The organism is Sphingomonas sp. LR60 (genome assembly GCF_036855935.1).
Taxonomy (GTDB): Bacteria; Pseudomonadota; Alphaproteobacteria; order Sphingomonadales; family Sphingomonadaceae; genus Sphingomonas.
Genome location: NZ_JASPFK010000001.1, coordinates 1552501 through 1610171 on the forward strand (window position 1 = coordinate 1552501; position 57671 = coordinate 1610171).

Genomic DNA, 57671 nt, shown 5'->3' on the forward strand with positions numbered 1-57671 from the left:
CCAGGAGGTTGGCTTAGAAGCAGCCATCCTTTAAAGAAAGCGTAACAGCTCACTGGTCTAGCTAAGGGTTCCTGCGGCGAAGATGTAACGGGGCTCAAGACGTGCACCGAAGCTTAGGGTGTGTCCCAGACTTGATCTGAGGATACGCGGTAGCGGAGCGTTCCGTAAGCCTGCGAAGCGATCTGGTAATGGGTCGTGGAGGTATCGGAAGTGCGAATGCAGACATGAGTAGCGATAAAGAGGGTGAGATGCCCTCTCGCCGAAAGACCAAGGGTTCCTGCGCAAGGCTAATCCGCGCAGGGTGAGCCGGCCCCTAAGACGAGCCCGAAGGGGGTAGTCGATGGGAACCACGTTAATATTCGTGGGCCTGGTGGTGTGTGACGGATGGCGTGTGTTGTCAGCTCTTAACGGATTGAGCTGGCTTCGAAGCTGTCCCGGGAAATAGCCCCACCGTATAGACCGTACCCGAAACCGACACAGGTGGTCAGGTAGAGTATACCAAGGCGCTTGAGAGAAGTGTCCTGAAGGAACTCGGCAAATTGCCTCCGTACCTTCGGAAGAAGGAGGCCCCATGTAGGCGCAAGCCATCATGGGGGGCACAGGCCAGGGGGTAGCGACTGTTTAGCAAAAACACAGGGCTCTGCTAAGTCGGCTTCAAGACGACGTATAGGGCCTGACGCCTGCCCGGTGCCTGAAGGTTAAGTGGAGGGGTGCAAGCTCTGAAATGAAGCCCAGGTAAACGGCGGCCGTAACTATAACGGTCCTAAGGTAGCGAAATTCCTTGTCGGGTAAGTTCCGACCTGCACGAATGGCGTAACGACTTCCCCACTGTCTCCAGGACATGCTCAGCGAAATTGAATTCTCCGTGAAGATGCGGAGTACCCGCGGTTAGACGGAAAGACCCCGTGCACCTTTACTGCAGCTTCAGAGTGGCAGTGGACAAGAACTGTGTAGCATAGGTGGGAGGCTTTGAAGCATTGGCGCCAGCCGGTGTGGAGCTACAGGTGAAATACCACCCTGTTGTTGTCTATTGTCTAACCTCGTACCGTGAAACCGGTACAGGGACCCTCTGTGGCGGGTAGTTTGACTGGGGCGGTCGCCTCCTAAAGAGTAACGGAGGCGCGCGAAGGTGGGCTCAGGCCGGTTGGAAACCGGCTGTTAGAGTGCAATGGCATAAGCCCGCCTGACTGCGAGACTGACAAGTCGAGCAGAGACGAAAGTCGGTCATAGTGATCCGGTGGTCCCTCGTGGAAGGGCCATCGCTCAACGGATAAAAGGTACGCCGGGGATAACAGGCTGATAACCCCCAAGAGCTCATATCGACGGGGTTGTTTGGCACCTCGATGTCGGCTCATCACATCCTGGGGCTGGAGCAGGTCCCAAGGGTTTGGCTGTTCGCCAATTAAAGTGGTACGTGAGCTGGGTTCAGAACGTCGCGAGACAGTTTGGTCCCTATCTGCCGTGGGCGTCGAAATTTGAGAGGAGTTGACCCTAGTACGAGAGGACCGGGTTGAACGTACCTCTGGTGTACCTGTCGTCGTGCCAACGGCGCAGCAGGGTAGCTATGTACGGACGGGATAACCGCTGAAAGCATCTAAGCGGGAAGCCTCCCTCGAGATAAGATTTCACAGGACGGTCGGAGACCACGACCTTGATAGATCGGATGTGGAAGCGCGGTAACGCGTGAAGCTAACCGATACTAATCGTCCTATTCGCGCTTGAGAGCACACACCCCCAACAACAGCGTTGGATGCGGGTGATGACATCCAGCCAGTAAATCAGTGCATCGATTTTGAACCAGATCCTCCCGGCCGCAAAACCGGGAAGAACTTATGTGCAGGCTCCATTGCCTGGTGGCCATAGCGTCGGTGAACCACCCGATCCCATCCCGAACTCGGCCGTGAAACCCCTCTGCGCCAATGGTACTATCGCTCAAGCGATGGAAGAGTAGGTCGCCGCCAGGCATTGCAGCTCGCACATAAAAAGAACCCATTCACTCTCCCTACACCTCGGCGCGGGGTGGAGCAGCCCGGTAGCTCGTCAGGCTCATAACCTGAAGGTCACAGGTTCAAATCCTGTCCCCGCAACCATCCATACCACAACAGCCCCGCCTCGATAGAGACGGGCCTGTTGTGCGTTTGGCGCGCACGCTTCCTCCGCGAACGCCAGCATCCGGTACAGGTCACCGTACAGCTGGATGGGGCGGCGCTTGCCACCACGCGCGCTGCCTGGCTGCACCACGATCTTCTCGATGAGCGGGCGGATGGTCTGCCGGGCGCTCGCACCGTCGGTGGAGGCGAGGTGCGTGTCGAGCTCGGCAATAGCGCGCGTGTACAGGCTCTCGTAGTTCGCCGGCAGGCGCACGACCGGCGACGCTGGCGTTGCAGCAATGATCTTCTCCAGTCGCCGTTCCTCGGCTTCCAGATCCTTTACCCGTGTCGTCAGTGCGCGGGGGCGTCCTCATCTTCCTCAATCTGGGTGACGAGATTGGCGATGCGCGTGCGGATCTCCACCAGTTTGTGCTCGGCCGTGGCACGCTCAGCGTTTCCGGCCTGCGCCGCAGCGGCGAGTTCCTGCTGGAGCAAAGCGGCGAAGCGCTTGATGAGCGCCGGGGGCAGCAGCCGCTCGCGGATCCCCGCCAGCGCGCGAGTTTCGAGTTACGTTCGGCACGACGGACGATTTCTGGCTCGGCACCTGGGCTGGTCCGGGTGCTGCCGCCGACACCGGAAAATCGCGCGCTGTTCGCGCCGCTGCCCGGCCCGTCGCTGACGCCTCAGCTGGACCGGATCTGCTGGCCCCGGAAGGCGGGGTGCTCGCCCATCCCGGCCACGGCGCGCGCCGCAACTGGCGGGAGTATTGGTGGTGGGCAGACCCGATGCTGGCACCGCGGTCGAGCGCGGACGGCGGTATCGGTCAGGTCTGTTACCTGCATGACATGGCCGACATCCGCAACCATCGCCACCACGGCCTGATCGGCGCACTGGTGGTCCTCCCCACCGACGTGCGCCCTTATCGATCGGGGTCGGACCATGTCGAAGGCTGGACCGGTTTCTCCGCCGACATTCGCAATGCGGACGGTGGTGCACTGGTCGCGCGCGAGACCTTCTGGTTTGCGCAGGACGGTCTGCGCTTCTTCGTGAACGGCGATCCGCTGTCACCGATGGCCGATGCCGACCCAGATCTCGACCCGGTCGATTGCGGGCAGAAAGCGGTGAATTACCGCGCCTATCCCGTCCACCGGGGTCGAGTAGGCCAGAGCGGCCCGGCGCCGATCCTGGCGACAGACGTTGGCGACAGGGTCTGGCTGCGCGTGCTGGGCGCCAACGACAAGCCGCGCCAACATAGCGTCGTGGTTCACGGCGCCAGATGGCCTCAGGCGCACTGGATGGACGGGAAAGGCCTAATGGTCGGCGCCCTGTCGGGCATCGCCCCCTGCCGGGTCGAAAACGTCACCTTTACCGTCGAAAGAAGCGGGGATCATCCTGTCCGACCGGCAAATTTCCTCTGGTCCACCCAACAGGGCATGTGGGCGCGGATTGCGTAAAAGAGAACGGGGGCCGTGTCGCCACTGACTCCGGCCTCCTTCACCAGATCGAGGGCAGGACCTCGCAAGGTCGCCCATCCGCGCCGTTCACAACCGGCCACGGATACCGAAGAAGAACGCACGACCGGAATATTCGTAGAAGTTCGGCACGTTCCGGAAATCATTGAAGCGCTTGACCGCCTGACCCAACAGGTTCGATCCCTGCACATAGGCCGTCAAGTTGCTGGTCACATCATAGGACAGCGTCGCCGACACCTCATGATAGGGATCTTCCTTTACGGGAAGATACGCGAGATTGCCCGATTGCGCGTAGGTGAAGCGCGACTGGAACGTGTACGATAGCTGCGCGCCGATGCCGTGGTTCTCGTAGAACAACTTGCCATTGGCGGAGAAGGGGATCGCGCCCGGAAGGTCGGTGGTGACATCCCCCGACGTGGCTCGCGAATGATTGTACGTCAGGTTCGCCTGCACGCCCAGGCCATTGTCGAGGAAATACTGCCCGCCGACCTCGATGCCATACACATCCGCGCTGTCGCCGTTTCGAACCTGATATTCGACGAAGTTGAAGTTCTGCGCTTGATTGGCCGGCTGTGCTGTCGGCGTGACGACCACGTCGACCGGCACCGTCGCGACGAAGTTGGTGATATGCTTGTAAAAGGCCGCCGCGGTCAGCGCGAGGCGGTTCGACGGATAATATTCGAGTGACGCGTCGAACTGGTTGGCCTCGGTCGGCTTCAGATTCGGATTGCCCGCGTCATAGATGATGTACGTGCCCGATTGCGCCGATGTCGCGTCCTTGGCCGGCGACAGCTCGGCAAAGGTCGGCCGTGAGATCGCCTGCGACGCCGCAAGCCGCAGCCGCAATCCGTCGCTGAGGTCAAAAGCGAAATTGGCCGCGGGCAACAGCCGCAGATAGTCGCCACCGCCGGTGATCGGCTCGACCGGGTTGAAGCCGACCGCATTGTCCTGCGTGCCCGCGCGCGGGATGATCGTCGCGATCGAGGCGCCATAGCCGACCGACGATACCTTGGTCGCGACCAGTCGGCCGCCGATATCGGCCCGCCAGCGCGCACCCTCCAGGTTGAACTGGACATAGCCGGCCCAGGTCCGCTCACCGATCCGATAGGAGGCGGGCAGATCGTCCTGGATGATCTGCGTCGAATAGCCGGCCGGGTAGGGCGTCAGCGAACAGCCCGGGATCGTCGCGCCGCTCGCATCGAGGCAGCTATTGGGGTTGAGGATCGCGGGATTGTTGTCGGCGCGCGGCAACGCGGCCAGATAGGTGTCGATGTCAAAATAAGGGAAGTTGCGCGGGAAGTTGCCGCGGCGCTTCTGCAGGATATCCCCACGCCCCGGCTTCACCACATCCGCGCCGATCGCGCCGAAGGTGAACGGATAGCCGCAGTAATTGCACGACGTCGTATATTGGTTGTCGACGGTCGTGACGTCCTTGTTGCGGTCGGTCCACGCGATGCCGAAGCCGATCGCCTTGAACACGCCATTGTCGACGCGATACTCGCCGTCCATCTTCGCGCTCTTGATATCGTCGCTGATATCCTGGCCCTGGATGCCGATATAATGCGCGCGGAAATCGTCGTTGGTCGCCTGATCGAGCGTGCGGCCACCCGGCAGCGTGATCGCGAGGTCCGGCAACCCGTTGTCACGCGTCGCGAACGCCGCGGAGGCGCCGGGTATGCCCGCGACGACGAAGCGGTTGCGGCCGCCGGTGTTGTTGGTCGCCTTCCCGTAATAGCCGTCGAACGCCAGCTTCAACTGCTCGACCGGTCGCCAGTCGACGCGTCCGCCGATCTGCCACGTCTGGCTCTGCCGCGGTTCGTCGGTGGTCAGCACCTCCGCGACCATGTCGTTCTTGGTGAACCCGGTGACGACGTTGTTCTTGTTGACCGAGATCGAGGTTGGGTCCCAACGCGGCGTGCCGTCGTCGCCGAGCGGGTTGAGATAGTTGGAGGAGCGGTAATTGTGCTGGCTCACGTCGAAATGGCTATAGATGCCGTCGATCGTGACCTCGAAATTGCTCGACGGTTTCCACTGGAACGCACCCGCCGCACCGATCCGCTCGCGCTCGCCGGTGACATAGCCGACACTGTAATAATCGGGCCAGATATAGGCCGGGCCGTTCGGATCGGCGTCGACGCGCCCGTCGCGGTTGAAGTCGATGCCATAGCCCGCTTCGGTCCCGTCGGTGATCGAATATTCGCCGAGATTGTCGGTGCGGAACTTGTACTTGTTATAGCTGGCACCAAGCAGGATGCCCATCGTATCGTCGGCGAAGGTGGTGCTGACGACGCCGCTGAGCTTATAGCCTCCCTTGTCGACCAGGTCGTTGTACTGGCCCTCGATGGCCGCCGAGGCGTGGAAACCCGATCGGTCGAGCGGACGCGCGGTGCGCAGGTTGACGTTGCCGCCGATGCTTCCTTCCAGCTCCGACGCGCGGACCGCCTTCTTCACCTCGGCGCCAGAGATGATTTCCGAAGGCAGCACGTCGAACTGGAAGGAGCGGTCGGTGCCGTCGGTCGGCAGGATGCGGCCGTTGAGCGTGGTGATCGCGAAATTCGAGCCGAGCCCGCGCACGGTGATGTCGCGTCCTTCGCCGCGCCCGTCGCGCCCGACCGTCACGCCGGGAATATTGGCGAGCGCCTCGGCGACGTTGCGGTTCGGGAATTTGCCGAGTTCCTCGGACGAAATCGCATCGACGATCGTGTCCGCGTTGCGCTTGGCCTGGATCGATCGCAACAGGCTGCCCCGCACGCCGCGCACCACCACGTCGGCGGTGGTGGAAGGATCACCCGTCTCGCCGGGTTGCTGGCCGGGATCGGACAGGATCGCCTGCGGATCGGGCGAGGAGGTCGACGAACGCTGCGCCGGATCGACGGACGCGGTCGCGTCCTGCGCAGCGGCCTGTCCCGCCACGAGCAATGCGACGAGGCTGACACCCGTGAGGGTGATCCCGTGTCTGCGGTTTGGATGCGTCATCGCCAGTCTCCCCGATCCGTCGCAATTAATGCGAAACATTGCGGATAGGTATCTTTCGTTTTGCATCACTGTCAAACAGAAAAGAAACGAAACCTGAAGCGATGTTGTAGCGGGGCAGCCGCGCTGATAAGGATGCGGTTCTTGGGAGGGGTGACATGTCCACGGTTCGGGACACCAGCGGCAGACGGCAGCAGATCAGCGTGATGGTGCGCGAACGCGGCAGTGTTCAGGTGGCACCCTTGGCTGAGCGCTTCGGCGTGTCGATGCAGACAATCCGTAAGGACCTGCATTTCCTGGCAAAACGCGGCGTCGCCGAGCGTTCATATGGCGGCGCGATCGTCGCCGACGCGGTCAACGTCATTACCGAGCCGCCGGTCGAGGCCAAGCGCGCCAGCCACGTCGATGAAAAGGCGCGGATCGGCGCCCTGGCGGCGGCGATGGTGCGGCCGGGTGACTCGGTGGTGCTTGATTCCGGGACCACGACGTTGCAGATCGCGCATCATCTGCCCGATCATGAGGAGATCACCGTCCTCACCAACGATCTCGACATCCTCGCCGCGCTCGCGCGCAAGGAGCGGATCCGGGTGGTGATGCTGGGTGGCACGCTGCGCCGGCGCAACCGCGCCTTCTACGGCGCGCAGACCGAAAGCGCGCTCGACGATCTGCACGTTGACAAGCTGTTCCTCGGCGTTGACGGCTTCGACATCGAGCGTGGCATCACCACACATTACGAACCCGAAGCGATGCTCAATCGCAAGATGGTGAAGGCGGCACGGCAGGTCATCGCGGTGACGGACCGCTCCAAGTTCGGCCGCGTCTGCCTCCACCGCATCCTCAACGTCGCCGAAATCGACGACCTCGTCATCGACGACACCGCGCCCGAGGGAATGCAGGCAGCCGCCGACCGGCTAGGCTTTCGCCTCCACGTGGCCTGAGTCAGGCTGACGCCCAAAACCCCCGTCGCCCCGGACTTAATCCGGGGCCCCGGCTTTGTCTTGCCCGCGGTAAGCGCGGTCGCCTGATCAAGTCCCCGGAATCAAGATATGCCATGACGGCCGGCTGAAGCATTTGCGCGTTGGCTAAAACCCCGCTCAAACAACTACCGTCCGTCATGCTGAGTTAGATCGTGATGACGGCACATCAAACCAGCACCGTCATTGCGAGCGTAGCGAAGCAATCCAGGGCGTCCTGGTACGGCACTGAATTGCTTCGCTACACTCGCAATGACGACGTAAAACAATTTCACGTCATCATATCCCAAGACGCGCGCCGACAGGTCACATCACTCCTCCGCTCGTGCTGAGCTTGTCGAAGCACGTGCCCCGGCTCCCGCACCACCGACTGCCTCCCACGACGAGCTCGCCCAAACGCCAGCTCGCGGAGACGCCCTATCCCTTCAAATGGAAAAACCGCCGCGCATTCTGCCAGTAAATCTTGTCGATCACCGCACGCGGCAGGTTCAGCCCGACCGCATCGGCGTTGATCGCGTCGACGCGCTGCGAAAGCGGGGTCGCCAGATATCGCCAATCCGCGCGCCAGACACGATCCGCCTCCTTGGCGAAGTCGTTGGTCGCGGGCGGGTTCTGCGCACGCGCCGCCGGATCGGGCGGGCTGTCGGTCAGGTCCGTGCCGTACAGGATGCGATCCTGATATTTGACGAAGAACGCCCGCACCTTGGCCGGATTGGCGTTCGACTGAACCTGCAAGTTCGACAGCCGCGCGGCAAGATCGACGACGGTATTGGGATAAGCGTCAAAGAAGCGCGCCAGCTCGTCGACACTCCATTCCAAACTGGCCATGTGCGCGCCGTCGAACGCCAGCTTGGGATGTCGCGCGACGAAACGATCGCGCGCCGCCATCAGCGTTTCGTAGCGCGGCTCCTCGGGGTGCAGGTACATGTAATATTCGGGATGCGCCTTGAAATAGGCGCGATCGTTGTCGGTGGTCATCTGATCGAGCGGCAACCAGCAATTCTTCGGCTCGGCCTGGTGCGCGATCAGCGGGATGTTGCGTTGTTCGAGATGCGCCATCACGCCATCGAAGCGCGGATCGTCGAGGAAGACGCGTTTGCCGCTCGGGTCGGTCGCGACCATGCCGATGTTCTTCCACACTTTCACGGCGATCGCGCCGCGCGCAAAGGCGGCGTCCAGATGCGCGATCGTGCGCTCGGTCCAGCCCGGCGTGCCGAAACCCTCCATCGAGAAGGTGGTGGCATAACGGAAGTCGACCGGATCGGCGGCGCGCATGTCGCGCGCGATCGAGGCTTGCTGCGCGAGCGGCGGGAAGTCGGGATAATCGACGTTGATCGACAGCACCTCGAACCGGTCGCGCTTCGCCAGCGCCAGGAAGCGGCGGTCGTCGACATTGGCGTGGAAATGCGCATCGAACTTCGCGACGCGGGCGAAGTCCGCCTCCGTATATTGCGCGTTCGTCGATGCCGCGCCGACCAGCAGCAAGGCCGCGATCACCTCCATGTCACTCTCCTCGACCAATCATAACGAAAGAAAACGCGCTTTCGTGTTGCGCTTTTTGTTTGCGCGTCCGCTCCGGTTGGTGCAAGTTCTTTCTGGTCGAGCCACCGGCGCACCGCGTCGGCGGCCCGCGAAGGAGAGAGTTCGTCATGTCGTCCAGCCCCGTTACGCGCCGCTCGATGCTTGCCCGCCTGATGATCGGCGGCGCGGCGGTGGCGCTGCCGGACTGGGGCGGCACGGTCTGGGCCGCGGCGCCGTCGGGGGTGCGGCTGACCGACGGCACGCTGACGATCGACTATGATCGCGCGATGCGAGCGCAACTGTCGTTCGGCGGCAAGTCGATCACGACACGCGGCACGCCCGAGGCGCTGTTCGTCAGCGACCGGCCGCTCGGCACCTTCCTCCTGCTCGATCATGCCGAGGCGCCCGTGTCTGGCGTGCATGGCAAGGGGCGGCAACACCGCCTGCGCGCAACCGCGGGCGGGCAGGTCGAACAGGGGACGGCGATCACCTTCCTCGATGCCTATCCCGGTCTCGCCTTGTACGAAGTCAGCTATCGCAACACCGGCACCGCGCCGCTCGCGGTATCGGGCTGGCGGGTTGCGACGCACGATCTGCGCGCCCATCGCGGCGGCGCATGGACCTTCGCCGGCGCCTCCTATCCCGATCGGCGCGACTGGATCCAGAAAGTGGCACCCGGTTTCGATCAGCGAAACTTCATGGGGATGAACGCGTCCGATTATGGCGGCGGAACGCCGGTGGCTGTGGTGTGGCGGCGCGACGTCGGTCTGGCGATCGGCCATGTCGAGACCAGCCCGCGCCAGGTGGCCTTGCCGGTCTCGATGCAACCGGATGCGACCCGGCTCGGCTTGAGCGGCGACCAGACCGTATTGCTTGCGCCCGGTGCGACGTTGACGCTGCCATTTTCGTTCCTGATGGCGCACGAGGGCGATCATTTTCGTCCCCTCGACGCCTATCGCCGCCTGATGGCGGAGCGCGGCGTGGCGGCGCCGTCGATCCCCGAGTCGAGCTACGGTCCGATCTGGTGCGCATGGGGCTATGAGCGGAATTTCACGCTCGATCAGGTCTATGGCACGCTCCCCAAGGCGAAGGCGCTCGGGTTTGAGTGGGCCGTGCTCGACGACGGCTGGCAGACCGCGGAGGGCGACTGGAAGCTCAATCCTGCGAAATTCCCACGCGGCGACAAGGACATGCGCGCCGTCACCGACCGCATCAAGGCGGACGGGATGCGCCCGCGGCTCTGGCTCGCTCCGCTCGCGGTCGACCCTGGCACCGACCTGCTGCGCGACCATGCCGATATGCTGCTGCTTGATCGCAACGGTTCGGCGCAGAACGTAAGCTTCTGGAATGCCTTCACGCTTTGTCCGGCCTATCAGCCGACGGTCGATTATTTCCGGGCCTTGGTGCGCCGGATCATGGTCGACTGGGGCTATGAGGGGTTGAAGCTCGACGGCCAGCATCTGAACGGCGTCGCGCCCTGCTATAATCCAGCGCATCGTCATGAAAGGCCGGAGGAATCCAGCGAAAAGCTTCAGGACTTCTGGAAGGCGATCCACGACGAAGCGATCGCCGCGAATCCGCAAGCGGTGGTGGAATTGTGCCCGTGCGGCGACAGCTTCGCGTTCTACAACCTGCTGGGCACCAACAACACGCCGGCGTCGGACCCACTCTCGTCATGGCAGATCCGGTTGAAAGGCAAGACCTTCAAGGCGTTGATGGGGCCGTCCGCCCCCTATGCCGGCGACCATGTCGAGCTGAGCGACGGCGGTGCCGACTTCGCCTCCACCTATGGCATCGGCGCGATCCCCTCGACCAAGTTTACCTGGCCGAAGGACACGCCCAAGCCCATGGAAAAGCTGCCTCCCGGCGGCTTCGTCCTGACCCCGGCCAAGGAAGCGCTCTGGGGCAAATGGGTCGCGCTCTATCGCGAGCACATGCTGCCCAAGGGCCGCTATCTCGGTGGACTGTACGACATCGGCTTCGACAAGCCCGAGGCACATGCCATTGAGAAGGATGGCGTTCTTCATTACGCTTTCTACGCCGACCATTGGTCGGGCCCGATCGCGCTGCATGGGCTGGGCGAGGGCGACTACACGCTCGTCGATGGCTTCAGCGGACAGTCGCTCGGCACGGCCTCGCGCTTGAAGCCGACCCTTGCTGCGACGTTCGACCATGCCCTGCTGGTGCGCGCGACCCCGATGACGCGGGGCGTGGCATGACCGGGCGGGCGTGGCTGTTCAACGCGCTGATCACCGTCGCGCTCTGGGGCGTTTGGGGTGCGTTCTCAGGGCTTTCTCCGCAGCATGGCTTCCCCGAGACACTGGTCTATTGCGTCTGGGCGCTGACGATGGTGCCGCCGGCGCTAGTCGTCCTGGCGCAATCCGGCTGGCGGCTCGACCGCTCGCCGCGCGCCATCGCTTACGGTTTGGCCGTGGGGCTGCTCGGCGCGGGCGGGCAGATGCTGCTGTTCTACGCGGTCGCGCGCGGGCCGGCGTATCTGATCTTCCCGATCATCTCGCTGTCGCCGGTGGTGACGATCGCGATGTCGTTCCTGCTGATGGGGGAGCGCACCGGCCGGCTCGGCGCGCTGGGGATCGTGCTTGCGCTGCTGGCGCTGCCGACCTTCGACTTCGCGCCCGGTGCAGCGGGGACGTCCGCGGCATGGCTGCTGCCCGCGGTGCTGGTGATGCTGTGCTGGGGCGTGCAGGCCTATTTCATGAAGGCGGCCAACCACGTCATGGCGGCGGAAAGTATCTTCGTTTACATGACGATCGCGGCACTTGCGCTGGCACCGGTCGCCTGGGCGATGACCGACACCGCACGGCCGATCAACTGGGGGCTGGACGGGCCGGGGCTTGCCGCGGCGATCCAAATGCTCAACGCGATCGGCGCGCTGACGCTCGTCTTCGCCTTCCGCTATGGCAAGGCGATCATCGTCGCGCCGCTCGCCAATGCCGGCGCGCCGCTGGTCACCGCATTGATTTCGCTGGCGGTGCTGCACGTCATGCCTGGTCCCCTCAAAGCGTTCGGGATCGTGCTGGCGCTGACCGCCTCGCTGTTGCTGGCGATCGAGCCCGACAGTGCCGATCCCGATACCGAGCCGGAGCCGGCCACCGCCTAAGGTCGACGGAATTAATCTCATTTCTTGCGTAGCGAACGACGGACGGTCGATCGCGAAAGGAGCGGCGCGTGCATATTCTTCTGGATTTGGTGAGGCGGCATAAGGCGGGTGAGCGCATCGGCGTGACCTCAGTCTGCTCCGCGCACCCGCTGGTGATCGAGGCGGCGTTACGCCATGCGCTGGCGGTCGATCAGCCGTTCGCGCTGGTCGAGGCGACCTCGAACCAGGTCAATCAGGACGGCGGCTACACGGGGATGAAACCCGCCGACTTCCGCGCCTTCGTCGAAGCGATCGCGGCAAAAGTCGCCTTCCCGGTCACACGGCTGGTGCTCGGCGGCGACCATCTTGGGCCCAATGCCTGGACCGCGCTGCCCGCGACCGAGGCGATGGCGAAGGCGCAGGTGATGGTCGCGGATTATGTCCGTGCGGGCTTTGCCAAGATCCATCTCGATTGTTCGATGAGCTGCGCCGACGATCCGGTCCCGCTACCAGAGCAGACGATCGCGGAGCGCGCCGCGCAGCTTTGCCGGGCCGCGGAAGATGCCTTCGACGGCCCGACGGCGGACGCGCCGGTCTATGTGATCGGCACCGAGGTGCCGGTTCCAGGCGGTGCGGCGGAGGATCTCGACGAGCTGGCCGTCACCACGCCGGAGGCGGCGATCGCGACCGTCGACATGCACCGCGCGCTGTTCGAAAAGGTCGGTCTCGACGCGGCCTGGGCCCGGGTGATCGCCACGGTCGTGCAGCCGGGGGTCGAGTTCGACCACGACAAGGTTGTCGACTACCGACCCGAGCGGGCGGTCGCGCTGAGCCGCGCGATCGAGCCAGTCGATCATCTGGTCTATGAAGCGCATTCAACCGACTATCAGACGCCCGCCGCGCTCGCGGCACTCGTGAGCGACCATTTCGCGATCCTCAAGGTCGGCCCGGGCGTTACCTTCGCCCTGCGCGAGGCATTGTGGGCGCTCGATGCGATCGAACGCGAAACGGTCGCCGAGCGCACGCGCGCCGATCTTCGCGCCGTAACGCTGGAGCGACTGCGCGCAGAGCCGAAGAATTGGGCGAAATATTATCATGCGACCGGTCCGGCGCTCGACCAGCAGCTGCAATACAGCCTCTCCGACCGCATCCGTTATTACTGGCCCGACCCGGTGATTGCGGCGGCGCAGGAGCGGCTGTTCGCCAATCTGCGCGACACCCCGCCACCCCTTCCGCTGCTCAGCCAGTATCTGCCCACGGCTTACGCCGCGGTGCGCGACGGCGGCACGATGCTCGACCCTGCCGAGCTGGTGATGGCGCACGTCGCCGCCACGCTCGATGCTTATCACGGAGCCTGTTTTCCCCATGACTGATACCATGATCGCCGTCCCCCATCCGGATGAGGGCCTTAGCTGGACGCGGCGCGAAATCGCGCAACAGCCGGCGACCCTGCGCGCGACGCAGGCGCTGTTGCACGCCGCTCGCGCGGAGATCGCCGCGTTTCTCTCGCCGTTGTTGGCGCAGCCGAAGCTGCGGGTGATCCTGACCGGCGCTGGAACGTCGGCGTTTATCGGTGAATGCCTCGCGCCCTGCCTGTCGCATCATCTCGGCCGGACGGTCGAGGCGATCGCCACCACCGATATAGTCAGCGCGCCGCATCTCTATTTGCGCAGCGACGTGCCGACGTTGCTGGTCTCATTCGGTCGCTCGGGCAGCAGCCCGGAAAGCGTCGCAGCGGTCGATCTCGTCGATCGCATGGTCGACGACGCGCACCACCTGATCGTTACCTGCAACGCGGCGGGCGAGCTGGCGCAGCGCGGCGGGGCAAGAACGCACGTCATCGTGCTGCCCGAGGAAACGCACGACCGCAGCTTCGCGATGACCTCGAGCTTCAGCGCGATGATGCTGGCCGCGCTCTCGACGCTTGGCGGGGTCGAGGCGCTCGAGCCGCGCGTCCCGCCAATCGCGGCGGGTGTCGCGGACATGCTGACCCGCGCGGAGCCGGTGGTCGCCGAGCTGGCGACCCGCGGGTTCGAGCGGGTCGTCTATTTAGGCAGCGGCGTGTTCCGCGGACTGGCGCGCGAGGCTGCGCTCAAGCTGATGGAATTGAGTGACGGTGCGGTGGTGACGGCGTTCGACAGCGCGCTCGGCTTCCGCCACGGACCGAAGACGATCATCACCAATCGCACGCTGGCGGTGGTGTTCGTCTCCAACGATCCGCTGACGCGTCGCTATGACCTCGACATCGTCGCCGAACTGCGCGGCGATGCCCAGGCGGGTGAGGTGATCGTGATCTCGGCCGGGGACAGCGATGACGCGACGATCGCGGTCGACGGCTTGGCCGACGCCGCCGACGCCGATCTGCTGTTCCCGTTCATCGTGCCCGCGCAACTGTTTGCGCTGCATGTCTCGGAAGCACTCGGCCTGACCCCCGATCGTCCGAACGCGAGCGGCACCGTCAACCGCGTGGTGCAAGGCGTGCGGATCCACGCCGTCAGGGCATGAGCGCGCCCTATTATCTCGGGGTCGATGGCGGCGGCACCAAGACGGAGTTCGTCTGCATCGATGCCGAGGGCGAGGTGCGCGCGCGGGCAGTGACCGGCACGACCTATCATCTGGAGGTCGGCGTCGCAGAGGCGTTGCGGCGCATCGAACAGGGCGTGGCGGAAATCGGCGTGCAACTGGGCGTCGAGCCGGGCGAGCTAACCCACGTCTTCCTCGGTCTCCCCGCTTATGGTGAGGACCGGATCGCCGATCCGCAGTTGAATGACGGGGTCGGGGCGCTGCTCGGACACGCCCGTTACCGCTGCGACAACGACATGGTCTGCGGCTGGGCGGGATCGCTGGCGTGCGCGGACGGGATCAACGTCGTCGCGGGCACCGGATCGATCGCTTATGGCGAGCGCGCCGGACGCGGCGCGCGGACCGGCGGATGGGGCGAGGTCTTCGGCGACGAGGGATCGGCTTATTGGATCGCGCAGCGCGGGCTCGCGACTTTTTCGCGGATGAGCGACGGCCGGCTTCCGCTCGGGCCGCTGCACGGACTGTTCCGCGAGGAGCTGGCGCTCGCGACGGACCTCGACCTATGCGAGCGCGTGATGGGCGAACACGGCATGGCGCGCGGGGAGATCGCCGCGCTGGCCGCGCTGGTATCGCGTGCGGCAGACGCCGGCGATGGTGCCGCACATGCGATCCTCCACGACGCGGCGGATGAACTGGTGCTGCTCGCGACCAGTTTGCGCGAGCGCCTCGGCTTCGCGTCGCAGGAGCCCGTGGCGGTGTCGTGGTCGGGCGGGGTGCTCGCCAATCAACCGATCGTTCGCGCGGCCTTCACCGCTGGACTGACGCGTGTCGGCCTGACACCGGTCGCTCCCCTCCATGCCCCCGGTTACGGAGCGGCGCTCTACGCACGTCATCTCGCCGGAAAGGACGTTGGAACGCGCCCTTTCTAAAGCAAGTGTGACGTTTCGTTTTCGCGCGATATAATTAGATTGTAGCTTTATCGCTTACGAATCTTTGCACCTCATTCATTCTGATGTTCATTACCGAGCAATCCAAAAAGCGGACGGCGAAAAAGGGGGAGTTTGGGGGATGAAGCGAACGCATCTTCGTGCTGGGCTAGCGGCAGGGACCGCTCTGGCACTGGTGGTCAGCTGCGGCAGCGCAGGAGAGCAGCGCTGCGGCCGGGCCGACCGGCGCGAGTGCCGATGCGGGGGACACCGCGGGCGACACCGATGAAGTGGTGACCGGCGTGCGCAAGGCGCTCGACAGCGCCGCCCGCAAGAAGCGCAACGCCGACACGGTCGTTGACTCGATACCGCTGCCGGCGCTGGACGCGCAACTGACACGGATGCGCGATGCGATAGCCGCGCAAGTCGCCGCACTGCCCGATCACGACACCTATCTGGCGCGCTGCGTCGCCTGACCGTTTCGAGGAACTTACGATGCGCCTTTCGCGACTGACCCTGCCCGTGCTCGCCCTGCTGGCCGCTTCGACCCCCGCTTATGCCGCGCCCGATCCACTCGCGCCGGCCGGACGCTGGACGTTGCCCGAGCGGGTCGCGGCGCGGACGCCGCCGATGGGGTGGAGTTCATGGAACGCGTTCCGCACCGAGGTCGACGAGGCGAAGGTGCTCGGCGCGGCGCAGACGCTGGTCGACAGCGGACTGGCACGGCTCGGCTATCGCTACGTCAACGTCGACGACGGCTGGTGGCTCAAGCGGCGTACAAACGACGGGCGGCTGCTGATCCGCACGCGCATCTTTCCCTCGGCTGCGGAGAAGGGGGTGACAGCAGCTTTCGTCCGTTCACCGATCGGCTGCACGCGATGGGGCTGAAGGCCGGGCTCTACAGCGACATCGGTCGCAACGCCTGTTCGCAGGCTTATGACCTCCATTCGCCCAATCTACCCGAAGGCACGACCGCGGAACGGGAGATCGGCCTATACGGGCATGTCGATCAGGACATTGCCTTGTTCTTCCGCGACTGGGGCTTCGATTATCTCAAGGTCGATGCGTGCGGGATCAACGTCTATGCGGCCGGTGCGCCGGTGGTCGTGCAGAACAACTATCGTGCCTTCCCGCCATTGATCGATCAGGCGTCGATCAACCGCACCAACGTGCTGCAGATCCGCTCGCTCTACGCCAACGTCGCCGACGCGATCCGCCGCTATGCGCCGGACGGCGACGCGATCCTGTCGCTGTGTACCTGGGGCAGCGCCGATGTGCGCCGCTGGGGCAAGGAGGTCGGCCATATGTGGCGGACCAGCCAGGACATCACGCCAGACTGGACGCGGATGCTCCACAATTTCGACAGCGCCTCGACGCGCGCGCTTTATGCCAAGCCGGGCGCGTGGAACGATCCCGACATGCTGTTCATCGGGCATGGCGACTTCGACGCCAAGCATCTGACCGAGGCACGCTCGCACTTCGCGTTATGGGCGATCATCAACGCGCCGCTGTTCATCGGCTACGACCTGCGCAATGCGCCCAAGAGTCTGATGGATATCTGGGGCAACGCCGACATCGTTCGCGTCAATCAGGATCCGGGCGGACATCAGGGCGTGATCGCCTATGCGTCCGACGACGTGCAGACGATCGTCAAGACGCTCAGCAACGGTCACAAGGCGGTCGTGCTTTTCAACCGCGGCTTCGGGTCGGCCAAGATGGAGCTGACCGCGGCACAGATGAAGTTCGCCGCCGATGCCCCGATCACGCTGCGTGATCTGTGGACCGGCAAGACGCTGCCTGCCTTCACCGGCGAGACCGCTTTCACACTCTCACCGCGCGAAACGCGCATCTTCGAGGTGTCGGGAACGCGCCGCCTGCGCGACGGCATGTACCTTTCCGAACTACCGGGCGACGTGAACGTGGCAGTCGATGGGATCACCGCGCCCGAACCCGATCCGATCGTTCACCGGATGAAGAGCCCGTGGAGCGGCACGCGCGACACCGGCGAGCGCCCGATCTATGCCGGCTGGGGCGGGGCGCAGGCCGATGCGACGCCGTATGACCAGACATTGCAAATTGCCGGGCGGTCGTTCGACACCGGGCTGGGCGTGCTGGCGGGATCACGGCTGGAGGTGCGCAACACGCACGGCGCATCGCGGGTCGAGGCACTGGTCGGCATCGACGATCTCGACCCGCAACACGCGCGATCCGGTCGAGTTCTTCATCTACGGCGACGGCCGCTTGCTCGCACGCAGCGGGGCGCAGCGGTTCGGTGCGGGCGCGAAGGCGCTTTCGGCCGATGTGCGGGACGTGAAGGTGATCGAGCTGATCACGCGTGCGCCTCGACGCAGCAGCGACCTGCCGATCGTCACCACCTGGGCGGAGGCGGCTTTGCGAGGCGGTGCGGCACGATGATCGCGCTGACCGCGATGCTGCTGGCCGCCACGCAGACCGTCACCTTCACACCGAGCGACGCGGAGATCGCCAATCCCGAACGCGGTTTCTATCGCGCTGGCGAGCGCGATCTTGCTGCGCTCGATCAGGCCTCGCTCGAACGCGTCCAGGCGGGCGGCGAGCGGCTGGTCTATGCGCGCATCGATCTTTCCCGCTATCGTGACGGTCCGATCCCGCACGGCGCTTTGGCGGGGCTCGAACGCGGCTTCGCGGCGGCGCGAAAGGCGGGGCTGAAGCTGATCGTGCGCGCGGTCTATAACTATCCGCGCGGCGAGACGGATTATCACGCCGCGCAGGATGCGCCATTGCCGATCGTGCGCGCGCATTTGGCACAGCTTCGACCGCTGCTTGCCGCCAACGCCGACGTCATCGCCTTCGTTCAGGCCGGTTTCATCGGTGCGTGGGGTGAGTGGCATTCGTCATCGAACGGGCTGACCGAGGCCCCGGCGCGTCGTGCCGTACGCGATGCGCTGCTTGAGGCGATGCCGCGCGACCGCTCGATCCAGTTCCGCTACCCTCCGGATCTGATCGCTTGGGGATCGCTGCCCCGCATCGGCTTCCACAACGACTGCTTCATGGCGAGCCAGACGGACGTCGGCACCTTTTCGGAAAGCCCCCAGAAACGGGCGCGTGAGCAGGCAGCGATGGCGGCACTCACCATGGATGCGCCGTTCGGCGGCGAGACATGCAATCCTGCCGATGACCCCGGCGCCATGCCGCGCACCAGCTGCGCGGACATTCTCGCCGAGGGCGCGCGCTATCACCTGACCTACCTCAATGCGGATTATTACCGCCGCCTCTTCCACGATCGCTGGACTGCCGGCGGCTGCATGGCGGAGGTGCGGCGGCGGCTCGGCTACCGCTTCGCATTGGTCGGTGCCTCGCTTGCGCCAACCAGCGAGGCGGGCTGAACGTGGAAAGCGACCGCAACGATACGCAATGACGGCTGGGCACGGCTGACCAACGCCCGTTCTCTGGAGGTCGTGCTGATCGGGCGTAAAAGCGGAGACGTGCGGCGCATCCCGCTCGCGGCGGTCGATTCCCGCACCTGACTGCCCGGCCAGACGACCAATGTCGAGCTGACGACGCGCCTGCCGCATGATCTCGCCGCGGGTCGCTATGCCGTCGCGCTGGCGCTTCCCGACGCCGCCCCGACACTCCGCCACGATCCGCGCTACGCCATCCGTTTCGCCAACGCGGACCGTGCCGGCAGCGAGCAGGGATGGGATGCGCGCATGGGTCTTTTCCGGCTGGGCGCCAACCTGACCATCGGCGCCCCGCAGCAGGATTGACGAAGGCGCGGTAAGTACCGGCCACTGCAGCTTTAGCGGGGCAGACTTTGCGTACGGATGCGTGTAGCCCGTCCGCATGATCGCTTCCGACGATGCTGCTGGCCGGGCCATACCGACGGGCGTTACCGTTCTCTCGGTGTATTGAGCCTCGCCGGGCATGTCGTTGCGGACTATTCTGGTCGTTGCGGCGACGGTCGGCGTGCTGGTCGTATCGGGGTTCGCGCTCCGTCACCTGCTCACCGGGATCGTCTGGGCCGATGTCGTGACCGCCGTTCACGCGATCCCGAAGCCGGCGCTGATCGGGTCGGCGATACTGGCCTGCATCAGCTACTTCATTCTTACCGGCTTCGACGTGCTGGCCTTGCGGCTGGTCGGACGCCGGATACCGTACCGCGTGACGGCGCTGGCGGCCTTCACCAGCTATATCTTCAGCCACAATTTGGGCTTTGCGGCGCTGACCGGTGGGGCGGCACGCTATCGCATCTACGGCCGGCACGGCGTGCCGTTGGGCGATGTCGGGCAGATCATGATCGTCGCCGGCGTGACGTTCTGGCTCGGTGCCTTCCTGCTCCTCGGGCTGGCTTTCGTCGTCCTGCCCGATCTGCCGGCGATCGGCGACCGTGCCGTGCCGCCTGCGCTCCAGACATGGGCGGGGCTGGCGACGCTTGCGCTGCTGGCCGGCTATATGGTGGCGCTCGCCTTTCTCGACGGACGGTCGGTGCGGCTGTGGCGGTGGGAGGTTCGGCTGCCGACGTGGCGAATGGCGGTCGCGCAATTCGCGCTCGGCACGCTCGACCTGCTCGCGGCGACCGCGGTCCTGTTCGTGCTGCTGCCGACGCCCGACCTCGCGCTCTATCCGACGGTGCTGGTCGGCTATCTGCTGGCGATCATCTCCAGCCTGCTGATCCACGCGCCCGGCGGGCTCGGCGTGTTCGAGGTGGTGATGATCGCCGCTTTGCCACAGGTCGATCGCACCGGGCTGGTCGCGGCGCTGCTGACGTTCCGGCTCATCTACTATCTGATCCCGTTGCTGATCGGCGCCGTGCTGTTCGTCGCGCACGAACTTCTGGCGCTGCGGAGTGCACGCACCAGGCAAAAGCTGTCGAAGTGACGGAAACCTTGGGCCTTTCTCCGCCGGCAATGGTTGATCCCGCGATGATCGTAAGGCGGGCGAGATGAAGGTGACGTTCAGGACCATCATGGCAGCGGCCACCGGCGCCGTCATCGCGACGACGCCCACGCTCGCCGCGCCGACTTCACCACCCCGTAGCGGGACGATCGCGGTGGTCGCTGCGGACGGCGACCAGGCCGACGCGGCGATGTCGGCGATCGCGCGTGAGGCGGTGATGACGGCCCTCGGCGACAAAGGCTTCACGATCCTCGATGATCGCGACCACGCCGCCTATATCGCCGAAGTCGTCGCCGACCGGAGCAACGTCGGCACCTCGGTCACGCGGAAGCGCGGTGAAGCGCCCTCGGTGATGGGCGGCGGGGTCAACATCCCCTTGAAGGCGAACGGCACGACGCTGGTAGCGATGCAGCGCGTCGCGATCGAGGTCCGCATCCACAAACGCGGCGACACCGCAACCCTGTGGCACGGTGCCGCCGTGACGGTGCGATCCGGCGAACCATCGCCGACGCTGGCCGTGCAATTGAGCCAGACCGCGCTCAACGCCTATCCGACGATCGTCGATACCGCGATCAGCGTGCCCTAACCCGGGCTCAGCCGCCCACGGAACGCTGAACCCGAACGATCGCCGCATCCAGCGCCGACAGGAAGCGTGAGCGATCCTCCTTCGCGAAGGGCGGCGGCCCGCCGATCCGGTCGCCGCCGGCGCGCAGGTCGCTCATGATCGCGCGCACGGCCACGGCATTGCCGATCGAACTCGACGTAAACGGGCGACCGTTGGGCGCGATCACCGCCGCCGCCCCCGCCTTGAGGCAGCGATCGGCAAGCAGGATATCGGCGGTGATGACCAGCGCCGCGGCATCGACTTGTGTCACGATCCAGTCGTCGGCGGCATCGAACCCGTCGTCGACCACCACGCGCGTGATCAGCGGATGGACGGGGATACGCAGGTGCGCGTTGCTGACCACCACCACCGGCACCGAAAGCCGGTAAGCGACGCGGTAGATCTCCTCCTTCACGGGGCAGGCATCGGCGTCGACGAGTATCCGGGTCGAGGGCATCATGGCCCACGCCATGCCATGCCGCGGACGCGGCGACCAGCCGCGCTTCGCCACCGACAGGAAACCCGTCGTGAGTTATCCTTAACTGGCAGCAACCTGCTGTCAGGAAAGAGGAAATCGCATGACCATCCATCAAGCCACGATCTCGACGACTGCCGCGAACGCGCGGGCCCTGTTCGCCTTCGACCAATTGGAGGCGACGTTCGACCCCGTGCTCGACACATTGTGGACCTATATGCGCCCGCGCGTGCGGCCCAGCTTCAACCCCGCGTTGCTCCACGACTTCACGCAATGGCAGGAGGATATCGACCTCGCGCATGGCAGCGGGGCGATGCCGATCCGCTATCTGGTGCTCGGCTCGCACTTTCCCGGCGTCTTCTCGCTTGGCGGCGACCTCGACCTGTTCGCGCAGTTGATCCGCGCACGCGATCGTCAGGCGCTGGTGGCATATGGCAAGGCGTGCGTGCGCATCCTTCATCGCAACATGGTCGGGCTCGATCGCTCGATCATCACGATCGGGCTGGTGCAGGGCGATGCGCTGGGCGGCGGATTCGAGGCGCTGATGTCCTTCAACGTCGTCATTGCCGAGCGTGGCGCGGGCTTCGGGCTGCCGGAAACGCTGTTCGGACTGTTTCCGGGCATGGGCGCGCATTGCTTCCTGTCGCGCCGCTTGGGTGCCGCCCGCGCCGAGCAGATGATCATGAGCGGCCGGACCTATTGCGCCGAGCAATTGTACGAGCTGGGACTGGTCCATGCGCTCGCCGAGCCCGGCCAGGGGCGGCGCGTCGTGGAGGAATATATCCGCGCCAATCGCCGCCGTCACAGCGCGCACGCCGCAATCTATCAGGCGTCGCGCGCGGTGAACCCGTTGCCGCTCGCCGAACTGGAGGCGGTGGTCGAGCTATGGGCCGACGCGGCGCTGCGGCTGGGGGAGGGCGATCTGAAGCTGATGCGGCGGCTGGTCAGCGCGCAGGAGCGTCTGCTGGAGAAGGCCCGCTGACGCATCGCCGACCGCCTCCGCCCCTTATCGGGGAGAGGTGGTCGGCACGCGCATCATCCCGTCGCCTTCTTTCCCTCGCCGGCCAGCATGGCAGAGACCATCGCGGCCGGCATCGGGCGGGCCAGCAAATAGCCCTGCACCGCGTCGCAGCGCGTCCGGCGTAGCTGGTCGAGCTGCGCCTGCGTCTCGACGCCCTCGGCGATCGTCCGCATGCCCAGCTGTGCGCCGAGATCGACGATGGTCTGGACGATCGCGATCGACGCCGGACTGCGTTCGAGATCGGTGACGAACGACCGGTCGATCTTGAGCGTCTGGAACGGGAACCGCGTCAGATAGCTGAACGACGAATAGCCGGTCCCGAAATCGTCGAGCGTGGTGCGAACCGCCAGTCGATTGAGCGCCTCCAGCGCAGCCACCGAAGCCTCTACGTCTTCCAGCAGCACGGTCTCGGTCACTTCCAGGTTGAGCCGCTCCGGCGGCAGCCCACTGGTGTTGAGCGCGTCGAGCACCACCGTGGGAAGGTGCGTCGCGCGAAGCTGGATCGGCGAGAGGTTGACCGCGATCGACACGTCGGCCGGCCAGCTGCGCGCTACCTCGCACGCCTGATACAGCACCCAATGGCCGATCGCGTCGATCGTACCATTGTCCTCGGCGATCGGGATGAACTCGACCGGAGACACCGCACCGTGATGGCGATTGGTCCAGCGCAACAGGACCTCGCACGACAGCACCCGCGCTGCGGCCAGATCGAAGATCGGCTGGAACAACAGATGAAACTCGCCACGCTCCAGCGCGCCGTGCAGCTCATAGTCGAGCTGACGACGACGCTCGATCTTCTCGTCCATCACCGGTTCGTAGAAATAGAGCTGCCCGCGCCCGCTCTCCTTGGCGCGATACAGCGCAAGATCCGCGTTCTTGAGCAAAGTGTCGGCCTCGCGCCCGTTCTCGGGGGCGATCGCGACCCCGATCGACACGCTGGACCGCAGGCTATGCCCATCATGCGCGATCGGGCGACGCACGAGTGCGAGGATCGCGGCACCGATCGTCGCTGCCTCCTGCCGGTCACCGACCGGGGACAGGATCGCGAACTCATCCCCGCCCAGCCGCGCCACGACGCTCTCGCTATCGAAATGCGCGCGCAGCCGGCCGGCGACCCCCGCGAGCAAAGCGTTACCCGCCAGATGCCCGAACGTGTCGTTGATTTCCTTGAAGCGATCGAGATCCAGCCAATAGAGCGCCAGCTTGCTCCCGCCGCTCGGCAACATCCGCAATCGTTCCTCGAACTGCTCGCGAAACGCGGTGCGATTGGCGATGCCCGTCAAGTCGTCGCGACGCGCCTGTGCCGCATGGTGCGCGGCGAGCGCGGCATTCTCGTGGCTGACCAGCGTCGCCTTCAGCAGCGCGCCATAGGTTTGCAGCGTGATGTCGATCATCGCGACGACGAACAGCACGATCACCGCCGCGAGTACGAGCTTAAGCGGTTCGAGCCCGATCAACAGTCCGGCGGACAGCGGCAGCGAAGCGAGACACAATTGCGCCAGCGCGATCCGCGGCCGCCCCGCATTGCGCCCCGCGATCCCGGCCGCGTAACCGATCGCGGTAGTGACCGCGAGCAGTTGCACCACGCCGTCGCTGCTGCGCGTCAGCGTCATGAACCCGAACAGCCCGAGCAGACCGGAATAGGCGAGCGCCCCGGCACGATAGCCGAATTCCTGCCGCGACGCCGCGTCATGGTCGTCGGCGATCGCGCGTGGACGTAGCGCGTCGGCGATCCGCAGTGCACCGACCACGCCGATCGCCGTCGCCCCCGCTGCCAGACACGCGTCGCGCGTCGTCCACGCAACCACCGCCGCGATCGTCGTGCTGGTCAGCGCACCGATCACCAGCGATTGCGTGGAGGCATACAGCGATCCCACGAGCACCGCCCGCACCGGGACGGTGATGCGATAATCGGAATGCCGAAGCTCCCGCAGCCGGGTGATAAGTCGCGTCATGGCATACCCATGTAACGACAATTACTTGATTTTGACTAAGGTGTCACAATTGCAAGTGAGGAAGAATGTGCTTTTTCCTTACGGTTTCGGGCATTTTCGATCAGCGCGTGGCGGGTACGACCCCACGCGGCGCGCTGCTGAGCTGCCGGATCAGATCGGTTTCTGCGCGCCGATATGGCGTGCCGTCGCCGCGGAACACCTCGTGAAACCAGATCGTCGGTTCCTCGAGCACATACGGCTTCTTCCAGCTGTCCCACGGCAGCCGCGTCTGCGTCTTGCCGTCGACGAACCCCCAGTTGATCATCGCCACGTCGTAGCGCTTGCCGATCGGCAGCGAGCCGTCGAACGTCGATCCGTTGCCGCGCGCCATATATTCGGTGCACAGGATCGGGCGGTCATATGGCAGCAACTGCTTCACCCGCGCCTCGAACGTCTCGGGCCAGCTATAGTCGTGGAACGAGATGACATCCGACTGGCGAAGCTGGAGCGTCTCCATCGGCGTCAGCTTGCCGCCGGTCGGCGACCAATCGTCATGCTGCCACACACCCGAGGTGAGCGGTTGCGAGGGATCGGCGTCGCGCGCCCAGACGAAAACCTGCGCGAGCAGCGCGCGGACCAGCGGCTCCTTGCCTTCCTGTCCCTTATATTGGTCGGCACCGTTGTCGGGCTCGTTCCAAAGGTCCCACCCTAGGATGCGCGGATCGTTGCGGAACGCGCCGATGACGCCTTGCACATAGCTTTTGTAATTGGGATAGCGTCGCTTGTCGCGCAGGCCCGGCAGTCCCGGCCCCTGCACCCAGCCCGAGTTATGGACCCCCGGGATCGGCGGATGCTGCGGCCCCAGCTTCGGGTCGGGATCCCAGCAACTGTCGAACAGCACGAACAGCGGCTTGATCTTGTGGCGCGCGGCGATCGTCAGAAACTCGTCGATGCGCCGCTGGAAGCCTGCCGGATCCTGCTGCCATAATTGGTCGTGGAGGAAGACGCGCATCGTGTTCATGCCGACGCCTTGCGCCCAGCCGAGTTCGCGGTCGATCGCCTGCGGGTCCCACGTCTCGCGCTGCCACATCTCCAGCTGGTTGATCGCGGAGGCGGGCGTGTAGTTCGCGCCGACCAGCCATGGCTGCGCACGATACCACGTCTTGGCCTGCGCTTCGCTCCACCGCGCTCGCGCATCGGCGGGCAGCGCGATCGTCACCGTGGCGACGGTCAGCATCGCCGTCAGAAGCCGGCTTTTCATCGCGTCCTCTCCTTCTGTTTTTCTTGTCCCGTGAACCCGCATACAACTCAACGCTCGGCAAAGGCGAGGAATTATCCTACCATTGGCAACCGATCCCCGCTTCGACAGGTGTTCATGATCCGCTTGCGTTTCCTCTCCGCCGCCGCGCTGCTGACCGCGGTTGCCGCGCCGGTGCTCGCCGACAATCCACAGTTCCAGGGCGCGGACCCGCACGCGACGATGATCGACGGCGAGCTATGGGTCTTCCCGACCGGCGGGCCGGGCGGAAGCTGGGCCGCGGACCGCTTCGGTGCGTTTTCGTCGCGCGACCTCAAGACCTGGCGACCGCGCGGCGAGCTGATCCGCCGCGATCAGATCGCGTGGATCGGCGCGGACGGCGCGCGCGAGCATTTCCTTTGGGCGCCCGGCGTCGCGACGCGCGACGGCAAATGGTATCTCTATTATTCGGTCGGCCCGCAAAACCCGACGCCCAGCCGGATCGGGGTCGCGGTCGCAGACCGGCCCGAAGGACCGTATCGTGACATCGGCCGCCCGCTGGTGACCGGCGGGCAGGGGTTCGAGGCGATCGATCCGATGGCCTTCATCGATCCCAACTACGGCAAGGCATATCTGTATGCCGGGGGCAGCGCGGGGGCGAAGCTGCGCGTGTGGGAGTTGACCCGCGACATGATCGGGCTGGCGCGCGAGGTTCCGGTGGAAACGCCGCCGCAGTTCACCGAAGCCGCCTTCATGCACGAACGCGGTGGCGTTTATTATCTTTCCTATAGCCACGGCCGCTTCAATGGCCCCGATTATTCGGTCCATTATGCCACCGCGGCGTCACCGATCGGCCCGTGGCGCTACCGCGGCGCGATCCTGACCAGCGATCGTCGGCACAAGGGGCCGGGGCATCACAGCTTCGTCCAGACCCCGCTGGTGCGTGGCTAATCGTTTATCATCGCTGGGAAAACCCGAAGGGTCCCGCGCCCTTTTCCGGCGAGCGGCAGGTCGCGATCGACCGGCTGCGCTACGCCACGGACGGCCGCATCCTGCCGGTGCGAATGACCGACGGCCCAGCGGCACCGACGCTCCCCTCACGATAAACCGTTGCTTGCACCTCGTTTATATTGCTGCATGGTAGCGGCAATAACGGGAGGGGCGGGATGGACGACGCGGAAGCGGCACGCGTGGCAGCGGACCCACGATATCGCGAACTGGTACAACGTCGCGGACGGATCAGCTGGACGCTGACCGCGGTAATGCTGGTCGCATATCTCAGCTTCATCTTGCTGATTGCGTTCGACAAAGCCCTGCTCGCCCGCCCGATCGGCGCGGGCGTTACCTCGATCGGGATCGTCGCGGGCTTCGCGGTGATCGTGCTCGCGATCGTCCTCACGGGCCTCTACGTCCGCCGCGCCGCCCGCGACTTCGATCCGCTGGTCGACGCCCTGCGCGCGGAGCATGACGCATGAGAGGGCGCGCTGCTTTCGTTGCGGTCGCTATCGCGTTGATACCCTTACCCGCATTTGCCGACGCGCTGGCCGGGCAGAGCGTCCAGCAACCGACCAATTGGACCGCGATCCTGATGTTCGCCGCCTTCGCGCTGCTGACGCTCGGCATCACGCGCTGGGCGGCGCGGCGGACGCGAACGGTCGGTGACTTCTATACCGCCGGCGGCGGAATTACCGGATTTCAGAACGGGCTGGCGATCGCTGGCGACTTCATGTCGGCGGCGTCGTTTCTCGGCATCTCGGCGCAGATTTTCGCCGATGGCTATGACGGGCTGATCTACTCGATCGGCTTCCTGGTCGGCTGGCCGATCATCCTGTTCCTGATGGCGGAGCGGCTGCGCAATCTCGGTCGCTACACCTTCGCCGATGTCGCCAGCTTCCGCTTCGCGCAAACCCCGGTGCGCAGCTTCGCGGCGGTCAGCACCCTGATTGTCGTGCTGTTTTACCTGATCGCGCAGATGGTCGGGGCAGGACAGCTCATCAAGCTGCTGTTCGGCGTGCGCTACGAATATGCGGTGGTGATCGTCGGCGTGTTGATGACGCTGTACGTGCTGTTCGGCGGCATGACCGCGACGACCTGGGTGCAGATCGTCAAGGCGGTGCTGCTACTCGGCAGCGCGACGTTCATGGCGCTGGTCGTCTTGTGGCAGTTCGGCTTCTCGTTCGAGGCATTGTTCGCGCGAGCTGTGGAGGTGAAGACCGGGCTTGCCGCCGCGGCCGGTGCCGATCCGGCCGCGGCCGCAGCCAAGGGCCGTTCGATCATGGGGCCGGGCAATTTCATCAAGGACCCGGTGTCGGCGGTATCGTTCGGGCTTGCGCTGATGTTCGGGACAGCCGGACTGCCGCACATCCTGATGCGCTTCTTCACCGTGCCTGACGCACAGGCGGCTCGCCGTTCGGTGCTGTGGGCGACAGGCTGGATCGGCTATTTCTACCTGTTGACCTTCATCATCGGCTTTGGCGCGATCGTGCTGGTCGCGACCGCGCCGCGCTATCTCGACCCTGCCGGCGGATTGCTTGGCGGCGGGAACATGGCGGCGATCCATCTTGCACATGCGGTCGGCGGCAATCTGTTCCTGGGCTTCATTTCGGCCGTTGCCTTCGCAACGATCCTGGCCGTCGTGGCCGGACTGACCTTGTCGGGCGCCTCGGCGGTCAGCCACGATCTCTACGCCACCGTGCTGCGCAAGGGAGCGGCCGATCCCGCCGCGGAGCTGCGGGTCTCGCGGCGTACCGTGCTGGTGCTGGCGGTGGCGGCGATCCTGCTCGGCATCATCTTCGAGAAGCAGAACGTCGCGTTCATGGTCAGCCTCGCCTTCGCGGTGGCGGCGTCGGGCAATTTCCCGGTGCTGTTGCTTTCGTTGTTCTGGAAAGGCTGCACGACGCGCGGAGTCGTGGCGGGCGGAACGCTCGGGCTGGTCTTGGCGGTCACGCTGACGGTGTTGTCGCCAGCGGTGTGGGAGAAGATCCTCGGTTACCCCGCGGCGATCTTCCCCTATTCGTCGCCGGCAATCTTCTCGATGCCCGCCGCCTTCGTGACGATCTGGCTGGTGTCGCTGTTCGATCGCAGCGGGCGCGCGGCGGTCGATCGCGCCGGTTACGCCGCGCAGCATGTGCGCGCGGAAACCGGGATCGGGGCAGCGGGCGCCTCGTCACACTAACGAGGCCTAGGCCGCTCCGATCAACCCCGGTTTACCGATCCTTGCCATCGACATAGGCGCCGCGATCCCCCTCCGCCCGGTGGATCGCCGCCGTTCCACGCGACGCGGCCCTCTCCGCCTTGCGAGCGGCGGCAGAGGCGGTGTGGAGCACGCGGGTGCGGCCGTGAAAGGCCAGATTGTAACTGACGAACCACATCCCGCCCGATATCAGCAACGCGGCGGCAAGCCAGCTACGCTTCCGCTGGCGCAAGCGATGATCGTGTAGCACCAGTCGCCTGCCGCACGCCGCACATCGATAGACGGTCGTACCCACACGCGCGGTCGACTTGCCGGCCCAACGATGGAGCCCGAGGACGCAAAGGATGCCCATGCGCGCACGCCTAACGCCAATCAGGTTAGCGCGCTAGCCGTCCGTCTTCCAGCGCCGCACGCTCGAATGTGAACAGCACATCTGGGTCGACGACAGGTACCTCCTTGGCGATCTGCGCCGGGGCGATCTGATGGACCAGATGCCGCAGGATCGCGATCCGCGCCGCCTTCTTGTGATCGGCGTGGAGGCAATGCCATGGCGCGAGCGGCGTGTGCGTGCGTACCAGCATCGTGTCGCGGGCCGCCGAATAATCGTCCCACCGCGCCTGCGCGACCTTGTCCATGTCCGAGGTTTTCAATTGCTTGAGCGGGTCGGTACGGCGCGCCTTGAGGCGCTTCTCCTGCTCGTCCTTGTCGATGTCGAGCCACAGCTTGACCAGCCGGATGCCGCTTTCGACCAGCATCCGTTCGAAATCGGGCGCGTCGCGCAGGAACTCGGCCTGTTCCGCGGGGGTCGAGAATCCCATCACCACCTCGACCCCGGCGCGATTGTACCAGGAGCGATTGAAGATCACGATCTCGCCCGCTGCGGGCAGATGCGCGACATAGCGCTGGAAATACCATTGCGTCCGCTCACGATCGGATGGCTTTGGCAGCGCGATGACGCGCGTATAGCGGATCGAGAGATGCTCGACGATCCGCTTGATCGCACCATCCTTGCCCGCGCTGTCGCGGCCCTCCAGCACGATCACGACGCGTTCGCCGGTTTCCACCGCGGCAAGCTGCGCCTCGACCAGCGCGAGCTGCGCCTGCTCCAGATCGTGTTCGTACCGGTCGTCGCCCATCGCTTGCTCCTTGTCGTTTGGATGGGAACCAAGCCCGAACATTCCGGTTCCTGCCCTACATGGCGCGACGCGCGCCACCCACCCGAGGATGGACATGACCCGCACGACCCTGAGCCTGTTCGGCGCCGCCAAGACGGCCACCACTCCGAAGCGTCGCATCAACGACGATCCGCTCGCGGGCCTGACCCCGGTTGAACGTGCAATGGCTCAGCGATTGACGCCGACGCACGGCTGAACCGCGCGCCGGTTCTCAGATCTGCGAGTAGGGCGTCGGGGTTAGGATGCGGTTGTCGATCCCGGTGGTGATCTCCGGGTCGGTCAGACCGGGGGTGGCGATCAACGTCTTCCACGCCGGGTCCGAGCCGAAGGTACGCCAGTTGCGTTCTCGCGTCGCCAGATCGGGGAACGTCAACATGTAGGTCAGGCTGGGCAGACGATCGCCCGTCAGGTCCTGCGCGAAGAACACCGGTGTCAGGCCGGTGCGACGGAAGATTTCTATCTCGCCACCGGTGTCGAACATCTCGATCTTCGTCGCGCCGGCCTTGATGCTCGGACTGAAATACGTTCGCAACTCGAACAATCGTGCAGCATTGATCGCCGGCACCTCGACCCGCGGCATGTGCGGGAAAGCGCGCATCAACTTCACATCCATCGACGCGAAGCCGGGCGCGGAGGGGGACGCATCGAGAAACGACGCGCCGGCCTGCGCATGACGCGCGTCGGCTGACAGGCGGCCGGGTAGCGCCGCGAAGTCGGCGAGCGTCGGATGCGGGATCAACACCGATACGCTCGGGCTGGCGGGGCCGATGCTGATGGTGAAGACTCTGATCGGTCCGCAGCCGGCGCGCCGCGCCGCCGGAATGAACGCATCGCGCAGATAGGCATCCAGCCCCGCGCGCATCGGACCGTTGACGAGGTGGTAGGTACGAAGCTCGTAGATTTCCGGCGTCTTTGCGGCGCCACGCGACTGAGCCTGCGCGCCTCCGGCAGCCAGCGTCATCCCGCTCATTGTGGCGCCCGCCAGCACGGAGCGGCGGTCGATCGGATAAGACATTGATACCTCGCGAAGTCCTCTGCGCGCACGATGCCGATGCAACCGGCCTGGTCAAGCCGCGACCTTCGACTATCGCGACCGCACGACGATGGGTGTTGAGCGATCCGGCTCGATCGAACGTTAGGACACCGAGGGGAAATGCTGATGGCCGACCAAGACGTGGGTGAAGAAGAGGCCGAAGCCGAAGAGCGCAGCGCGCCGGCCGCGCGCGTCGTCCATGCCGCCGTCGCTGAACAGGGGGAGGACGAACTCGGTCGTCCGATCGCCTCGCTGTTCTGGTCGGGGTTCGCCGCCGGGATCGCGATCATGGCGTCCTTGTGGGTCAGCGGTGCGCTGCGCCACTATTTGCCCGACGCGCCTTGGTCGGAAGCGGTGGTCGCGCTGGGCTATCCCGCCGGGTTCCTGATCGTCATCCTCGGGCGTTTGCAACTCTTTACCGAGCATACTGCGGTGGCGGTCCTGCCGGTCGCCCGCAAGCCGACGCGAGCGAACCTGCTGTCGCTGGCACGTTTGTGGGGCGTGATCTTCGTCGCCAACATGCTGGGCGTGGCAATTGCCACGGCGCTGGCCGTTCGCGCCCATATCCAGCCTGCCGCGACGCTCGAAGGGATGCTCGCAGTGTCGGGCAAGCTGCTCGAACGGACGCCGGTCGACACGCTGATGCAGGCGATTCCGGCCGGGTTCCTGATCGCTTCGATCGCGTGGATCCGCTCGGCGGTGAACAGCGGCGACTTCTGGATCGTCTTCGCGGTGACCTACGCGATCTCACTGGGTGGGTTCGCGCATGTCGTTGCCGGTGCATCGGAGGCTTTCCTGCTGATGTGGGCGGGGCAGGCAAGTGTCGGCTGGGCGTTGGGCGGGTTCGTGTTGCCGGCATTGCTCGGCAATATCATCGGCGGCACCGGCTTGTTCGCCTTGCTGGCCCATGCGCAGGTCAAGAACGAAATCCGCTGATCGGCCGCGTGGCGCGATGCGGCGAAGGTCGTGATTGACGTGCTCGCACAAAGTGCGTTGTCTGCGCCGATGAACGACCGTCGTACTTCCGCCCGTTTCGCTGCGAACGCCCGCGCATGATCCTCCTTTCGATCGTCGCGGCGCTGGTGATACTGATCGTGATGGTGACGCTACGCGCGCCGCCGTTTCTCGCCTTCGTCGTCGCCGCGCTATTCGCCGCCTTGCTGCTGGGCGTACCGCTGGCGCGCGTGCCCGGCGCGATCGAGAAGGGGATCGGCGACACGATCGGCCCGGTGGTCATCACGATCGTGCTCGGCGCGTTCCTCGGCAAACTGATCGCCGACAGCGGCGCGGCACAGCGGATCGCCGATACGCTGATCGGCTGGTGTGGGCCGTCGCGGATGCCGATCGCAATGGCGGCGACCGGGTTTCTGGTCGGTATCCCGCTGTTCTACAATGTCGGCTTCGTGCTGATGGTGCCGCTGATCTTCTCTATCGTGCTCCGCTCGGGATTGCCGGCGGTGCATGTCGGCATTCCGTTGCTGGCGGGCCTGTCGATCGCGCATGGCTTCCTGCCGCCGCATCCGTCGCCGACCGCGGTCGTGGCGCAACTCGGCGCTGACCTTGGCGTGACCCTGATCTATGGATTGATCGTCGGGCTGCCGACGCTCGCCATCGCAGGCCCGCTGTTCGCGACGACGCTGAAAGGCATCGTCACGCCGCCGTCGCCGATGTTCGAGGCCGCCACGGCCTCACGCGAACGCCGGCTGCCGGGGGCCTTCGCGAGCTTCGCGTGCGCGCTGCTCCCCGTGATCCTGATCGCCGGCGCGACCGCGCTCCACTATGCGCCGCTTTCACCGGAGGCCGCGACGGCGGTCGCCTTCGTCGGTCACCCGACCAACGTGTTGCTGCTGTCGATCGCGGTCGGCATCGTTGCGTTGGGGCGCAGCGTCGGTCTGACCCGGATCGAGATCATGGACGGCTTCACGGTCGCGATCCGCGACATCGCGCCGATCCTCCTCATCATCGCCGGGGCGGGCGGGTTGAAGCAGGTGCTGGTCGAAAGCGGCGCCGACAAGATCATGGCGGCGCAACTCGCCAACCTGCCGCTCCCGCCGCTTGCGCTCGGATGGCTGCTCGCGTGCGTGATCCGGATCGCGGTCGGCTCCGCGACGGTCGCCGGGCTGACGGCAGGTGGGCTGATCCAGCCCGTGATCGTCGCCACCGGCGCCGACGCCAATCTGATGGTGCTGGCGATCGGTGCGGGCAGCCTGATGTGCAGCCACGTCAATGATTCCGGCTTCTGGATGTTCAAGGAATATTTCGGTCTGTCGTTGCGCGATACGTTCCGATCGTGGTCGCTGATGGAGACGCTGGTCGGCGTATTCGGCCTGATCTTCGTGCTGCTGCTCGACACGTTGCTGAGCTTCATCTGACGGTAAGGGCGACGAACCAGATGTTCCAGGAATATACGGTCGAGGCGAACGGCATCCGCCAGCATGTGACCGAGGCAGGCGAAGGTCCGGTCGTACTGCTATGCCACGGCTTTCCCGAACTCGGGGCTTCATGGCGGCATCAGCTACGCGCCCTTGCGAGCGCCGGCTACCGCGCGATCGCGCCGGATATGCGCGGTTACGGGCAGACCGGAGCGCCAGTCGGCGTCGATGACTACACGATCTTCCACCTGACCGGCGACATGGTCGCGCTGCTTGGGGCGCTGAATATTTCGGAAGCCGCCATCGTCGGTCACGATTGGGGCGCGCCGGTCGCGTGGACCGCTGCGCAACTCCGCCCGGACCTGTTCAAGGCCGTGCTCGGCATGTCGGTGCCCTTCGCGCGCCGCGGCTCGATCAGCAGCCTCGCCAAGTTCCGACGTGCCAAGCTCGACCAATTCTACCAGCTCTATTTCCAGACACCGGGCGTCGCCGAGCAGGAGCTGGAGGCGGACGCCGATGCCACCATCCGGCGAATGATGTGGACGCTCTCTGCCGGTCCGTCCGAGTTATGGAATGGCATGATCGGGGAAGCGGGCGCCCTCGCATCGTTTCAGGAACCCGAAGGCGAAATCCCGTGGCTCGGCGACGAGGAGCTCGCGCGTTATGGCGCTGCGTTCCGCGCGGCCGGCTTCGCAGGACCGCTCAACTGGTATCGCAACATCGACCGCAATTGGGAACTGACCGCCGCACTCGACGGCTTGCCGATCGCGCGACCGGCATGGTTCATCATCGGCGACCGCGATCCGATCCTCCCCTTCGTCAAACCCGCGATCGATGCATTGCCGCAGACGGTCGCAGGATTACGCGGCACGACGGTGCTGCCCGGCGTCGGCCACTGGCTCCAGCAGGAAGCCAACGACGCCGTAAACGCCGTCATGCTCGACTTCCTCGCACAGGCCTTCCCCGCGTCGCCGACCTGATCGACACGACGGCGACGCGGCGACGCGCACGGACCGTTCGCCGTCACCATCCGTTCGGCCCCCATGGCGCTCGCCCGACAAGCTCGTACCCCCAATGACGCCGGTTGGCGTCCGCGCCGCATTTTCATCACCCGCTCGTCGCTAGGCTTCGCCCATGGCCGCGCGATCGCCGAACGGGCGGCGGCGCTGGACGTCGAGGTGATCGAACTGCGCGGCGACCGGGTGACGCTCGACCTGCCCGATGATCCGCGACGCGCCTATGCCGAGGCCAAGTCGACGCTCGCGGTCGTGGTCGCCCCGCCTTCGAGGCGTCGTGCTACACCGATCCGCTGGCGCTGGAGCCGATCACCGGCGCGCTGTCGGCAACGATCGCATGGTTCGGCCGCTGGGACGCGCCGGTCCAGCTTCGCTTCACGAGCAAGTTCGCGAATGTCGATGCGCTGCTCGACCTCGACCATCACGCCCGCACCCGAATGCGCGCTTCGATCAACCCGACGCTGTTCGCACGCTTCGAAGGCGGAACCGCCCCGGTCGCGGCGAGATTGGCGACCCTGCGACGGATGGCGGCGGCGGGCTATCCGGTCGGACTGACGATCGCCCCGATCATCGCGGCGTCGGGCTGGGAAGCCGCCTATGGCGCGCTGCTCGACGATGTCGCGACCACCTTCGCCGGATTGCCGGATCTCGATCTGACCGTCGAGCTGATCACCCACCGCTTCACCGCCGGATCGAAGGCGGTGCTCGACAGCTGGTATCCGGGCTCGTCGCTCGACATGGGCGCGGCGGGCCGCACCACCAAGCGCACCAAGTTCGGGACCGAGAAGCAGGTCTACGACGCCGCGACCATGCGTCTGCTGCGAAGCTTCTTCGAGGAGCGGATCTCGGCGGCGCTACCCGCGGCGCGCATCCTCTACTGGACATGACCGTCTTCTTCACCGCCGACACCCACTTCGGCGACCACCGCACGATCAACATCCAGAAGCGCCCGTTTGGCAGCGTGGCGGAGATGGATGCGCTGCTGATCGAGCGCTGGAACGCGGCGGTCGCGCCCGACGACATCGTCTGGCACCTCGGCGATGTCGCGCGGCGATCTGCCGATGTGCCCGCGCTGCTCGCCCGGTTGAACGGGACCAAGCATCTGCTGCGTGGCAACAACGATCCGGATGCAACCGCCGCGGCTGACGGCTGGGCGAGCGTCGGCGACTATGCCGAGATCGTGCTGGACGATCGTCGGCTGGTGCTGTGCCACTATCCGTTTCGAAGCTGGAACGGCCAGCACAAGGGTGCGCTCAACCTTCACGGGCATAGCCACGGCAGGCTCAAGCCGATGCCGAGGCAGTTCGACGTGGGCGTCGACGTCCACGGCTTCGCACCGGTGCGGCTCGACGATTTTGCCTAGATCCTAATCGAGCGTCCGCAGATCGCGGCCACGCGTCTCGAGCCCGAACCATGCGACGAGCACGAACGACAAAGCGGTCGGCACCATGACGAGCAGGGCGGACGTGCCCATCGACAGTGCAACCCCGCTGATCGTCAGCCCCTGCGCGATCAGCCCGCCCGCCTTGGTACAGGCTGCTACCCAGCCCGTCGCCCGCCCGCGCACGCGCAACGGGAAACTCTCCGCGGCATAGGGCAAGACGATCGCGATGATCCCGTTCGTCCCGACGATTAGCAACGCGACCGGCAGCACCGGGCTTCCGCTTCCCGCCAGCTCCAGCCGGAGCACCAGCAACAGCCCCGCCAGAGTGACAGCGATCATCGTCGCCAGCGCCCATTTGGTGCTCCACCGGCTATAGAGCAGCGCCGCGACGAACACGGTCGGGAAGGCGATCAGCGCGCTTTCGGCCAGCAGGCGGCTCGACACACCGACCGAATAGCCCTTTGCGACCAGATCGGCGGGTAGCCATAGCAGCAACCCGAAATTGATGAGGCCCCACGACAAGGCGCAGATGCTGAGCGCCGCCAGCTTCCCGTACAGATGCACGCCCTGCAGCGGCTGCGAGGAAAGCGTTGGTGTCGCCATTGCGGGAGAGGTGGTGCGCGCGGTGGCGCCGAAGCGGCGCATCACGACCTCTGCTTCCGCCACCCGCCCGCGCGCCAGCAGGAACTTCGCCGATTCCGGGATCAGCGCGCCGAGCAGCACCAGCGTCAGCCCCGTCGGCAGGTTCGCGAGCCACAGGATTCGCCAGCCGAACAGCGGTTGCAGCACCGCCGACATGCCGCTCGCTGCGAAATAGCCGCCGACCGCGCCCATTCCGCCGACCAGCACCAGGCTCCAGCCGCGATGCCGGTTCGGCATCATCTCGGCGAGCAGCGCATAGGTGACCGGCAACATCCCGCCCGCCGCCGCGCCCATCATGAAGCACATCGCGATGTTCCATGCGAGACTGGGCATCGCGCCGCAGATCGAGGTGCCGACGAACATCACCGCCGACAACAGGATCGAAGCCTTGCGTCCATAGACGTCGGCGATCCAGCCCCACAGCACCGATCCGGTGACCGTGCCGGCCAGTGCGAAGAACGGCACCAGCGACACCGTCTTCTTCGCGACGCCATATTCGGCGACCATGCCGGGCACCGTGAAGCCGAGCGACGCGGGTTTCATGACATCGATGATCAGCGCGACGACCAGCACCGCCATCAACCCCCAATGCGCCGGTCCCAACTGCGCATCCTCGGGTGCGGCCACGACGATGTTGGCGGCGGCGGATCGCTGCGCCGCAAGGTCGCGCGGCAGCAGTCCGTACGCCGCGACCAGCGTTCCCAGCACGATCAGCGCCATCCCGCCGATCATCATGCCGTCCATCGTCATTCCGGCCAGCCGATAGTTCATCGCGCGCGCCATCGCGAACATCGGCAGGTGCGCGACCACGCCGATCGTCACCGCAACGCAGCCGAGGACGAACGCCCAGACCGCCTGCCGATCCGACAGCGTGCTCTTGATCGAACCCATATGTTCCCCTCCGCCACGGCGGCAATAGCCGCGTTGCATCGGGCGGGAAAGCCGTACCGGGTGTGGTGCTACCGGGTCACTGCCACGCGGTGCGCTCTGGCTGTACGGTGACGGTGCGGCTTGCGTGGCGACCGTCGGCGGTCATGCTCCGCACCTCGGTCGGGCCATCGACGGCAACCGGATCGGCATAGCGGGTCCATGTCCCGCCCGCTGACCGATACTCGATCCGCATGCCCGGCAGTTCGCCGATCGCCTCCAGTCGCCCGTCGACGATCCGCGCGCCCGGTGGGGACAGGCGATAGGTGATGCCGTTGCGATCGAGTGCCGGTAGCCGCGCGGCGACGCGAGCGGAGAAGTCGCGCCACCCGGCGAGCAAGGCGCCGGTGTCGACCCGCTTGTCGCCATAACTGTAGCGCGCGCCCGGCGCATAGGCCGGTTCCCAGGTCGCGCGCGACCAACCGCGCTCCGCCAGTGCGAACAGCCTCGGGAACAGCATATACTCCACCTGCGAGTCACGCCGGACCATCTCGCTCCACAATTGCGCCTGGATGCCCGCGACATGCCGGCCATCAGCCAGCGGAGTGCGATCTTCTATCGTACCCGGCCGGTTGAGGATATCGGTCATCGTGGCGGCATTGGCGGGAAGGTTGCCGGGCATGAACGCATAGAGCCGATACAGATCAATCTCGCGCGTCGCCCAGGTCGCACCGGGCTCGTCGGGCGACACCGCCTGCGGCATGTCGAGATACGTGACGTCGGGCATCGACAGGATCACCGGCCAGCCGTGATTGGCATGGGTATGCGCTTCCGTCACCCCGCGGTCGAACAATCCGCCCCAGACATAGGATTGCGTCTGCGCGGGCAGGGCGGCGGGATCGGCATGCGTCAGCCCGTCGCTCCATGCCCCGGCACGGATCCCGCGCTTGGCGAGCATCGTCGCCACGCGCTCGACGAAGCGCGCGCCGAGGTGAGCGACCGGCGTATTCGTCCGCGCTGCCTCCGCCTGACACGCCGGCGAATTGCGCCATGCGCCGGCGGTTTCGTCGGCGCCGATATGATAGAGGCGTAGCGGCATCCCGGCCTTGGCGTGCAGCCTCGCCATCTCGGAAATCACGGTATCGACGAAGCGATAGGTCTGCGGAATGCAGACGTTCAGCGTATTGTCGTCGTAATTCTGGATGCTGCGATAGCGTGTCGTATCACCGGGCTCGACCAGCCGGTAACGCTCCGCTTCGGCACGCTTCCCTGCCGCCATCAACCGACTATAGCGCGCTTCCATCGCCTTGATCGCCGCGCGCGAGTGGCCCGGCATGTCGAACGACGGAACGACGGTGATCTGGCGCGCCTTGGCGGCGGCGAGGATCGTGAGATAGTCGCCGGTGCTCAGATAACCGTTGGTCGGCGCATCACGCGCCGGATCGGCGCCCAGCTGCGGCTGAAGACAGGTACGATCCGTCAGGTCGAGGCAGCGATAGGCGCCGACCTCGGTAAGTTCGGGCAGGGCAGGGATCGCCATCCGCCAGCCCTCGTCGTCACCCAGATGCAAGTGGAGCGTGTTGAGCTTGACCGCCGCCATCTGCTCGATCAGCCGCAGGATCTCGGCGCGGTCATGGAAGTTGCGCGCGACATCGACGTGCAGCCCGCGATAGCCATAGCGCGGCGCATCCTCGACCGTCAGCGGCTTCATTCGCAAGCCTTCGTACGCCGCCTGCTGCGCCAACGATCGCAACGCATAAGCGGCACCCGCCTCATCGCGCGCGACGATGCGTATCCCGCTTGCGGCGACGTCGAGCCGATAGGCTTCGGCTGCCAATGCGGTGTCGCCGATCGTGATCGACAACGGCACGACGCCCTTGCCGACCCCCGCCTGCCTCAGCGCGTCGAGGGCGGGTGCCAGCCGGACACGTGCGCCTCCATGCACCGTTACACGTACGCCTTTGGACAGTTCGAGCAACGCGCCGGTCGGGCGGGCGACGTTCGCCGGCATGGGGAGAATGACGATGTCCGGCGTGGCAGCCACACCGCGCGCGGCATAGCGGACGAAGGCGCGCGCGGGCGTAAGCCAGACGTTGCGGTCGGCGGCGGCGGCGGTCGCCAGCCGCGGCTCGTCGGTCATCGGCGCGACATAGGGCAGGGTTTCGAGCCCGGTTTCGGGATCGGTCCCGGGGCGCGTCGCCGCGATCACCACCGGCGCGACACCGGGCGCGGCCAGCACGGCGTTGGGCAGCACGAACGCCCGCGAGAAGAACGGCACGCTGGCGGTCAGCCGGATGCGATAGTGCTGACCGGCCGCGAGCGTCTGTCCGGGCTTGAGCGCGAAGATCGTTACGTCGCCATTGACCAATCGGCTGGTGAACTCCGCGCTGTCCATCAGCAGCACGCTGCCGATCAGGCTCATGCGGACTTCGAGCCCGGCAGGTGGGGTGACGTCTGTCGGCGTATCGAGGTCGATGTCGAGCATCACGCATTTGCGCGGCGGTGCCGGAGTCGGCGGCGGAGCGCTGGGATCGACGGGCAGCGGCGGGCAGTATGATGGGCGATTGTCGACGATCGTGACCCGGTAGCCGAGCTGCGCAGCAAGCCGATCGAGATCAGCTGCTGGGGACGAAGCCGGCACAGCACCGGCTGGCGCCGCGGAGGCCAACAGCAATGCGATCGACATTATCCCCATGTTTCTCCTGCCTTTTTGCTGTCGCGCCTTAATGCGTCGCTGGTCGTGATCGTGTCACGAGGCTTTCATCCTAACAATACCAAAAAAGCACCTTCGACATAATTGGACACAAACGAGTAACTTTTGGGGTTGCTAATTGCGCAAACCAGAGGTTTGTTGCCGCATAATGAGGCTGAGCGTGCTGCGCGGGGGCGCGGCTCTCAGTCAACGAAGAAGACCAAAATAAAACAACTACAAAGGGGGCAGTCATGATCGTTAGAGGCGTTTCGTCATCGGCCAGCGTGTTGGCGCTCATCATGTCCGCATCGGCTGCGGCGCAAGAAGGGACGGCGCCGATGACGGCGCAACAATCTCCTCCGATCGCTTCGGACGGCCAGGTACGCAGCGGGATCGGCGACACGGGCGACGAGGTCGTCGTGACCGGCATCCGCGCCTCGATCGAGGCTTCGCTCGCGCAGAAGCGGCGATCGGACATGGTGTCCGAAGTCATCACTGCGCAGGACATCGGCAAGTTCCCCGACAAGAACGTCGCGGACTCGCTGGGGCGGCTGACCGGCGTCAACGTCGTCACCGGTTCTTCGGCGGGCGGCGGCTTCGGCGAGAACCAGTCGGTATCGATCCGCGGCACCGATCCCGAACTCAACCTGACCTTGCTCGACGGGCACAGCCTCGCGACCGGCGATTGGTTCGTCCTCGATCAGGCGAACGGCGGGCGCAGCTTCAATTTCAGCATGTTCCCGTCCGAAATCGTCGGCAGCCTTGAGGTGTACAAAAGCGCGCAGGCCGACATTCCCGAAGGGGGGATCGGCGGCACGATCAACGTCCACAGCCGCCTGCCACTCGACCTGCCCGCAGGCACGTTCAACCTGACCGCGCAGGGCGCCTACAACGACCTCTCCGTCAAGTGGAAGCCGCAGGTGTCGGCGGTGGCCAGCTGGAAGAACAAGGCCGGGACGTTCGGCATCCTGGCGGCGGGCTTCTACGAGGCGCGCGCCTTCCGCCGCGACGGTCAGGAGTTCCTCGGCTATTCCACGCAGGAGAATTTCAACAACAGCGGTGTCGAGGTCGCCTATCCGGCACTGATCGGCGATGCATATTTCACGCAGGAGCGTATCCGCAAGGGCGGGACCGTATCGGTGCAGTTCAAGCCGACCGACCGCTTGGAACTGACCGCCACCGGGCTCTACACCCGCATGAGCGCGAATAACGTCAACGTGAACAGCATGGCGTGGACGAGCAAGCTGGTCGGTGACAGATCGACCCCCGGTACGCCGGGCTACGCACTCGGCAAATACGCGACCAAGGCCTATGGCGGCGTTACCTATCTCACCTCGGCGGCATGGGCCGCAACCGGGGCAGGTGGTGCCCCGTCGTTCGGGCGGGTGCAGGACGACATCTTCCGCTCGGCCTTCTCCTCGACATGGAACGGCACGCTCGAGGCGAAGTGGAAGCCCGCCGACGGCATGACCGTTCATGCCAATGTCGGCTATACCGAGGGGCGCGGCGCAACCACGAAGGAGCGTGGCTGGGAAACCTATTGGCAAACCGGCATGAGCTACGCGCTTCAGGGCAAGGGCGCAGTCCTGAGTTATCCCGGCCTGCCGACCGACCCGACGTCCTCGGCCTATCTGAAGAACTATTTCAGCGGCGTGTGGGGCGGGTCGACGATTTCACCCGACAGGGAATTCTACACCCAGGGCGATCTGGAACAGGAGTTCCCGGATTCAAGCTGGCTGCGCGCGATCAAGACCGGCGCGCGCTTCACCAACCATCGCCGCGCCGTCGATTCAACCGGAATCCTGTGGGCAGGCAACGAGACCGCGACGGCCGACCCGGTATACGGCGCCGTGGACACCAATCAGATCGGCCTGTTCGATGCCTACGCCGGCGCGACCACGCCGGGGAATTTCAACCGTCGGATCGGCGTGCCGAGCCGCTATTCGCTCGCCGATCTGAACAAGGTCGAGGCGGTCCTCGCGACGCGTGGCGGGACCGATGAGGCGTTCTATCCGCCGTCGAGCTTTTCGGTCGAAGAGAAGGACACCGCCTTCTACGCGATGGCGCGGGTCGGCAACGACAGCAACTGGCGCGGCAATCTCGGTCTGCGCTCGGTTCGCACCGACATCGACACGCTACAATATTCTCCGAACGTGGCGCCGACGATCATCAACAAGTTCGGCGAGTTCGGCGCGGTGAAGGACGGGCGCGCCTATTGGGACGTGCTGCCCAGCGCCAATCTGACCTATAACGCGACCGACAAATTGCTGTTGCGCGGCGCGGTGGCGAAGGTGATGTCGCGGCCGGGCTATGCGCAGCTTGCCGGCGCCTTCTCGGTCGACGATCTCAGCCTGACCGGCAGCGCTGGCGGCAATCCGCGGCTCGATCCGTTCCGCGCCTGGCAGTTCAATCTTGCCGCCGAATTCTATTATGCGCCACAGTCGCTATTCTCGATCGGCATCTTCGCGCTCGATATCAGCAACTACATCACCACCACGACCAGCAAACGCTTCTACCGGACCGTCCTCCACCCGAACGGCGCGAATTTCCTCGTCGAGGAGCCGGTGAACGGCGGCGGCGGCTTCAACAAGGGTGCCGAGGTCAATTGGCAGCAGCCGATCTGGGGCGGATTCGGCATGATCGCCAATTACACCTATTCCGATGCGAAGCGGGACCGCAGCGCGGTTGCCGAGGGCGACCATCTCGGACGCGATATCGACGGCAATTCCAAACATACCTGGAACCTGACCGGCTATTTCGAGAACGATCTGGTCAGCACCCGGCTGGCCTACAGCTATCGTTCCAAGTTCCGCTCGGGCATCGATCGTGCGACGGCGATGTGGCAGGACGGCTATGGTCAGCTCGACGGATCGCTGCTGGTGCATGTCACGCCGCATCTGGCGCTCAGCGCGGATGCGCAGAACATCGGCAATGCGAAGCTGTACTATTTCGTTGGCGATCGTGCGATCCCCCGTGCCTATTATGACAACGGCCGAACCTTCTACCTCGGCGTGCGGGTGACCTATTGATCAAGATGCAAGGGGGATCGCGATGAGTGCAGTCGAGCCGTCCGTCACCGCGCAGCCGGGGCCGCTCGCCACCGGGCCGCGCGATCCGCATGATCGTGCCGGACGCCGGCTGCGCTCGCTGGACCTGTTGCGCGGCGTCACGGTGGCGGGGATGATCACCGTCAACGCCACCGCCGGGGTGCAGTCGCTCGACAAGCCGGTGTTCGCGACGCTGCTCCACGCCGATTGGGCGGGTTTCACGCTCGCCGACACGGTCTTCCCCGCTTTTCTGACGATGGTCGGCGTGTCGATCGCGATATCGTCGCGCGGGGATGCGGCAAGCGCCGCCGCGACGCGGCGCGTGCTGGCACGTGCGGCGCGAATGATCCTGATCGGGCTGTTGCTCGGCCATATGTTCTTCCTCGCCGACTTCCACAAACATGGCGTGCGGCTACCCGGCGTGTTGCAGCGGATTGGCATCGTCTTCGCAGTTTGCGCTTTGCTCTATCCGAGGCTCGGCACGCGGGCGCGCGCGATCGCGGCGGCGGCGCTGCTGCTGGGTTATTGGGTGTTGTGCCTGCTTCCCGTTCCGGGCGGCGGCCCGACCGACCTGTGGGTGCCGGGGCATAACTTCGTGTCATGGGTCGACCGGGTGGTGTTCGGCGAATGGCGATATGTGAAAGGCCCGTTCGGTTACGATCCGGAGGGATTGCTCGGCACGCTGCCGTCGGTGGCACAGGCGCTGCTCGGGACGCTGGCCGGCGATTACCTGCGCCGCGGCCTTCCGGTTCAGCGCACGGCGAAGACACTGCTGCTCGCCGGGGTCGCCGGCGTGGCGGCGGGGCTTGCATGGGGCGTGGTCTTCCCGATCGCCAAGAACCTGTGGACCAGCAGCTTCGTCCTGCTCTCGACCGGCCTGACCGTCATCCTGCTCGGGCTGTTCCACGGCTGGTTCGATCGTGACGATCGGCCCGCGCGCAAGGGCGACCTGTTCGGCAGCTTCGGCCGCAATGCGATCGCCGCCTATGTGCTGCACGAGGTCGCCTCGATCATCCTGACCGGCGACGCGATCCAGCTCCCCTTCAAGATATTGGCACCGCTCGTCGGAACGCAGATCGCAGCGCTGGCCCCAGTGGCGCTCTTCGTCGCGATCGTCTGGTATCCAATCGCATACATGGACAAGCGCGGCTGGTATCTACGCGTTTAGCGCCCCGTTAACTGGTCGCGCACTATCCCCCTCGTCGTAAGCCGAGGGGATGTCATGACTTTTCGTAATCTTTCCATTCCCCGAAAGCTTGCGCTCGCCTTCGCCTCGCTGATCGCCACCTTTACTGCGGTCAGCGCGGTCGTGTTCGTGAACGTGACGCGGCTGCACGAGGTGGCAGTGCAGCGCGATCAGGCGAAGCTCGGTTCCGACCATGCCGACGACATGCTCACCGGCGTCGTCGAGGGCCAGAGCGCGATCCGTGGCTATGTTTTGCTCGGCAAGCAGGCGTTCCTCGACACACATGACGAAAACCGCGCCGCGATCGATGCCGCCGCCGCCAGGCTGAAACAGGTCGCCCCGCGTCCGGATCAGGTCCGGCGGGTCGACGAGTTCCTCGAAGAAGTCGCGAAGTGGCAGGCGAAGAAGGTCGCACCGACGCTCGCCGCCTTCGAAAATCCCGCCACGCGTGAAACCGCACGCGAACTGGCGGGCGCCAAACAGCTCGGCGGTATCCGCAAGGTGCATAAGGAGATCCAGGCAGCGCAGACCGAATGGATCGCACGTCAGGACATCGAACAGCGCCACGCCGAACGGATGGTCGAACTTGCCCTCGGGCTGGGCGGATTGTTCGCGATCACGCTGGCGGGGGCGCTCGGCTGGCTGCTGTCGCGCTCGATGGCCAAGCCGGTGGTCGACATGGCCGCGATCATGGTGGAGATGGCGTCGGGCCGCACCGATATCGCGGTCCCCAGCACCGATCGTGGCGACGAGATCGGCAGCATCGCCAAGGCAGTGCTCGTCTTCCGCGATGCCGCCGTCGAGAAGCAGCGCGCAGACCACGAGCGCCAATTGGTCATGGATGACATGGCGGCTGGGCTCCAGCGGCTGGCAAACGCCGATCTCGGCGCACGGCTTTCCGGCTTCCCGCCCGCTTTCGCGCGTCTCGAAACCGACTTCAATCGCGCGATCGAAGCGATGGCACAGGTAATGTCGGCCGTGATGCGCGCCTCGAGCGACATCAAGAGCGGCGCAGCCGACATCCGCGCCGCATCCGACGACCTCTCGCAACGCACCGAGCAGCAAGCGGCCAGCCTTGAGGAAACGGCCGCGGCGATGGAGGAAATCACCAGCACCGTGCAACAAACCGCCAAGGACGCCGCGCAGGCGGACAAGATCGTGGCGGCTGCGCGGCACGAAGCGGCGGTCTCAGGCGACGTCGTGCGGCGCGCGGTCGATGCGATGGGCGGCATCGAGCGTTCGTCGAGCGAGATCAGCGACATCATCAGCGTCATCGACGCGATCGCCTTCCAGACCAATCTGCTGGCGCTCAACGCCGGTGTCGAGGCCGCGCGCGCGGGCGACGCAGGCAAGGGCTTCGCCGTGGTGGCGCAGGAGGTTCGCGCCCTGGCGCAGCGCTCCGCCGATGCGGCGAAGGACGTGAAGGCAAAGATCACCACCTCGTCCGAACAGGTCGATCTGGGCGTCGAGCTGGTCGCGGAGGCCGGCACGGCGTTGCAGACGATCAACGCGCGGATCAGCGACATCAGCGCGTTGATGTCCGCGATCAGCACCGCCGCCGAGCAGCAGGCGGTCGGGCTCCACCAGGTCAACACCGCCGTCTCCGAAATGGACGGCGTGACGCAGCAGAATGCCGCGATGGTCGAGCAAGCGACCGCGGCGGCGCGCAGCCTCGCAAGCGAAGCCGACGAACTGTCTCGGCAGGTATCGCGCTTTGCCGTCGAGGATCCCGGCGCGCGGCGTTCGGGGACGGGGAGCGGCGTTCGGTTAGCTGCCTGAACGATGCCGGTAAACGTCTGGGTACAGACCAGATATGATGGTCACGCTACCATCAGACCAATTTGTGACCAGCGGATGAAATGAAGTCATTTTTCATTGTTAAATCATCTTGGCAGTGACAAACCCGCGTGGCTGAGGTCGGAGGGTCAGCCGTTCACGATCCGCTGAAAAGGCGGACGCGGGCCGATCACTCCGGACGCTTCAGGGAGCGTTAGGGGAATGAAGATGATGACGATGAGAACGATGCTCGCCGGCGGCTGTTGCGCGGCAGCACTGCTGGCGATGCCGTCGATGGCCGCAGCACAGACCGACACGACCCCCGCGACGTCGATCGGCGATCCGGTCGCGTCCGCCAAGCTGGCCGCCGATGTCGGGCGTGACAACGACACCGCCAGCGCGCAGGACGTGGTCGTCACCGGTACGCGCATCGTTCGCCCGAACAATCGTTCCGCCGCGCCGATCGTGACCACCACCGCCTTCGACATCGCCGCGCAGGGCGCGACGACGATCGAGGAAGTCGTCAACCGCTTGCCGCAGGTGCAGGTCAATTCGGAGCAGAACTTCAGCGATTCCGAAGGGCGTCAGCGCATCAAGCTGCGCAGCCTCGGCTATGAGCGGACGCTGATGCTGATCGACGGGCTGCGGATCGGCCTGCCGAACACCGTCGACGTCGGGATCATCCCTAACGCACTCGTCGAGCGGATCGACCTGCTCACCGGCGGCGCATCGTCGGTCTATGGTTCGGACGCGGTCTCTGGTGTCGTCAACTTCATCCTGAAGAAGAACTTCTCCGGCATCCGCATCGATGCGAACTACAGCTTCTTCAACCACGACAATTCCGCTAACGCGGTCACCGAGGCGGCTCGCCGCGCTGGCTTCGCATCGCCGAATGGCCTGACCAACGACGGCGGGCGCAGCGACATCAGCCTCGCGGCCGGCACCAATTTGTTCGACGGCCGCGTCAACTTCAGCAGCTTCATCAACTATCGCCAGTCCAATATCGTGAAGCTGGGCGACCGCTCGACAGCGGTGTGCGAGGTGACGCAATCGGCCAACAATGCGCCGCTCGGCTGCAATCGTGCCAGCTTCACCCCCGCCGGCACGATCATCCCGCAGTCCGGCCCGCGTGCGGGGCAGCAGCTCGTCAACAATCCGAACGGCGACGGCACCTTCATCCCGATCAACAGCGGACCAGCAGGCTCGTCGGCGAACCCCTATGACGATCACGCGTTCCAGCGCCCGTTCGAGCGCGTCAATGTCGGCGGCTTCCTGACGGCCGAGATCACCAGCGATATCGAGCTTTATGCCAACGCGCTGTTCTACCGCGACAAGTCGTACAACACGATCCTGAACCGCACCTTCAACTTCGGCGCATATGGCACCGATCCCTATCAGGTGAATTGCGACAATCCGTTCCTGTCGGCGTCGCAGCGCACCGATCTGTGCGGCGCCAACGCCGGGGTGGCGGGGCAATATGCGCCGATCGACGTGCGCTACCGCTTCGACGGTCTGCCGCTGGTCCGGTCGAAGTTCACCAACGAGGGCTATCGTATCGTCGCGGGCCTGCGCGGGAAGGGGCTCAACGACGTCTGGACCTATGACGTCGCGGCGATGATCTCGCGTGCGCGGCTCGACACGATCGACCAGCCGTTCGCGCAGTTCGCCAACGTCAATCGCTCGCTCGACGTCGTCAACGTCGGCGGCGTGCCGACCTGCCGCTCGGTCGTGAACGGCAGCGACCCGTCGTGCGTCCCGTTCAACGCCTTTGCGCCGTTCAACAAGGACCAGGCGCTCAACAACTATCTGTACGGCGCGGCGTCGGGCGGGATCAGCACGCGCATCCCGCGGCTGTTGCAGATCCTTGCCACCACCAGCGGCGACCTCGGCAAGTACGGCATCACCTCGCCCTTCGCCGAACAGGGCGTCGCGATCGCGCTCGGCGCCGAATATCGTGAGGAGATGGAGCGGACGGTCGTCAACCAGATCTTTATCGACAACAACGGCGGCCAGAACCAGCGCGTCACGCAGAACATCTTCGAGGCCAATGCCGAAATCCAGGCCCCGCTGGTCGAGAATCAGTCGTGGACGCGGTTGCTGCAATTCAACGGCGGCTATCGCGTGTCGAAGTACAACCGGCTCGAGAACCGCTTCAGCACCTGGAAGATCGAGGGCCTTTGGGCGCCGATCGAGGACGTCACCTTCCGCGCATCCTATAACAAGGCGCAGGCGGCGCCGGGCGTTGGCGCAGCCGCCGGGGCAACGAACATCTTCTGGAACCAGGGCTTCTACGCCGATCCCTGCGCCCCGCGCATCGACAGCAGCAATCCCAGCGGCCCGCGTCTCGCGCCGCTCTACAGCGCGGCGCAATGCGCCAACACCGGGCTGCCCGCGAACCTGTACGGCAGCGCGACGCTGATCTGTCCGAACGACGCGTGTACCGTGCGCGAGGGCGGGTTCAACCTGAAGCCGGAAACCGCCTATACCAAGACGTTCGGCGTCGTGCTGCGCCCGCGCTTCATCCCCGGCCTGACGGTGTCGGTCGATCGCTGGCTGATCGACCTTGAGGACCAGCTGACGTTCGTGCAGCCGCAGGACTTCATCAACGAATGCCTGACCACCGGCCTCGAGTATTTCTGCCGCGGCGTCGTCCGCAATCCCGGCACCGGCACTTTGTCCAGCTCGCCCGCGACCAGCCCGGCGACCGGCTGGGTCGCGCGCGGATCGACGAACGGCTACAAGGAGCAATCCTACGGCTGGGACTTCCAGGGCCAGTATAATGTCGGCATGGGCGGCGCCGGGCTGCTCGACGTCAGCTTCAACGGCACGCTGATGACGCGCAATGGCGGGCAGGCGTCGCCGACCGCGGTCCAGCGCAACTGCACCGGCTATTTCAGCAGCGGGTGCGGCGAGAGCATGCCGCGCTGGTCGCACCAGATGCGCGTGACGTGGTTCGCGCCGGAGCGCATCGCCAACGTGTCGGTCAACTGGCGTCACCGCAGCGGGATGCCGACGACCTTCTACGCGCCGGCCAGCACGGGCATTCCGCAGCAGGACGAAAGCCAGCGTCGCGACCAATATCCGGGCATCGCCGCCTATGACTGGATCGATCTCGCGGTCGGCTTCGACATCAGCAAGCGCATGACGTTCCGCATCGCCGCGAACAATCTGTTCGATCGCGATCCGCCGATCGTGCCGGACAGCCGCTCCAAGATCGGGCTGCTGCGCGGCAATACGATCATGGGCTATGATCTGCTCGGACGGCAGATCGTCGCAGGTGTCTCGCTGAGGCTGTAAGCTGTGCCGCCGCCCGTCCCGGTCGGGGCGGGCGGCTCTTACTCAGTTCACGGGATCAGCCGCGCCGCACGCAGCCGCTCGAACAGCGCGAAGAACGCATCGTCGGTCGGCTGGTAGCCGGTGAAGCCGAGCCGCCGGCTCTTTCCCATGTCGGTCACCACCTCGATCGGGCGACCGAGATCCGCGTCGGTGTGCCACGGCGACGCGAGGCGATCGAGATCGGGCTCGGCCAACCCTTCGCGCGCCGCGATCTCGCGCCAGAGCGGAGCATCGTCCGCCATCTGCTGCTCGAGCGGCCGCACGACGCCGTCGAACCCCGCCGGCTCGACCCCGAACCATTCGGCGATCCGCCCCCACATCCACTGCCACCGGAAGACGTCGCCGTTGACGACGTTGAACGCCTGATCGTGCGCAGCCGGCGTCTCGGTCGCCCAGAGCAGATGTGCGGCGAGCTGCCCGGCGTCGGTCATGTCGGTCAGCCCCGACCATTGTGCCGCCGACCCGGGGAACGTGAAGGCGCGACCCGTTTCGCGGCAAAACGTCGCATAGACCGCCAGCGTCGTTCCCATGTTCATCGCATTGCCCACGGCAAGGCCGATCACGGTATGCGGACGATGCACGCTCCACGTGAAGCCGTCGCGCGCCGCCGCGGCGAACAGTTCGTCCTCCTGCGCGTAATAGAAATTCTCGACGTCCAGCCGGCCCTGTTCCTCGCGAAACGGCGTCTGCGGCAGCGTGCCCTTTCCATAGGCTTCGAACGGTCCGAGATAATGCTTTAGGCCCGTGACGAGCGCGACATGCCGCGGCCCTTCCGAACGGGGCAGGGCGTCGAGCAGGTTGCGCACAATCGTGCCGTTGACGCGGATGTTCTCCGCCTCGCTGTCCTGCCGCGCCCAGGTCGTGATGAAAACCGCATCCGGGTTCACGTCGCGCAGCGCCGCCACGGTCGCTTCCGCGTCCTGCAGATCCGCCACCACTGGGAGCACGCCATCCTGCGCGACCGGACGCCGCGCGAGCCCGTGCACCGTCCACCCGCGCTCCACCAGCAGCGCCGCCGTCGCCGCGCCGACGATCCCGCTCGCCCCAACCACCAATGCCGTCTTCGCCATAAATGCTCCTTTGCGCTCAATAGCTAGGCACCGGCCAGCCGGGCTTCTAGACGGCACCATCCACGCCCCCAGGCACACAAAGGTAACCAGATGCAGCCCGGCTCACACGATCAGGAATGGCGAGAGGATTGCGCGCCGCGCCGCGTGCTGGAACTGTTCGCCACCAAATGGACCAGCATGGTGCTCCACACGCTCCATGCCCGCCACGATGGCGCGGCGCGCACCGGCGTCCTTCAACGCAGCCTGCCGGGCATCTCCAAGAAGATGCTGACGCAGACTGTGCGCGACATGGCGGAAAGCGGACTCCTCAGCCGGCATGTGCAAAGCGTCATGCCGCCGATGGTCGAATATCGCCTGACCCCGCTGGGCCGGCGTTTCGTCGAGCCGATCGAGCTGCTCTACGCATGGGGGCGCGACAATGCCGACGCGCTCGACGCGCTGCGCCCGCGTGCGAGTTCCCGTCGCAGCTAGCCCTGTTCGGCGCGGTCGAGCCATTCCGCCAACGACAGCGTGTCGCTGGCGGCGGTTTCGGCGCACATGCTGTGCCGCATCAGTTCCAGCGCCCATTGCTGATGCTCGGGCTGCTCGCTCGCCACGGTGTCTTCGGGCACCCACAGGTCATAGTCGCGCATATGCGCATCGGCGGCGGTGAACAGCACGCAGATGTCGGCGGCGATCCCCGTCAGGATCAATCGACGGACGCCCAGTTGCGGCAACAGCACCGGCAAGTTGGTGGCGTAGAAGCCCGAGAACTGCGGCTTCACGATGAGATAATCGTCGTCGCGCGGACGCAGCAGCTCGATCAATGGCTTGCCGCGGCTCGCATCCGTGCGGCAGTGATCGACGATCGCGCCGCGCTCGGAAAGCCAATGGCCGAAATTGTCGTTGACGTAGATCACCGGGACGCCCGCCGCTTCGGCGGCGTCGCGCAACGCGCGGATCCGCTCCGCCGCCGCGATCGCCGCTGGTGCGAGTTGCTCACCCCCATCGAACGCCAGATCGTTGATCATGTCGATGATCAGCAGCGCCGAGGCGCCAGCGGAGGGTGTCTGCGCATCAGCCATGGCGAACTTCCTTTTGGTAAGGCCGTGCACCGGAGCCATGGCGAACCCGGTCGTCGCTGTCGTTGATCGACATAAACGCGGCCTAGAGGAGCTCCTTCAACGACTTGCCGGTATTGGCAAGGTCGGCTGGGTCGACCTTCGCGCCCGCGACGACCAGCGCGCGACCCTGTACATAGTCCTTCACGGCATTGACCGCATCGACCGCGATCACCCGCCCGCCGCGCAGGTAGATCACCGAGAATGATCGCGCGGCAGGTTCGCCGCGCACCACGGCTTCGTCGAACCCGGCAGACAGGCCGACGGTCTGAAGCTTCAAATCATATTGGTTCGACCAGAACCAGGGCATCGCCTCATAGCGCGCCTCGCGCCCGACGATCGTCCGGGCGGCGATCACCGCCTGGTCGTTGGCATTCTGCACCGATTCCAGCCGGATGGTCGCGCCATCGGCGAAGGCGTTGGCGTGAGCGGCGATATCGCCGATCGCGAAGACATGCGGCAGGGTGGTGCGACATTGCGCATCCACCAACACCCCGTCACCGGCCGATGCGCCGGCGGCGACCAACGGCTCGATCGCTGGGACGATGCCGATCCCGACGATGACGATATCGGCGGGGAGCAACTCGCCATCGGCGAGCCGTACGCCATCGACCTTGTCGCTGCCCTCGACACACACCACCCGCGCGTTCAGCAGGACACGCACGCCGCGCGCGCGATGCTCCGCCTCGAAGAAGCGCGACAGCGGCTCGCCCGCCACGCGCGCCAACACCCGGTCGAGCGTCTCGACCAAGGTCACCGGCTTGCCGAGCTTGGTCAACGCCGCCGCTGCCTCCAGCCCGATATAGCCGCCGCCGAGCACCACGACCTGTCGTGCCCCGGGCAATTCGGCGAGCAGCCGGTCGACATCGCCACGGGTGCGAATCGCATGGACACCGCGCAACGCATGACCGTCGCACGTCAGCCGCCGCGGCGCGCCGCCGGTCGCCCAGATCAGCTCGCCATAGCCGATCGCCCGGCCGCTGTCGGTTCGCAACACCCGCTCAGCGGCATCGACGGCGATCACCGCTTCCGCAAGCAGGATATCGACCTCGCGTTCCGTCCAGAATGTTGCCGGACGGATCAGCAGCCGTTCGAAAGGCTTGTCGCTGGCCAGATACTCCTTCGACAGCGGCGGGCGCTCGTACGGAAGCTCCGGCTCCGCGGCGAGGATCGCGACCGTGCCGGCGAACTTTTCCTGGCGCAAGGCGATCGCGGCCTGCGCGCCGGCATGGCCGCCACCGACGATCACGACATCGTAGCGCGCTTCGGTCACCGCCGCGCCTGGCGCTGTGAATGGCACACGTCAATCATGCCGACGTCCTAGGCGAAGCCGCGCGCAATGTTGATGCCCAAATCGCCTCAATAGATATCGCGGCGATAGCGTCCCTCTTCCAGCATCTGCTCGAGCACATCCTCGCCCAGAATGACCGCGAGCGCGGCATGGACGCCGGGTGCCATGCCCGCGATGCTGCCGCAGACGTAGATTGCCGCACCCGCAGCCACCGCGGAGGCGATGCGCTCCGCTTCGGCCGCCACCGCATCCTGTACGTAGCGCGGCCCGTCACGGTCGCGTGACCAGGCAGCGAACGTGTCCGCCAGCACTCCCTGATTGGTGAGCACCGCTCGCGCCTCGGCGTGAAGATCGTCGCACGCTGCGTTTCGCTCACCGAAGAACAGCCACGACGTCGCCCCACCGTCCACCTTGCGCTGCCGCAGATGCCCCAGCAGACCGGCCAATCCGGTGCCGTTGCCGATCAGGATCAGCGGGGTCGAAGCGTCGGCCGGCGCATGGAAGGCGGGGTTGCTGCGGATGCGCGCTCGCACCACACCGTTCAACGCTGCCCCCTCGGTCAACCACCCGGAGCCGAGCCCCGCGAAGCTGTCCGCCGCCTGACAGGCTCGAACGATCAACTCCACGCGACCGTCACCCGGCACCGACGCGATCGAGTAGTCGCGATGCGGAAGCGGCTTGAGCCCTTTCAGGTCGAACGGCTCGTCACATGCCGCCGGTAGCAGCCGCGTCATCAGCGTGGCCCGCAGCGCTTCTGTCTCGACAAGATCGTGCGTCCGCATGAACGCATCGACCCGCGCCGCGCTTTGCTGCGGCAACACCTCCAAAATGTCGCCCGCCTGCCATGTCGCAGAACCGTCGACCGGCTCCAGCGCGACGTGCCACGCCGAACCTCCGACGCTGCCGGGATTGAGCAGCCGGCGTTCGACCAGCCGCCAATCGGTCATCGGCGCGGGTGCCCAATCCGGCTGATCGGTCCGCGCGCCCAGCCCGGCGAGCTGCTGCTGCCATTGCCGCTGCGCGTCGACGTCCTCGCCATTTGCCTCGACTGCGTCGAACAGTCGCGCCGCGCCGGCGCCGTGCAGCCAGCGATCGACGCGGTGACCGAATGCGCAATAGTCGCGATATTCGCGATCGCCGAGCGCCAGCACGGCGTAGGAGAGATGCGTCAGGTCGGGCGCGGCCCCGCCCATCGTCCGTGCAAAGCTGCGCGCGGCATCGGGTGGCTCTCCTTCGCCATAGGTGCTCGCCACCACAAACAGCCGCTCGGCGCGTGCGAGCCGCGCCGCGTCAAGCGCCGCGATCGGCAGCGCGGCGGCATTGGGCAACGCTTGAGCGGTAAGCCGCGCGATCCGCTCGGCCGTGCCGGTCTGACTGGCGTAGGCGACCAGCGTCCCCGCCGCATCCGCGGTCGTCGTCACCGGAGCGACCTGCGCCAGCGCGCGCTTGCGCCGCCGTCGCCCGAAATAGAGCAGGAAGCCGGTGATCGTGAACAGCGGCATCGTCAGGCTTGTCAGCATCATCACGACCCGACCGGGTATGCCGAAATAGGCACCGCGGTGGATCTCGAGAACGCTGGCGACGATGTCCTCGCCAACCGCGCGATCCGCATAGCGCGCGTCCGAGACGACCTTCCCACTCACGCTGTCGATCGTAAGGTCGTCCGACACGCGATCATGCCGCGCGCCGGGCAAGGTGGCGCGAAACTGTACCGCGGCGGCGTCGCGATTGCTGGCGGTGATGCTGTCATAGCGTCGTCCGTCGGTGACGCGCGCAAACGTCTCCCATGCGCGCGACCAATCCACGGGTGCCCCCTTGCCGGGACGCCCCCGCGCTTCGTGCGGCCGTTCGACCGCCAGCAGATGCTGCACCCCGCTGCGATACCAGCCATATGACCACCACAGGCCCGTCCCGGCGCTGATGAGGTAGAACAGCAGTACCCACCCGCCGATCACCGCATGCAGCGCGCGGTACAGGTTGCGCCCGGTCATGCGCAGGTCGAGCACCAGCCAGTTGCGCCAGTCGAGCGGTCGCCGTGGCCAGCGAAGGTACAGGCCGGAAAGCGCGAAATAGATCAGCGACAATGCCGCGAAGCCGGTGATTTGGCGGCCCCAGCCGTTGCCATGCCCCGGCAACGCCAGCCAGCGATGCAGATCCTCGACGACACCGTAGAAGCCCTCTCCACGCGGCTCGCCAAGCAATACGCCGGTCGCGGGATCGAGGAAGGTGCGTCGCCGCTCCTTCGAGCCCTTCAAGGTGAAGGTGACCGCCGCCGCCCGGCGCGGGTCACGCTCCACCACCAGGCGCGTGATGCGTGCACCGGGGCGCTGCGCCTCGAACCGCGCGATCAGCGCCGGGGCGGGTAGGGGAGCGCCCGCCACGCGCGAAACCGTCACGACGCCAGGATTGAGCGCCGCGATGATCTCCGGCTCGAAGCTCATCAACCCGCCGGTCACCCCCATCACCGCCAGCACGAGGCCAGCGGTGATCCCGAGGAACCAGTGAAGTTGAAACAGAACCGCGCGCGTCATAAACCAGCACTTCCCCCGCTAGTGCGAATAAGTCGCGTTAACGGGCGGGCGCTAGCAGGTCAATCATGCTCGTCATGGCGCTACGATATCGGCGCTGCTCGACGGCTGGTCAGGCGGGACGTCGACCGATGTAGCGGGTGACATTGTCCGCCAGCACGTTCAGCGGCACGTTCCCGCCGTCGACCACCGCCTGATCGAAGTCGCGAAGGTCATAGCGCGCACCCAGCGCCTTCTGCGCCCGCGTTCGCTGCGCGACGATCTCGGCCCGGCCGACCTCATAGCCACATGCCTGACCCGGCCATGCGCAGTAACGATCGACCTCGCTCTCGGCGTTGCTGCGCGGCAACCCGGTCGCGGCGATGAACTCCGCCAGCGCCTTGTCGCGCGACCAACCGATCGCATGGATACCGGTGTCGACGATCAGCCGCACCGCGCGCCATGCCAGCCCCATCAGATAGCCGAGCCGCCCCGCCGGATCGCCCTCGTACATCCCCAGTTCGTCAGCGAGTTGTTCGGCGTAGAGCGCCCAGCCTTCCGAATAGGCGTTGAACGCCAGGATCGAGCGGATCAACGGCAGCCGCTGCGCATATTCGCCCTGCCAGACATGGCCGGGGATGCCCTCGTGATAGACGAGGTCGGGGATCGTAACGCGATTGTGGATCGAGGGATCGCCGAGGTTGATCCACACCTTGCCCGGCTCGCGCCCGTCGATCGTACCGGGGCCGCCATAAGCTGCCGGTGCGCCCGGTTCCTGTGCCAGTGGCATCCGGCGGATCTCCAGATGGCCGCGCGCCAGCCGCCGGAACGCCTGCGGCAACTTCGGTCGGATCGCGTCGATCCGCCCCTGCATATAGGCGATGATCTGCCGGCGACCTTCGTCACCGTCCGGGAAGCCGATGCCGGGCCGCTGCTGATAGGCGATCGTGCGTTCAGCGACGGTGCCTTGCGTCAGACCCTCCTTGCGCAGGATCACGTCCATTTGCGCCTGCAACTCGGTCAGCCGCGCACGTCCCATCGCGTGCAGGTCCGCTGCGCTGCGCCGGGTCGTGGTGCCGGCGCGCAACCCCCAGGCGTACCATTGCTCGCCATGCGGGCGCGCGTTCATCCCCGGCGCGGCGGTCGCCACCGCGCGCTGCGCTCGGATTTCGGCCAATTGCCGATCCAGCGCCGGGACGATCGCCCCGCGGACGATCGCGACTGCGCGCGTGGTCCAGTCGCCGGGTATCGCCGCGCTCTTCCGCCCAAGCGGCCCGATCAATGGACCATCCTCGTTCGCCGCCTCCGCCAAGGTCCGCGTCATTCCGGCGATCGTCTTGTCGAGGAGGAAAGACGGCGGCACCACGCCCAGCGCGCGGGTCTCGCGGATGCGCACCGTCTCGCCATCCAGCTGCGCCGGCATCGCCGCAAGCCGCGCCAGATACGCCTCGGCGTCCGCCGTGTTACGGACCGGCTGGTCGCCATCCAGCATCTGCGGCACGTCGAGCCACGCGCCGACATTTTGAATGACGCCATAGGGCGTGTTCCGCCAGTCGCCGATCGTCGCCACGCCATAAGGCAGCGCCATGCCGTCGAGCGCGGTGCGGAACGCACTCTCGATCACCGCAATGCTGGTTGCGGTCGACGCATCGACGCCGGTGCGTGGCAGCTTCGCCAGATCGGCCAGCGCATCGGTCAAAAACCGTCGTCGCGCCGCGACACCCGCAGGCGAACGATCCTCGAGCCGACGCCGCAACCCGGCATGTGCGCCTTCATCGACGCCCAGCGTCGTCGCGCGCTCCGGCTGGAGGTCCAGCAATCCCCAAGCGACCCGGTCCAGGAATGCCTGTGCGGTTTCGGTGGGCGTCGCCGCGCCGGCAGCGCCGGCGGCGGTAACGGCGGTCAGGCCGATCAGGGTGTCACGGCGGGAAACGAGCTGGTTCATGCGCCTGTGATGACCCGCGCCGATGCCAAGGTCAAACGAGAGCGGGCAGGCATATGGCCCGCCCGCCCGATCGTCACGCCGCCGGGCAGGTCGCTCCCGCCGGATCGGTCGCGAGCCGCACATCCGCGATCGACACGCTGAACGGCGCAGCGGCGTCGAGCGTCATCGGCGTCGCAACCTTCTCGACGGTCGCGCCACGGTCGCGGAAGCATTTCAGCGGCACGCGCAGAACCTGCCATCCCGCCTTCCCGAGCAGCGGCGCGACGTCGACCCGGCCACCGCCAAGCGCAAGGCCGACCGCCCCGGTCGCAGGC

45 protein-coding genes, 1 tRNA gene and 2 rRNA genes (2 of these 48 only partly in view) are annotated in these 57671 nt (G+C 65.8%); 31 read left to right on the top strand and 17 right to left on the bottom strand.

The window, feature by feature from the left end; all coding sequences use genetic code 11:
- The 3 genes from QP166_RS07095 to QP166_RS07105 form a co-directional block, all read left to right on the top strand.
- Positions 1–1723, top strand: a 23S ribosomal RNA gene (locus QP166_RS07095) (it extends 1069 nt beyond the left edge of the window).
- Positions 1724–1849: 126 nt separating this feature from the next.
- A 5S ribosomal RNA gene (rrf, locus tag QP166_RS07100) occupies positions 1850–1964 on the top strand.
- A 49-nt stretch (positions 1965–2013) separates the two neighbouring features.
- A tRNA-Met gene (locus tag QP166_RS07105) sits at positions 2014–2090 on the top strand.
- A gap of 351 nt (positions 2091–2441) precedes the next feature.
- Here the strand turns inward: QP166_RS07105 and QP166_RS07110 are convergent.
- A complete protein-coding gene (locus QP166_RS07110; RefSeq protein ID WP_333915288.1) occupies positions 2442–2585 on the bottom strand; it encodes a hypothetical protein in 144 nt (47 codons plus the stop codon).
- A 224-nt stretch (positions 2586–2809) separates the two neighbouring features.
- Here QP166_RS07110 and QP166_RS07115 point away from each other — a divergent pair, with 224 nt between their 5' ends.
- Positions 2810–3544 (top strand): hypothetical protein, encoded by a 735-nt coding sequence (locus QP166_RS07115; RefSeq protein WP_333915289.1) that lies wholly within the window; start codon positions 2810–2812, stop codon positions 3542–3544.
- 87 nt (positions 3545–3631) lie between these two features.
- Here the strand turns inward: QP166_RS07115 and QP166_RS07120 are convergent, their stop codons facing one another.
- Positions 3632–6538 (bottom strand): TonB-dependent receptor, encoded by a 2907-nt coding sequence (locus tag QP166_RS07120; protein ID WP_333915290.1) that lies wholly within the window; start codon positions 6536–6538, stop codon positions 3632–3634.
- A gap of 155 nt (positions 6539–6693) precedes the next feature.
- Between QP166_RS07120 and agaR the strand changes: the two genes are divergently transcribed.
- A complete protein-coding gene (gene agaR / locus QP166_RS07125) occupies positions 6694–7473 on the top strand; it encodes a transcriptional repressor AgaR (protein WP_333915291.1) in 780 nt (259 codons plus the stop codon).
- 453 nt (positions 7474–7926) lie between these two features.
- On the opposite strand, the gene QP166_RS07130 is transcribed toward agaR, so the two are convergent.
- Positions 7927–9012 carry an amidohydrolase family protein gene (locus tag QP166_RS07130; RefSeq protein ID WP_333915292.1) on the bottom strand — a complete coding sequence of 362 codons (1086 nt, stop codon included), beginning with the start codon at positions 9010–9012 and terminating at the stop codon, positions 7927–7929.
- A gap of 146 nt (positions 9013–9158) precedes the next feature.
- Between QP166_RS07130 and QP166_RS07135 the strand changes: the two genes are divergently transcribed.
- From QP166_RS07135 to QP166_RS07190, 11 genes are all read left to right on the top strand, one after another.
- Complete coding sequence (locus QP166_RS07135) at positions 9159–11249, top strand: glycoside hydrolase family 36 protein (RefSeq protein ID WP_333915293.1); 2091 nt, start codon at positions 9159–9161, stop codon at positions 11247–11249.
- A complete protein-coding gene (locus QP166_RS07140) occupies positions 11246–12151 on the top strand; it encodes a DMT family transporter (protein WP_333915294.1) in 906 nt (301 codons plus the stop codon). The genes QP166_RS07135 and QP166_RS07140 overlap by 4 nt, the downstream gene beginning before the upstream one ends.
- A 68-nt stretch (positions 12152–12219) precedes the next feature.
- The gene (locus tag QP166_RS07145; RefSeq protein ID WP_333915295.1) at positions 12220–13503 is read left to right on the top strand and encodes a D-tagatose-bisphosphate aldolase, class II, non-catalytic subunit; all 1284 of its coding nucleotides are present in this window, start codon (positions 12220–12222) and stop codon (positions 13501–13503) included.
- Positions 13496–14635 (top strand): SIS domain-containing protein, encoded by a 1140-nt coding sequence (locus tag QP166_RS07150; protein WP_333915296.1) that lies wholly within the window; start codon positions 13496–13498, stop codon positions 14633–14635. The genes QP166_RS07145 and QP166_RS07150 overlap by 8 nt, the downstream gene beginning before the upstream one ends.
- Positions 14632–15582, top strand: a complete 951-nt coding sequence (locus tag QP166_RS07155) for an N-acetylglucosamine kinase (protein ID WP_333915297.1) — start codon at positions 14632–14634, stop codon at positions 15580–15582. Before QP166_RS07150 ends, QP166_RS07155 begins: the two co-directional genes overlap by 4 nt.
- A gap of 290 nt (positions 15583–15872) precedes the next feature.
- Complete coding sequence (locus QP166_RS07160) at positions 15873–16055, top strand: hypothetical protein (RefSeq protein WP_333915298.1); 183 nt, start codon at positions 15873–15875, stop codon at positions 16053–16055.
- A gap of 19 nt (positions 16056–16074) precedes the next feature.
- Complete coding sequence (locus QP166_RS07165; RefSeq protein WP_333915299.1) at positions 16075–16467, top strand: hypothetical protein; 393 nt, start codon at positions 16075–16077, stop codon at positions 16465–16467.
- Positions 16458–18944 (top strand): DUF4874 domain-containing protein, encoded by a 2487-nt coding sequence (locus QP166_RS18970; protein ID WP_443027195.1) that lies wholly within the window; start codon positions 16458–16460, stop codon positions 18942–18944. Before QP166_RS07165 ends, QP166_RS18970 begins: the two co-directional genes overlap by 10 nt.
- 141 nt (positions 18945–19085) lie before the next feature.
- A complete protein-coding gene (locus QP166_RS18975) occupies positions 19086–19325 on the top strand; it encodes a DUF4832 domain-containing protein (RefSeq protein ID WP_443027247.1) in 240 nt (79 codons plus the stop codon).
- Between the two features lie 157 nt (positions 19326–19482).
- Positions 19483–20436: a lysylphosphatidylglycerol synthase domain-containing protein gene (locus tag QP166_RS07185; RefSeq protein WP_333915300.1), complete on the top strand. Its 954-nt coding sequence runs from the start codon at positions 19483–19485 to the stop codon at positions 20434–20436.
- Between the two features lie 64 nt (positions 20437–20500).
- Complete coding sequence (locus QP166_RS07190) at positions 20501–21040, top strand: hypothetical protein (RefSeq protein WP_333915301.1); 540 nt, start codon at positions 20501–20503, stop codon at positions 21038–21040.
- Between the two features lie 7 nt (positions 21041–21047).
- On the opposite strand, the gene QP166_RS07195 is transcribed toward QP166_RS07190, so the two are convergent.
- The gene (locus QP166_RS07195) at positions 21048–21518 is read right to left on the bottom strand and encodes a YaiI/YqxD family protein (protein ID WP_333915302.1); all 471 of its coding nucleotides are present in this window, start codon (positions 21516–21518) and stop codon (positions 21048–21050) included.
- A 118-nt stretch (positions 21519–21636) separates the two neighbouring features.
- Between QP166_RS07195 and QP166_RS07200 the strand changes: the two genes are divergently transcribed.
- A complete protein-coding gene (locus QP166_RS07200) occupies positions 21637–22515 on the top strand; it encodes a crotonase/enoyl-CoA hydratase family protein (protein WP_333915303.1) in 879 nt (292 codons plus the stop codon).
- Between the two features lie 53 nt (positions 22516–22568).
- Here QP166_RS07200 and QP166_RS07205 read toward each other — a convergent pair whose 3' ends face one another.
- Both QP166_RS07205 and QP166_RS07210 read right to left on the bottom strand, forming a co-directional pair.
- Entirely contained in the window at positions 22569–24509 is a 1941-nt protein-coding gene (locus QP166_RS07205; RefSeq protein WP_333915304.1) for a putative bifunctional diguanylate cyclase/phosphodiesterase, read from the bottom strand.
- 100 nt (positions 24510–24609) lie between these two features.
- Positions 24610–25749, bottom strand: a complete 1140-nt coding sequence (locus QP166_RS07210; protein WP_333915305.1) for a 1,4-beta-xylanase — start codon at positions 25747–25749, stop codon at positions 24610–24612.
- A gap of 114 nt (positions 25750–25863) precedes the next feature.
- On the opposite strand from QP166_RS07210, the gene QP166_RS07215 reads away from it, so the two are divergent.
- The 3 genes from QP166_RS07215 (at position 25864) to QP166_RS07225 (ending at position 28900) form a co-directional block, all read left to right on the top strand.
- Positions 25864–26676, top strand: a complete 813-nt coding sequence (locus QP166_RS07215) for a family 43 glycosylhydrolase (RefSeq protein WP_333915306.1) — start codon at positions 25864–25866, stop codon at positions 26674–26676.
- A gap of 215 nt (positions 26677–26891) precedes the next feature.
- Positions 26892–27200, top strand: coding sequence for a DUF485 domain-containing protein (locus QP166_RS07220; protein ID WP_333915307.1), 309 nt, complete (start codon positions 26892–26894; stop codon positions 27198–27200).
- Entirely contained in the window at positions 27197–28900 is a 1704-nt protein-coding gene (locus QP166_RS07225; protein WP_333915308.1) for a cation acetate symporter, read from the top strand. The genes QP166_RS07220 and QP166_RS07225 overlap by 4 nt, the downstream gene beginning before the upstream one ends.
- A 31-nt stretch (positions 28901–28931) precedes the next feature.
- Here QP166_RS07225 and QP166_RS07230 read toward each other — a convergent pair whose 3' ends face one another.
- Together QP166_RS07230 and ppk2 are read right to left on the bottom strand one after the other, a co-directional pair.
- Positions 28932–29270: a hypothetical protein gene (locus tag QP166_RS07230; protein ID WP_333915309.1), complete on the bottom strand. Its 339-nt coding sequence runs from the start codon at positions 29268–29270 to the stop codon at positions 28932–28934.
- Between the two features lie 25 nt (positions 29271–29295).
- A complete protein-coding gene (gene ppk2 / locus QP166_RS07235) occupies positions 29296–30054 on the bottom strand; it encodes a polyphosphate kinase 2 (protein ID WP_333915310.1) in 759 nt (252 codons plus the stop codon).
- 94 nt (positions 30055–30148) lie between these two features.
- Here ppk2 and QP166_RS07240 point away from each other — a divergent pair, with 94 nt between their 5' ends.
- On the top strand, positions 30149–30289 hold the full coding sequence (locus QP166_RS07240; RefSeq protein WP_333915311.1) for a hypothetical protein: 141 nt from the start codon (positions 30149–30151) through the stop codon (positions 30287–30289).
- Positions 30290–30304: 15 nt separating this feature from the next.
- Here QP166_RS07240 and QP166_RS07245 read toward each other — a convergent pair whose 3' ends face one another.
- A complete protein-coding gene (locus tag QP166_RS07245) occupies positions 30305–31108 on the bottom strand; it encodes an NIPSNAP family protein (RefSeq protein ID WP_333915312.1) in 804 nt (267 codons plus the stop codon).
- A gap of 144 nt (positions 31109–31252) precedes the next feature.
- On the opposite strand from QP166_RS07245, the gene QP166_RS07250 reads away from it, so the two are divergent.
- The 5 genes from QP166_RS07250 (at position 31253) to QP166_RS07270 (ending at position 35877) form a co-directional block, all read left to right on the top strand.
- Positions 31253–32062, top strand: coding sequence for a formate/nitrite transporter family protein (locus QP166_RS07250; protein WP_333915313.1), 810 nt, complete (start codon positions 31253–31255; stop codon positions 32060–32062).
- A 116-nt stretch (positions 32063–32178) separates the two neighbouring features.
- Positions 32179–33498, top strand: coding sequence for a GntP family permease (locus QP166_RS07255; protein ID WP_333915314.1), 1320 nt, complete (start codon positions 32179–32181; stop codon positions 33496–33498).
- A gap of 20 nt (positions 33499–33518) precedes the next feature.
- Positions 33519–34478 (top strand): alpha/beta fold hydrolase, encoded by a 960-nt coding sequence (locus QP166_RS07260; protein ID WP_333915315.1) that lies wholly within the window; start codon positions 33519–33521, stop codon positions 34476–34478.
- 356 nt (positions 34479–34834) lie between these two features.
- On the top strand, positions 34835–35401 hold the full coding sequence (locus QP166_RS07265; RefSeq protein WP_333917283.1) for an SPL family radical SAM protein: 567 nt from the start codon (positions 34835–34837) through the stop codon (positions 35399–35401).
- Positions 35398–35877 (top strand): metallophosphoesterase family protein, encoded by a 480-nt coding sequence (locus QP166_RS07270; RefSeq protein WP_333915316.1) that lies wholly within the window; start codon positions 35398–35400, stop codon positions 35875–35877. Before QP166_RS07265 ends, QP166_RS07270 begins: the two co-directional genes overlap by 4 nt.
- A gap of 3 nt (positions 35878–35880) precedes the next feature.
- Here QP166_RS07270 and QP166_RS07275 read toward each other — a convergent pair whose 3' ends face one another.
- Together QP166_RS07275 and QP166_RS07280 are read right to left on the bottom strand one after the other, a co-directional pair.
- Complete coding sequence (locus tag QP166_RS07275) at positions 35881–37431, bottom strand: MFS transporter (RefSeq protein WP_333915317.1); 1551 nt, start codon at positions 37429–37431, stop codon at positions 35881–35883.
- Between the two features lie 76 nt (positions 37432–37507).
- Complete coding sequence (locus QP166_RS07280) at positions 37508–40093, bottom strand: family 20 glycosylhydrolase (protein ID WP_333915318.1); 2586 nt, start codon at positions 40091–40093, stop codon at positions 37508–37510.
- Positions 40094–40437: 344 nt separating this feature from the next.
- On the opposite strand from QP166_RS07280, the gene QP166_RS07285 reads away from it, so the two are divergent.
- From QP166_RS07285 to QP166_RS07300, 4 genes are all read left to right on the top strand, one after another.
- Positions 40438–43128, top strand: coding sequence for a TonB-dependent receptor (locus tag QP166_RS07285; RefSeq protein ID WP_333915319.1), 2691 nt, complete (start codon positions 40438–40440; stop codon positions 43126–43128).
- A 22-nt stretch (positions 43129–43150) separates the two neighbouring features.
- On the top strand, positions 43151–44314 hold the full coding sequence (locus tag QP166_RS07290; RefSeq protein ID WP_333915320.1) for an acyltransferase family protein: 1164 nt from the start codon (positions 43151–43153) through the stop codon (positions 44312–44314).
- A 54-nt stretch (positions 44315–44368) separates the two neighbouring features.
- A complete protein-coding gene (locus tag QP166_RS07295) occupies positions 44369–46111 on the top strand; it encodes a methyl-accepting chemotaxis protein (protein ID WP_333915321.1) in 1743 nt (580 codons plus the stop codon).
- A gap of 225 nt (positions 46112–46336) precedes the next feature.
- The gene (locus QP166_RS07300; protein WP_333915322.1) at positions 46337–49405 is read left to right on the top strand and encodes a TonB-dependent receptor domain-containing protein; all 3069 of its coding nucleotides are present in this window, start codon (positions 46337–46339) and stop codon (positions 49403–49405) included.
- Between the two features lie 47 nt (positions 49406–49452).
- On the opposite strand, the gene QP166_RS07305 is transcribed toward QP166_RS07300, so the two are convergent.
- Positions 49453–50514: an SDR family oxidoreductase gene (locus QP166_RS07305; RefSeq protein WP_333915323.1), complete on the bottom strand. Its 1062-nt coding sequence runs from the start codon at positions 50512–50514 to the stop codon at positions 49453–49455.
- Positions 50515–50604: 90 nt separating this feature from the next.
- Here QP166_RS07305 and QP166_RS07310 point away from each other — a divergent pair, with 90 nt between their 5' ends.
- A complete protein-coding gene (locus tag QP166_RS07310; RefSeq protein WP_333915324.1) occupies positions 50605–50985 on the top strand; it encodes a winged helix-turn-helix transcriptional regulator in 381 nt (126 codons plus the stop codon).
- On the opposite strand, the gene QP166_RS07315 is transcribed toward QP166_RS07310, so the two are convergent.
- The 5 genes from QP166_RS07315 to QP166_RS07335 form a co-directional block, all read right to left on the bottom strand.
- Positions 50982–51578: an isochorismatase family cysteine hydrolase gene (locus QP166_RS07315; protein ID WP_333915325.1), complete on the bottom strand. Its 597-nt coding sequence runs from the start codon at positions 51576–51578 to the stop codon at positions 50982–50984. The two genes, QP166_RS07310 and QP166_RS07315, sit on opposite strands and share 4 nt — an antisense overlap.
- Positions 51579–51660: 82 nt before the next feature.
- Positions 51661–52887, bottom strand: coding sequence for an NAD(P)/FAD-dependent oxidoreductase (locus QP166_RS07320; protein WP_333915326.1), 1227 nt, complete (start codon positions 52885–52887; stop codon positions 51661–51663).
- Positions 52888–52973: 86 nt separating this feature from the next.
- Positions 52974–55436 carry a sulfite reductase flavoprotein subunit alpha gene (locus QP166_RS07325; RefSeq protein ID WP_333915327.1) on the bottom strand — a complete coding sequence of 821 codons (2463 nt, stop codon included), beginning with the start codon at positions 55434–55436 and terminating at the stop codon, positions 52974–52976.
- 109 nt (positions 55437–55545) lie between these two features.
- Complete coding sequence (locus QP166_RS07330) at positions 55546–57357, bottom strand: DUF885 domain-containing protein (RefSeq protein ID WP_333915328.1); 1812 nt, start codon at positions 57355–57357, stop codon at positions 55546–55548.
- A gap of 73 nt (positions 57358–57430) precedes the next feature.
- On the bottom strand, positions 57431–57671 hold the 3' end of the coding sequence (locus QP166_RS07335) for a glycoside hydrolase family 3 protein (protein ID WP_333915329.1). Its footprint extends 2159 nt past the window's final position; only the last 241 of its 2400 coding nucleotides appear in the window; its start codon lies off the right edge, out of view; the stop codon is at positions 57431–57433.

Bases quoted from the DNA above. Each gene is read 5' to 3' on its own strand.
- QP166_RS07120 (WP_333915290.1), bottom strand. From the start codon at position 6,538: ATGACGCATCCAAACCGCAGACACGGGATCACCCTCACGGGTGTCAGC.
- agaR (WP_333915291.1), top strand. From the start codon at position 6,694: ATGTCCACGGTTCGGGACACCAGCGGCAGACGGCAGCAGATCAGCGTG.
- QP166_RS07130 (WP_333915292.1), bottom strand. From the start codon at position 9,012: ATGGAGGTGATCGCGGCCTTGCTGCTGGTCGGCGCGGCATCGACGAAC.
- QP166_RS07135 (WP_333915293.1), top strand. From the start codon at position 9,159: ATGTCGTCCAGCCCCGTTACGCGCCGCTCGATGCTTGCCCGCCTGATG.
- QP166_RS07140 (WP_333915294.1), top strand. From the start codon at position 11,246: ATGACCGGGCGGGCGTGGCTGTTCAACGCGCTGATCACCGTCGCGCTC.
- QP166_RS07150 (WP_333915296.1), top strand. From the start codon at position 13,496: ATGACTGATACCATGATCGCCGTCCCCCATCCGGATGAGGGCCTTAGC.
- QP166_RS07155 (WP_333915297.1), top strand. From the start codon at position 14,632: ATGAGCGCGCCCTATTATCTCGGGGTCGATGGCGGCGGCACCAAGACG.
- QP166_RS07165 (WP_333915299.1), top strand. From the start codon at position 16,075: ATGCGCCTTTCGCGACTGACCCTGCCCGTGCTCGCCCTGCTGGCCGCT.
- QP166_RS18970 (WP_443027195.1), top strand. From the start codon at position 16,458: ATGGGGCTGAAGGCCGGGCTCTACAGCGACATCGGTCGCAACGCCTGT.
- QP166_RS07185 (WP_333915300.1), top strand. From the start codon at position 19,483: ATGTCGTTGCGGACTATTCTGGTCGTTGCGGCGACGGTCGGCGTGCTG.
- QP166_RS07190 (WP_333915301.1), top strand. From the start codon at position 20,501: ATGAAGGTGACGTTCAGGACCATCATGGCAGCGGCCACCGGCGCCGTC.
- QP166_RS07195 (WP_333915302.1), bottom strand. From the start codon at position 21,518: ATGATGCCCTCGACCCGGATACTCGTCGACGCCGATGCCTGCCCCGTG.
- QP166_RS07200 (WP_333915303.1), top strand. From the start codon at position 21,637: ATGACCATCCATCAAGCCACGATCTCGACGACTGCCGCGAACGCGCGG.
- QP166_RS07205 (WP_333915304.1), bottom strand. From the start codon at position 24,509: ATGACGCGACTTATCACCCGGCTGCGGGAGCTTCGGCATTCCGATTAT.
- QP166_RS07210 (WP_333915305.1), bottom strand. From the start codon at position 25,749: ATGAAAAGCCGGCTTCTGACGGCGATGCTGACCGTCGCCACGGTGACG.
- QP166_RS07215 (WP_333915306.1), top strand. From the start codon at position 25,864: ATGATCCGCTTGCGTTTCCTCTCCGCCGCCGCGCTGCTGACCGCGGTT.
- QP166_RS07220 (WP_333915307.1), top strand. From the start codon at position 26,892: ATGGACGACGCGGAAGCGGCACGCGTGGCAGCGGACCCACGATATCGC.
- QP166_RS07225 (WP_333915308.1), top strand. From the start codon at position 27,197: ATGAGAGGGCGCGCTGCTTTCGTTGCGGTCGCTATCGCGTTGATACCC.
- QP166_RS07230 (WP_333915309.1), bottom strand. From the start codon at position 29,270: ATGGGCATCCTTTGCGTCCTCGGGCTCCATCGTTGGGCCGGCAAGTCG.
- ppk2 (WP_333915310.1), bottom strand. From the start codon at position 30,054: ATGGGCGACGACCGGTACGAACACGATCTGGAGCAGGCGCAGCTCGCG.
- QP166_RS07240 (WP_333915311.1), top strand. From the start codon at position 30,149: ATGACCCGCACGACCCTGAGCCTGTTCGGCGCCGCCAAGACGGCCACC.
- QP166_RS07245 (WP_333915312.1), bottom strand. From the start codon at position 31,108: ATGTCTTATCCGATCGACCGCCGCTCCGTGCTGGCGGGCGCCACAATG.
- QP166_RS07250 (WP_333915313.1), top strand. From the start codon at position 31,253: ATGGCCGACCAAGACGTGGGTGAAGAAGAGGCCGAAGCCGAAGAGCGC.
- QP166_RS07255 (WP_333915314.1), top strand. From the start codon at position 32,179: ATGATCCTCCTTTCGATCGTCGCGGCGCTGGTGATACTGATCGTGATG.
- QP166_RS07260 (WP_333915315.1), top strand. From the start codon at position 33,519: ATGTTCCAGGAATATACGGTCGAGGCGAACGGCATCCGCCAGCATGTG.
- QP166_RS07270 (WP_333915316.1), top strand. From the start codon at position 35,398: ATGACCGTCTTCTTCACCGCCGACACCCACTTCGGCGACCACCGCACG.
- QP166_RS07275 (WP_333915317.1), bottom strand. From the start codon at position 37,431: ATGGGTTCGATCAAGAGCACGCTGTCGGATCGGCAGGCGGTCTGGGCG.
- QP166_RS07280 (WP_333915318.1), bottom strand. From the start codon at position 40,093: ATGTCGATCGCATTGCTGTTGGCCTCCGCGGCGCCAGCCGGTGCTGTG.
- QP166_RS07285 (WP_333915319.1), top strand. From the start codon at position 40,438: ATGACGGCGCAACAATCTCCTCCGATCGCTTCGGACGGCCAGGTACGC.
- QP166_RS07290 (WP_333915320.1), top strand. From the start codon at position 43,151: ATGAGTGCAGTCGAGCCGTCCGTCACCGCGCAGCCGGGGCCGCTCGCC.
- QP166_RS07295 (WP_333915321.1), top strand. From the start codon at position 44,369: ATGACTTTTCGTAATCTTTCCATTCCCCGAAAGCTTGCGCTCGCCTTC.
- QP166_RS07300 (WP_333915322.1), top strand. From the start codon at position 46,337: ATGATGACGATGAGAACGATGCTCGCCGGCGGCTGTTGCGCGGCAGCA.
- QP166_RS07305 (WP_333915323.1), bottom strand. From the start codon at position 50,514: ATGGCGAAGACGGCATTGGTGGTTGGGGCGAGCGGGATCGTCGGCGCG.
- QP166_RS07310 (WP_333915324.1), top strand. From the start codon at position 50,605: ATGCAGCCCGGCTCACACGATCAGGAATGGCGAGAGGATTGCGCGCCG.
- QP166_RS07315 (WP_333915325.1), bottom strand. From the start codon at position 51,578: ATGGCTGATGCGCAGACACCCTCCGCTGGCGCCTCGGCGCTGCTGATC.
- QP166_RS07325 (WP_333915327.1), bottom strand. From the start codon at position 55,436: ATGACGCGCGCGGTTCTGTTTCAACTTCACTGGTTCCTCGGGATCACC.
- QP166_RS07330 (WP_333915328.1), bottom strand. From the start codon at position 57,357: ATGAACCAGCTCGTTTCCCGCCGTGACACCCTGATCGGCCTGACCGCC.